51 protein-coding genes (1 of these 51 running past the window's edge) are annotated in these 57,671 nt (G+C 63.3%); 27 read left to right on the plus strand and 24 right to left on the minus strand.

What is annotated here, in order from left to right; translation table 11 throughout:
• The 3 genes from VGM51_13010 to VGM51_13020 all read right to left on the minus strand — a co-directional run.
• On the minus strand, positions 1 to 387 hold a 387-nt coding region (locus tag VGM51_13010; GenBank protein ID HEY3413953.1), incomplete at its 3' end, for an amidophosphoribosyltransferase.
• Between the two features lie 506 nt (positions 388 to 893).
• On the minus strand, positions 894 to 3,011 hold the full coding sequence (locus tag VGM51_13015) for a DUF2075 domain-containing protein (protein HEY3413954.1): 2,118 nt from the start codon (positions 3,009 to 3,011) through the stop codon (positions 894 to 896).
• Positions 3,012 to 3,048: 37 nt separating this feature from the next.
• Positions 3,049 to 3,315 (minus strand): hypothetical protein, encoded by a 267-nt coding sequence (locus tag VGM51_13020; protein HEY3413955.1) that lies wholly within the window; start codon positions 3,313 to 3,315, stop codon positions 3,049 to 3,051.
• 571 nt (positions 3,316 to 3,886) lie between these two features.
• Here VGM51_13020 and VGM51_13025 point away from each other — a divergent pair.
• Positions 3,887 to 4,774 carry a hypothetical protein gene (locus tag VGM51_13025; protein ID HEY3413956.1) on the plus strand — a complete coding sequence of 296 codons (888 nt, stop codon included), beginning with the start codon at positions 3,887 to 3,889 and terminating at the stop codon, positions 4,772 to 4,774.
• Between the two features lie 253 nt (positions 4,775 to 5,027).
• Here VGM51_13025 and VGM51_13030 read toward each other — a convergent pair whose 3' ends face one another.
• The gene (locus tag VGM51_13030) at positions 5,028 to 5,420 is read right to left on the minus strand and encodes a lipocalin family protein (GenBank protein ID HEY3413957.1); all 393 of its coding nucleotides are present in this window, start codon (positions 5,418 to 5,420) and stop codon (positions 5,028 to 5,030) included.
• A complete protein-coding gene (locus VGM51_13035) occupies positions 5,420 to 5,806 on the minus strand; it encodes a lipocalin family protein (protein HEY3413958.1) in 387 nt (128 codons plus the stop codon). Before VGM51_13035 ends, VGM51_13030 begins: the two co-directional genes overlap by 1 nt.
• 184 nt (positions 5,807 to 5,990) lie before the next feature.
• Here VGM51_13035 and VGM51_13040 point away from each other — a divergent pair, with 184 nt between their 5' ends.
• The 4 genes from VGM51_13040 to VGM51_13055 all read left to right on the plus strand — a co-directional run bounded on the left by VGM51_13040 (position 5,991) and on the right by VGM51_13055 (position 11,572).
• Positions 5,991 to 7,196, plus strand: coding sequence for a YCF48-related protein (locus VGM51_13040; protein HEY3413959.1), 1,206 nt, complete (start codon positions 5,991 to 5,993; stop codon positions 7,194 to 7,196).
• 111 nt (positions 7,197 to 7,307) lie between these two features.
• On the plus strand, positions 7,308 to 8,603 hold the full coding sequence (locus tag VGM51_13045; GenBank protein ID HEY3413960.1) for a choice-of-anchor Q domain-containing protein: 1,296 nt from the start codon (positions 7,308 to 7,310) through the stop codon (positions 8,601 to 8,603).
• Between the two features lie 117 nt (positions 8,604 to 8,720).
• The gene (locus VGM51_13050; GenBank protein ID HEY3413961.1) at positions 8,721 to 10,166 is read left to right on the plus strand and encodes a choice-of-anchor Q domain-containing protein; all 1,446 of its coding nucleotides are present in this window, start codon (positions 8,721 to 8,723) and stop codon (positions 10,164 to 10,166) included.
• A 203-nt stretch (positions 10,167 to 10,369) separates the two neighbouring features.
• Positions 10,370 to 11,572 (plus strand): PQQ-binding-like beta-propeller repeat protein, encoded by a 1,203-nt coding sequence (locus tag VGM51_13055; GenBank protein ID HEY3413962.1) that lies wholly within the window; start codon positions 10,370 to 10,372, stop codon positions 11,570 to 11,572.
• Positions 11,573 to 11,664: 92 nt separating this feature from the next.
• Here the strand turns inward: VGM51_13055 and VGM51_13060 are convergent, their stop codons facing one another.
• A complete protein-coding gene (locus VGM51_13060) occupies positions 11,665 to 12,156 on the minus strand; it encodes a YajQ family cyclic di-GMP-binding protein (protein ID HEY3413963.1) in 492 nt (163 codons plus the stop codon).
• 184 nt (positions 12,157 to 12,340) lie between these two features.
• On the opposite strand from VGM51_13060, the gene VGM51_13065 reads away from it, so the two are divergent.
• The 3 genes from VGM51_13065 to VGM51_13075 all read left to right on the plus strand — a co-directional run bounded on the left by VGM51_13065 (position 12,341) and on the right by VGM51_13075 (position 15,567).
• Positions 12,341 to 12,760 (plus strand): 2Fe-2S iron-sulfur cluster-binding protein, encoded by a 420-nt coding sequence (locus tag VGM51_13065; protein HEY3413964.1) that lies wholly within the window; start codon positions 12,341 to 12,343, stop codon positions 12,758 to 12,760.
• Positions 12,761 to 13,336: 576 nt separating this feature from the next.
• Positions 13,337 to 13,507 (plus strand): hypothetical protein, encoded by a 171-nt coding sequence (locus VGM51_13070; GenBank protein HEY3413965.1) that lies wholly within the window; start codon positions 13,337 to 13,339, stop codon positions 13,505 to 13,507.
• A 734-nt stretch (positions 13,508 to 14,241) separates the two neighbouring features.
• A complete protein-coding gene (locus VGM51_13075; GenBank protein HEY3413966.1) occupies positions 14,242 to 15,567 on the plus strand; it encodes a PQQ-binding-like beta-propeller repeat protein in 1,326 nt (441 codons plus the stop codon).
• A gap of 111 nt (positions 15,568 to 15,678) precedes the next feature.
• On the opposite strand, the gene VGM51_13080 is transcribed toward VGM51_13075, so the two are convergent.
• The gene (locus VGM51_13080) at positions 15,679 to 16,887 is read right to left on the minus strand and encodes a hypothetical protein (GenBank protein ID HEY3413967.1); all 1,209 of its coding nucleotides are present in this window, start codon (positions 16,885 to 16,887) and stop codon (positions 15,679 to 15,681) included.
• A 240-nt stretch (positions 16,888 to 17,127) separates the two neighbouring features.
• On the opposite strand from VGM51_13080, the gene VGM51_13085 reads away from it, so the two are divergent.
• The 5 genes from VGM51_13085 to VGM51_13105 all read left to right on the plus strand — a co-directional run bounded on the left by VGM51_13085 (position 17,128) and on the right by VGM51_13105 (position 20,505).
• Entirely contained in the window at positions 17,128 to 19,395 is a 2,268-nt protein-coding gene (locus tag VGM51_13085) for an ABC transporter transmembrane domain-containing protein (GenBank protein ID HEY3413968.1), read from the plus strand.
• A gap of 24 nt (positions 19,396 to 19,419) precedes the next feature.
• Complete coding sequence (locus VGM51_13090) at positions 19,420 to 19,689, plus strand: BrnT family toxin (protein HEY3413969.1); 270 nt, start codon at positions 19,420 to 19,422, stop codon at positions 19,687 to 19,689.
• The gene (locus VGM51_13095; protein ID HEY3413970.1) at positions 19,673 to 19,897 is read left to right on the plus strand and encodes a hypothetical protein; all 225 of its coding nucleotides are present in this window, start codon (positions 19,673 to 19,675) and stop codon (positions 19,895 to 19,897) included. The genes VGM51_13090 and VGM51_13095 overlap by 17 nt, the downstream gene beginning before the upstream one ends.
• A gap of 171 nt (positions 19,898 to 20,068) precedes the next feature.
• Entirely contained in the window at positions 20,069 to 20,278 is a 210-nt protein-coding gene (locus VGM51_13100; GenBank protein HEY3413971.1) for a type II toxin-antitoxin system HicB family antitoxin, read from the plus strand.
• Positions 20,275 to 20,505 (plus strand): type II toxin-antitoxin system HicA family toxin, encoded by a 231-nt coding sequence (locus VGM51_13105; GenBank protein ID HEY3413972.1) that lies wholly within the window; start codon positions 20,275 to 20,277, stop codon positions 20,503 to 20,505. Before VGM51_13100 ends, VGM51_13105 begins: the two co-directional genes overlap by 4 nt.
• A gap of 364 nt (positions 20,506 to 20,869) precedes the next feature.
• On the opposite strand, the gene VGM51_13110 is transcribed toward VGM51_13105, so the two are convergent.
• The gene (locus tag VGM51_13110) at positions 20,870 to 21,481 is read right to left on the minus strand and encodes a hypothetical protein (GenBank protein HEY3413973.1); all 612 of its coding nucleotides are present in this window, start codon (positions 21,479 to 21,481) and stop codon (positions 20,870 to 20,872) included.
• A gap of 357 nt (positions 21,482 to 21,838) precedes the next feature.
• On the opposite strand from VGM51_13110, the gene VGM51_13115 reads away from it, so the two are divergent.
• The 3 genes from VGM51_13115 to VGM51_13125 all read left to right on the plus strand — a co-directional run bounded on the left by VGM51_13115 (position 21,839) and on the right by VGM51_13125 (position 26,521).
• Positions 21,839 to 22,765, plus strand: a complete 927-nt coding sequence (locus tag VGM51_13115) for an ABC transporter ATP-binding protein (protein ID HEY3413974.1) — start codon at positions 21,839 to 21,841, stop codon at positions 22,763 to 22,765.
• A 1-nt stretch (position 22,766) separates the two neighbouring features.
• Entirely contained in the window at positions 22,767 to 24,260 is a 1,494-nt protein-coding gene (locus VGM51_13120; GenBank protein ID HEY3413975.1) for an ABC transporter permease, read from the plus strand.
• Positions 24,261 to 24,415: 155 nt separating this feature from the next.
• A complete protein-coding gene (locus VGM51_13125; GenBank protein ID HEY3413976.1) occupies positions 24,416 to 26,521 on the plus strand; it encodes an SUMF1/EgtB/PvdO family nonheme iron enzyme in 2,106 nt (701 codons plus the stop codon).
• On the opposite strand, the gene VGM51_13130 is transcribed toward VGM51_13125, so the two are convergent.
• From VGM51_13130 to VGM51_13175, 10 genes are all read right to left on the minus strand, one after another.
• On the minus strand, positions 26,493 to 27,827 hold the full coding sequence (locus tag VGM51_13130; protein ID HEY3413977.1) for a hypothetical protein: 1,335 nt from the start codon (positions 27,825 to 27,827) through the stop codon (positions 26,493 to 26,495). The genes VGM51_13125 and VGM51_13130 overlap by 29 nt on opposite strands.
• Before the next feature lie 27 nt (positions 27,828 to 27,854).
• On the minus strand, positions 27,855 to 29,969 hold the full coding sequence (locus VGM51_13135) for a DUF5127 domain-containing protein (GenBank protein ID HEY3413978.1): 2,115 nt from the start codon (positions 29,967 to 29,969) through the stop codon (positions 27,855 to 27,857).
• A 22-nt stretch (positions 29,970 to 29,991) separates the two neighbouring features.
• Positions 29,992 to 31,011 carry a uroporphyrinogen decarboxylase family protein gene (locus tag VGM51_13140; GenBank protein ID HEY3413979.1) on the minus strand — a complete coding sequence of 340 codons (1,020 nt, stop codon included), beginning with the start codon at positions 31,009 to 31,011 and terminating at the stop codon, positions 29,992 to 29,994.
• Complete coding sequence (locus VGM51_13145) at positions 31,011 to 31,994, minus strand: ABC transporter substrate-binding protein (GenBank protein HEY3413980.1); 984 nt, start codon at positions 31,992 to 31,994, stop codon at positions 31,011 to 31,013. Before VGM51_13145 ends, VGM51_13140 begins: the two co-directional genes overlap by 1 nt.
• Positions 31,995 to 32,062: 68 nt before the next feature.
• Positions 32,063 to 32,734 (minus strand): 4Fe-4S binding protein, encoded by a 672-nt coding sequence (locus tag VGM51_13150; protein HEY3413981.1) that lies wholly within the window; start codon positions 32,732 to 32,734, stop codon positions 32,063 to 32,065.
• A 100-nt stretch (positions 32,735 to 32,834) separates the two neighbouring features.
• The gene (locus VGM51_13155; protein HEY3413982.1) at positions 32,835 to 34,358 is read right to left on the minus strand and encodes an NADH-quinone oxidoreductase subunit C; all 1,524 of its coding nucleotides are present in this window, start codon (positions 34,356 to 34,358) and stop codon (positions 32,835 to 32,837) included.
• The gene (locus tag VGM51_13160) at positions 34,355 to 35,806 is read right to left on the minus strand and encodes a proton-conducting transporter membrane subunit (protein HEY3413983.1); all 1,452 of its coding nucleotides are present in this window, start codon (positions 35,804 to 35,806) and stop codon (positions 34,355 to 34,357) included. The genes VGM51_13155 and VGM51_13160 overlap by 4 nt, the downstream gene beginning before the upstream one ends.
• The gene (locus VGM51_13165) at positions 35,803 to 36,447 is read right to left on the minus strand and encodes a hypothetical protein (GenBank protein ID HEY3413984.1); all 645 of its coding nucleotides are present in this window, start codon (positions 36,445 to 36,447) and stop codon (positions 35,803 to 35,805) included. Before VGM51_13165 ends, VGM51_13160 begins: the two co-directional genes overlap by 4 nt.
• A 4-nt stretch (positions 36,448 to 36,451) precedes the next feature.
• Positions 36,452 to 37,363, minus strand: coding sequence for an NADH-quinone oxidoreductase subunit H (locus VGM51_13170; protein ID HEY3413985.1), 912 nt, complete (start codon positions 37,361 to 37,363; stop codon positions 36,452 to 36,454).
• Entirely contained in the window at positions 37,360 to 39,354 is a 1,995-nt protein-coding gene (locus VGM51_13175; protein HEY3413986.1) for a proton-conducting transporter membrane subunit, read from the minus strand. Before VGM51_13175 ends, VGM51_13170 begins: the two co-directional genes overlap by 4 nt.
• A 276-nt stretch (positions 39,355 to 39,630) precedes the next feature.
• Between VGM51_13175 and VGM51_13180 the strand changes: the two genes are divergently transcribed.
• Genes VGM51_13180 through VGM51_13190 form a run of 3 tightly spaced genes read left to right on the plus strand, consistent with a single transcriptional unit; the run spans position 39,631 to position 43,099 of the window.
• A complete protein-coding gene (locus VGM51_13180; protein HEY3413987.1) occupies positions 39,631 to 40,377 on the plus strand; it encodes a response regulator in 747 nt (248 codons plus the stop codon).
• A gap of 29 nt (positions 40,378 to 40,406) precedes the next feature.
• A complete protein-coding gene (locus VGM51_13185; protein ID HEY3413988.1) occupies positions 40,407 to 42,263 on the plus strand; it encodes an ATP-binding protein in 1,857 nt (618 codons plus the stop codon).
• Between the two features lie 5 nt (positions 42,264 to 42,268).
• The gene (locus VGM51_13190; protein HEY3413989.1) at positions 42,269 to 43,099 is read left to right on the plus strand and encodes a response regulator; all 831 of its coding nucleotides are present in this window, start codon (positions 42,269 to 42,271) and stop codon (positions 43,097 to 43,099) included.
• Here the strand turns inward: VGM51_13190 and VGM51_13195 are convergent.
• On the minus strand, positions 43,089 to 44,054 hold the full coding sequence (locus tag VGM51_13195) for a Gfo/Idh/MocA family oxidoreductase (GenBank protein ID HEY3413990.1): 966 nt from the start codon (positions 44,052 to 44,054) through the stop codon (positions 43,089 to 43,091). The two genes, VGM51_13190 and VGM51_13195, sit on opposite strands and share 11 nt — an antisense overlap.
• 249 nt (positions 44,055 to 44,303) lie before the next feature.
• Entirely contained in the window at positions 44,304 to 45,647 is a 1,344-nt protein-coding gene (locus tag VGM51_13200) for a GNAT family N-acetyltransferase (GenBank protein ID HEY3413991.1), read from the minus strand.
• A 46-nt stretch (positions 45,648 to 45,693) separates the two neighbouring features.
• Here VGM51_13200 and VGM51_13205 point away from each other — a divergent pair, with 46 nt between their 5' ends.
• Genes VGM51_13205 through VGM51_13215 form a run of 3 tightly spaced genes read left to right on the plus strand, consistent with a single transcriptional unit; the run spans position 45,694 to position 48,332 of the window.
• Complete coding sequence (locus VGM51_13205) at positions 45,694 to 46,932, plus strand: VanW family protein (protein HEY3413992.1); 1,239 nt, start codon at positions 45,694 to 45,696, stop codon at positions 46,930 to 46,932.
• A 3-nt stretch (positions 46,933 to 46,935) separates the two neighbouring features.
• On the plus strand, positions 46,936 to 47,364 hold the full coding sequence (locus VGM51_13210) for an ATP-binding protein (GenBank protein HEY3413993.1): 429 nt from the start codon (positions 46,936 to 46,938) through the stop codon (positions 47,362 to 47,364).
• Positions 47,365 to 47,390: 26 nt separating this feature from the next.
• Positions 47,391 to 48,332: a glycosidase gene (locus VGM51_13215; GenBank protein HEY3413994.1), complete on the plus strand. Its 942-nt coding sequence runs from the start codon at positions 47,391 to 47,393 to the stop codon at positions 48,330 to 48,332.
• A gap of 212 nt (positions 48,333 to 48,544) precedes the next feature.
• Here the strand turns inward: VGM51_13215 and VGM51_13220 are convergent, their stop codons facing one another.
• The 3 genes from VGM51_13220 to alkA form a co-directional block, all read right to left on the minus strand.
• Positions 48,545 to 49,372, minus strand: coding sequence for a TIGR01457 family HAD-type hydrolase (locus tag VGM51_13220; protein ID HEY3413995.1), 828 nt, complete (start codon positions 49,370 to 49,372; stop codon positions 48,545 to 48,547).
• Positions 49,373 to 49,823: 451 nt separating this feature from the next.
• Positions 49,824 to 50,309, minus strand: a complete 486-nt coding sequence (locus VGM51_13225; protein ID HEY3413996.1) for a methylated-DNA--[protein]-cysteine S-methyltransferase — start codon at positions 50,307 to 50,309, stop codon at positions 49,824 to 49,826.
• On the minus strand, positions 50,306 to 51,736 hold the full coding sequence (gene alkA / locus VGM51_13230; GenBank protein HEY3413997.1) for a DNA-3-methyladenine glycosylase 2: 1,431 nt from the start codon (positions 51,734 to 51,736) through the stop codon (positions 50,306 to 50,308). Before alkA ends, VGM51_13225 begins: the two co-directional genes overlap by 4 nt.
• Positions 51,737 to 51,939: 203 nt before the next feature.
• Between alkA and VGM51_13235 the strand changes: the two genes are divergently transcribed.
• The 5 genes from VGM51_13235 (at position 51,940) to prmC (ending at position 57,506) form a co-directional block, all read left to right on the plus strand.
• The gene (locus VGM51_13235; protein HEY3413998.1) at positions 51,940 to 53,715 is read left to right on the plus strand and encodes an ABC transporter ATP-binding protein; all 1,776 of its coding nucleotides are present in this window, start codon (positions 51,940 to 51,942) and stop codon (positions 53,713 to 53,715) included.
• 130 nt (positions 53,716 to 53,845) lie between these two features.
• Positions 53,846 to 54,613, plus strand: coding sequence for an SDR family oxidoreductase (locus tag VGM51_13240; GenBank protein ID HEY3413999.1), 768 nt, complete (start codon positions 53,846 to 53,848; stop codon positions 54,611 to 54,613).
• Between the two features lie 112 nt (positions 54,614 to 54,725).
• Positions 54,726 to 55,727 (plus strand): isocitrate/isopropylmalate dehydrogenase family protein, encoded by a 1,002-nt coding sequence (locus tag VGM51_13245; GenBank protein ID HEY3414000.1) that lies wholly within the window; start codon positions 54,726 to 54,728, stop codon positions 55,725 to 55,727.
• Between the two features lie 366 nt (positions 55,728 to 56,093).
• Positions 56,094 to 56,327, plus strand: a complete 234-nt coding sequence (locus VGM51_13250; protein HEY3414001.1) for a DUF2283 domain-containing protein — start codon at positions 56,094 to 56,096, stop codon at positions 56,325 to 56,327.
• Positions 56,328 to 56,492: 165 nt separating this feature from the next.
• Complete coding sequence (prmC, locus tag VGM51_13255) at positions 56,493 to 57,506, plus strand: peptide chain release factor N(5)-glutamine methyltransferase (protein ID HEY3414002.1); 1,014 nt, start codon at positions 56,493 to 56,495, stop codon at positions 57,504 to 57,506.
• Between the two features lies 1 nt (position 57,507).
• Here the strand turns inward: prmC and VGM51_13260 are convergent, their stop codons facing one another.
• Positions 57,508 to 57,671, minus strand: partial view of an ABC transporter permease gene (locus tag VGM51_13260; GenBank protein ID HEY3414003.1) — the end only. 802 nt of this gene lie beyond the right edge of the window; 164 of the gene's 966 nt are visible here — the last part of the coding sequence; its start codon lies off the right edge, out of view — the gene reads right to left on this strand; it ends in the stop codon at positions 57,508 to 57,510.

Consider the following 57,671-nt stretch of genomic DNA (forward strand, 5'->3'; position numbering starts at 1 on the left):
GACGCCATCGTCCTGGAGCTGGGATCGCAACTCGGCGGCGTTGAGGAGGTTGCCGTTGTGCGCGACGGCGATGGGTCCGTAGACGGAATCGACCTGGATGGGCTGGGCGTTTCGGAGGACGCTGGAGCCGGTGGTGGAGTAGCGGGTGTGGCCGATGGCGGCGTGGCCGCGCATACCGGAGAGGACTTCCTCATGGAAGACCTGGGAGACGAGTCCCATCTCTTTGTAGGTGGCGATGGAATCGACATCGGCGACGGAGATTCCGGCGGACTCCTGGCCGCGGTGCTGAAGGGCGAAAAGCCCGAAATATGCCAGGCGGGCGACATCGAGGCCGGGGGCGTGGATGCCGAAGACGCCGCATTCATCATTGGGGTGGTCCATTCTCATAAGTACAGTGTAGCAGGGCTGAGGGCTGGGTGCTGAGGGCTGAGACCGGACCTGATGAACCACGGAGGAGACGGAGGGGGCGGAGGTGCACGGAGGATTTCGGGGGAATTTGCCATTGAGCATTTGCCAATGGACATTTGACATCGGGGGAACGGAGGGCGGGTACTGCAAATCGAAAAATGCAAATATTAAATTGGGGCGGAGGCGCGGCGCAGCGAGCCAAACGTAGCGCGGGCGCCCTCGCCCGCATCCGGAACCGGAGGCGGGAGCCGGTGGGATTTGCCATTGAGCATTTGCCAATGGACATTTGAGATTGGGTGACGGTTTTGAGGCTGGCCTCTGCGCGGAGAGGAGCACGGCGGCGGTGTCCTGCTCGCGCTCCGAGGTGACGGGCACGGCGGTGAGGATGAGGCGGAGGGAGCGGTCGTTGTTGCCGATGGTCGCGGTGTGGAGGTTGCCGACCTTGGGCGAGACGGTTTCATTAAGATCGAAGTCGGGCTGTTATCCTAGAGCGGCTGGAGGCCAATCGCTCTTAGATACTCGTATGTTGGATCATAGAACCCCGACTGACGAGTCGGGTCTGTCGGGTCACCATTGGGGACGACGATGACCATACCCTGTCTTGCACGCGTCAGCAAGACGCGATAGGCGTTCTTCTGGTAGCTCTGGCCCTCTGCATTCCTGATATGGGTCCACTTCTGCCCTCGAAATGACCAATGCTCCCAGCCGCACTTCGAATACCGGAAATCGGCGTCCCACGTTACACAGGCCCAATCCAGTTCCAGTCCCTGAACGTGAAACTCCGTGGCCACGTCTTCCAGGTAATATGACGACCGAACATGATCTTTCGGGTCGAGGAAGTAATGGATCGGGTCCATTGGCGAACGGACATCGATTGCATGCGGCTTCAGGCGCTCTGCTTGCGATGAAACCACGATCCCGTATCGCTCTGTCCCTCTAGCGGTATCCCTTAGCCACTCTTTGGCTGCTCGAAGGTCGCGCGTGAGCCGGATGGGATACTTCGCGTCCACCGTCTGCAATGCCGCCTGAGCCTCCGCGACGTCCAAGTCGAGGATCCGCTTAACCAACAGCGACACGTTTTCCGCGCGAAACGAGCGCATCGAGACGGATAGATGCAGATCATCGGTCCACGTGACATCAGTCGTCCGCTTGAGGTCGAGCAGCTGTTCTGCGGCTCCGTACTCAGAGTCCACGAGGCGGCCGGAAACGTAGACATGCCACGCGGGAAATCTGTGCTTGATGGCCTTAACCCACTCGGAGATGCCGGCCTCGCCGCTATTGATCTCCTGGCCCCCACCAACGAGACAGACAATTGTTGCCCAGTCCGGCTGGCGGTCGAGGCAGGAGATGAGGAACTCCGGCTCCGACTGGTTAAAGTTCGGCAGCCCTTTCTTCTGACGCATGAACTTTGATGTCTGCTCCTGAGTCCAAGCACGCTGCGCTTCATCAAACAGGGCTACATGTTCAATGGGAGGTTGGGATGAATCAACCAGGCACTCATCGCGGAAGTTGTGCACGTTCTGGATGAAGGCCTTGACCTCACTCATAGCCTCCTTCTTTCTTATCTTGGTGCCCTGTTCCTTCTTGCGGCTTACTTTGTCTCGCGCCAGCGCTTCGCGGAGTACTGCGACGAGAGGCCCGTTTCCGGAAAGATAGACGCTGTACAAGTCGTTCTGGAGATCACTGTGGGTCGTAGCGATATTCAGGCCGACCAGCGTCTTGCCCGCACCCGGAACACCGGTCAGGAAGCAGATTGACTTCTGTTGAAGGTCTCTGGACTTCTGGATGATCGAAGCAATGGCATCGGACGTCTTTGATAGGTTGATGGCGCCGGCATCACTGCGTGAAATGCTCTCAACCTCATGCCCGTTGTATAGCGCCATGGCCGCTTCCACGATCGTGGGGGTTGGGGAATAACGCCCGTCCTCCCAGATACCGGCATCAATATGCATGCCAGATACTCCGGCCAAAGCACGACGCAACACGGACCCGATACCGTTAGGATTGCATCGCACTGGTCTGAACAGCTTGTCTACGCCCCACGGAACCAAATCGTCATGAGGAGAGCTAGGTGCGTTCGTGGCGACAAGTACGGGCACGATGGTGCACGGCTGACTGGATTCATGGAAGTTCTTGAGGTCGAGGGCGTAATCCGACACCTGATCTAGAGCGGCCGACGTGAACAGCCGCTCCCCCACTTTGAACTCAAGCACGAAGATTACTGGGCCGATCAGCAGAACCACATCGATCCGGCTCCCAACTCTGGGGACGCTGTACTCGAAGTAGACGGAACCCTCTGTCCCAGCCAACGCTGGTTTGAGAAACCTGATCTCCGCGAGCCATGCGTCTCGTTGCGTCTGGGTTACGTCGAACTCGCTTGCCGCAACCAGTTCACCGAGAACCTCCGCCTCGGAAGCGGATTGGAAGCCTGAAATGCTGTTGCCGTAGTAATGCCGTTTCATTTTGAGAGGTCGGCGTACATTCGGCGAAATCGATTTCGGCGTCTCAAACGTCGTGTCGATCAGCCAAACCTCCGCACAAGAGGTGTGCCGTGGTAAACAGACCGCAGGGTGAGGTTTCAGCGGCCATCGCGTCGCCAGCACTACGCTCTAGTGCCAGGATAGCACCGGAGCGCTGGCTTCACCAGCAATCCACGAAGAATGATAGGTTCCAATCGTTTGATCGAAGCAGTGCCAGGAGGTTCTCGGCGTGCTCCTCGGGTAGCAGCGCGCGCAACCGTTCTGTGGCTTGCTCTCGAGCACCTTTAGCGTCTGGTACGACGATGCGGCCCGTGAATGTGAGCTCATCGTCTTTCCAGAGACCCAACCGGGTCATTTCCTCGACGATCTCGTTTGGGTACGCGTCTTCGTAGTTGAGGCGTACTACGGGTACCATCACCTTCGCCATTTCGGTGCTCCCTTCGCTGCTGGCGTGATCCGCATGAATGGTCGTCCCGAAACGGCCTATGGGTCTACGGTTTATGAGTCCCATTTCGGACCTACCCCCCGCTCGCACGGCTCGCGGAGCACTACCCAAAAAGGATGGGGAACCGGAAGTGGCAGCGATGAACGAGGAGCGACGCGGCGATACGGTGACGCGGCGACGCGGCGAGGGGGCGACACGGTGACGCGGCGACGCGGCGAGGGGGCGAGGAGGCGAGGGGGCGAGGGGGCGATGCGGGCGAGGGCGCCCGCGCTACTGGAAGTTAGTGATTGGAGGTCTGATGTGGCGCCCCGCCATTCATCACTCGAAATCCTCCGTGCACCTCTGTCCCCTCCGTGTACTCCGTGGTAAATCCTCCTCCGCGAAACCTCCGCGATCCTCCGCATCCTCCGCGTTGAAGTCCAGTGGTTGTTGTCGATGAGATTCTTCGCTGCGCTCAGAATGACAGTCGGGCACGGAGGCCCGACCTACCGTGGCGAAAAAAGTTCAGACAAAAGGGGCTTCTGCCTGGCTAGTAAGTGGGAGGCACATTTTCATGGTGTACAACTACAAGCAGGGCTGGGGGGAGCGGAATCTGCGGGGGCAGGGGCCGACGGGGATCAAAATGTATGGCGGCGGCGGTCGCTCGCCCATGTATGACGAGGGGGCGGCGGATTACAACGTTTATCCTTCAATGACGAGCATCACGCGTTTGCGGATGATGAGTTACCTGTGCCTACATGGTCCGATCCGGATCCCGGCTTTGGCGCGGAAGTTGGATGTGCCGGAGATAACGGTCCGGCAGGGGATGTGGGCGCTGAAATCGACCTGGGCGGTTGAGGGGAATCCGAGCGTTATCGGGCGGGGATACTCGCGGTCGAGGACGGGTGGGTGCTATTCGATGGAGTGGGACGCGACGGAGACGGGTCGGAAATGGCTGTGGCGGTACGGCTGGGTGACGCGGCGGATCGGTCCTGACTTTCAATGGTACTGGCCGGGTTGGGGGTTTGATCTGCGGTGGGACCTGGCGCCGTACGACGTACTGCGGGATTACGCGGAGCCGACGTTGCTGCGTCCGGCGGCGATGGCGATAGCGCGGTTCCTGATGTATGAGAATCCGACGCAGGGGCCGAAGATCGCGGAGATGCTTGGGTTCAACCGGTGCATGGTGGAGCAGTATCTGAAGCGGTGGTACGCCCGGGGCTGGATCGACCATTTGGACGGCGAATTGTGCGTTCGGAGCTACTGGGCGCCCGACTGTGTTGTGGCGGCGCCGCGGTGGACGCTGACCCGGTACGGCGAGGCGGCGATGTACCGGCACGCGGATGCGCTGCGTTGGGCGAGCCAGACGTGCGGCTATACTCCGCCGGAGGACGATGATTTCCTGAACGACCGGGACATGGTGAATTACCTGCCGGCGGTGTTCTACTACGCGGAGCAGTAGAAGGCAGGAGACAGGAGGCAGGAGACAGGAGGCAGCATTCAGCATTCAGCATTCGGCATCCAGGATTCAGGATTCAGGAAGCAGCCTCCTGCGTTCAGGGCGGAACACGTCCCGGTAACCGGCCGGAGGCCGACCGTACCGTGAGGCGTGGGGGGCGCACGATGACGCCGGGTGCGGGCGGTCCTTCGACTTCGCTCGTTCCTCGCTACGCTCAGGATGCCGCGTTCGTTCTGCGTTCTGCCTTCTTCGTCGCCTAGTCTCTTGCGCGTTTCAGGACTATCACGGCTTGCGATTTCATTGGGCTGATGGTCAGTTTGTCGCCTTCAAGCTTGTAGGTCCATGTGGAGGTGGAGTGATCGGGGGCCGGAAACTGCATGCCGTCAGCCATGAGGCTGGCGACGGTGAGGGTCAGGGTGCCGTTACCGGCGGTGTATGTGCCTGTGGTCACGGACTGGTGCTGGGCGCCCATGTTGAGGGCGTCGGTGGTCTGTTTGAACTTGGCGTCCTTTGTGAGGGTCAACGCTATTTTGACTTCGGAATTGTCGCTGGCGGCGCCTTTCCATGTGCCCACGATGGTGGGTTTGGAGCAACCCGCGAGGGCCAGTGCGGCCGCAAGGACGAACACCGTGATACTGCGCAATCTCATTATTTCACCCTTGTCAGCACGACCTTGTCGGGCTGTCCCATGTTGAGAACCAGTGTGTTGCCGTGGACCTCAAAACGGTGTGTCTCGATGAGGACTTTGGCGCGCTGGATGTCGACCCCGTTCACGGTGGAATTCCTCTGGCGGAACGTGATGGTGTTGCCCGCTATTTCGTAACTTCCCGCCTGAACCGTTTTGAGGCTTCCAACGTTGGACGACACGCTGTTTTCCGACGTGTAGTGTTTGTCCGAATCGAACGTGTACCGGACGGCGGCGGTCACGGGGCCGATTGCCTTCGTTCCCTTCCACTCGCCCTCGATGGAAGGCTTGAAGCATCCGGACAGGCCGGCGGCCGCCAGTCCCGCCATACATATCAGCGCCAATCTCATGGTAGCCCCCTATCCCCCGATTGCCGGGCCGGTTCTATATATTAGTGCAGAAAGGCGACGGGAGACAGGCGGGCGGGAACCTGACGGCCGGTCGTGGGCGTTGGCTCTTTGACACATGTGCCGTCCGGGCGCGTACAATGGCGCTGCAGCGCCGTATATGAACCGGGCGGCGCCGAAACCCACCATGCGCCAGATCATCATGCTCATTTTGGCCGCCATGGGCGGCGGGTGCCAGGGCCATTGGGCGCCGGCGGCCCATCCCGCGCCGGCGGCGTGGCGGACCGTCCGTGCGAGGCCCGGCGGGTTGGGCTGGGCGGCCGGCGATGCGGGGCTGGTTTTCGCCACCGTGGATGGGGGCAGCACGTGGACGCCGCAGTCAACGCCTCTCGCGAACAGCATCCTCAGCGTGGATTTCGGGTCTGCGCTCGTCGGCTGGGTCTCCGGTGTGAACGGAGACGCCGCGCGCACCGCGGACGGCGGCGCTTCCTGGGTGCAAATGCCGATCGCCAAGGATGATCTGGGAATCGGGCCGCCCGACTCCATCTCGCCGATCGTCTCGCCGGACGAAGCGCACGCGTGGGCGCTCGCGCGCTGGTTGGACACCACTGTCCTCTATCACACCGCCAACGCGGGGTCCTCGTGGTCCACGGTGGCGTATACGGACCACGGTTACGCCTCCCCCAACACCTTGTACGGCATGGGGCTCACGTCGGATACGGAGGGGTGGCTGGTCGCCAGCCGGCTCGTGAGCGGCAACTACATCCCGGTGTTATTGCGCACGGTGGATGGCGGGACGACGTGGCAGCCGTTCGATGCCCCGGCCACGCAGTTGAACGGTGCGTCCGACCCTGCCTGGGAGGTGGCCATTCAGGCGGTCTCGACCGGCCGGGTGTGGGTGAGCGTGTGGGACACGGTGAACAGCCGGGGCAACATCTTCAGGCTGGAACTGACGAGCCCGCCCAATACGTGGACCTGGAGCGTATGGCCCTGGAACAGCCGGGTCCGGGAGATATCGTTCTCCGGCCCCGCGCGGGGCATCCTGGCGGGCGACTCGACGTGGGAGACCCCGGATCTTTTCGCCACGGTCCATACCACAACGTTTTCGGGCGCCGCCCCACTGGCGGCGGATTTTGCATCGCAAACCGAGGGATACGCCGCGGGTCCGGATGGCGTCCTTTACCGCTGGATACCGGATCTGTGGGGTGACGCGAACCAGGATGGGCGGGTAGACGTGCGGGACGCGTGTATCATCGCGGATATCGCCACAGGTGGAACGCCGGATGCGTCGGTATCGCGGGTTCTTGCGGATGTGGACGGCGACGGGCAGGTTACCGTGGCTGATGCCGTCCGGGCGCTGCGCATCGCGGGCGGGCTGGCGGGGCAGGGCTGAGGGCGGAGGTCAAATAGTTGGGGGCCGTGGCATACTGATAGCAAGTAAGTAGGCTGTTTGCTACCGCTAACGCCGACGACTGAATGCGCCGGCGTGCCGAGGAGGTTCGCTATGCGTGGCTGCCGATCGTTCCTCAGGGCGCTTGCCCTCCCCCTGTTTGCACTCTCCCTTTCTGTCCCCGGGCGGGCCGCCGTGGTGTATGTGAACAAGAACGGCGCGGGCGCCGTACACGACGGGACGTCATGGTCGGCCGGCTTCCAGTCAGTCCAGGCGGGTGTCAACGCTGCCGCGAGCGGCGACGAGGTGTGGGTAGCGGCCGCCACGTACAAAGAAGCCATAACGCTAAAACCTGGTGTGAAGCTGTACGGCGGCTTCTCTGGCGCCGAGACCGCACTATCGCAGCGTAGCATTTCCGCCAACATTACAGTCCTTGGCACAACCGACGTGTCCACCTGGGTGGGAGACAGTGTTGTCACCGCTCTGACCGGGTGCGGGCGCGATACGCTGCTCTCCGGCTTCACCATCAGCCGCGGGTCGGGCAAGAGCTTGGGGGGGCGCTTCTACGGTGGAGGCGTATATTGCGAGGACGCTTCACCCACCATCGAGAAGAACACAATTGTCGGCAACTTCACCTGGAATCAGTTTGACGGCCACACCTGGATCGGCGGCGGGAGCGGTGGGGGAATCGCGTGCTTTAGCGGCGCGGCGCCGCTCATCACCGGTAACGTAATCGCGCACAATTGGGCTGAGGCCGCCATTTTCGGCGGCGGTGACGGCGGGCTGGGCTCCGGTGTCTATTGCCGCGACTCCTCCCCGACGCTGATAAACAATACGATCGTTTCCAACAACTCGGCGCATCCAGGTGGCGGCATCTGCGGCGAAGGTACATCCTCTCCAACGCTCGTCAACAACATCATCGCTTTCAGCGGTGGGGGCGTAAGCCTGCCCGCAGGCGTGCTGCGGAACAACGATGTGTACGGGAATGGCAACAGTGTCCTGACCGACTACTCCGGAATCGCCGACCCCACGGGCACGAACGGCAACATCAAGGTCGACCCTCTGTTCGCAAGCAAAACGGCCGACGACTACCACCTCCTGGCTGGCTCGCCGTGCATCGATGCCGGCGACGACTCGATGGTAGTTGCTGGGCAAACCGATCTTGATGGCAGACCGCGCAGGTTGGGCGCATATGTGGATATGGGCGCGTACGAGTTCCCCACATCCGGATACTTCACTTTGGCGGACGCGGCGTCGGCGCTACGCACCGCCGGAGGCCTGAACGCGCCCGACCAGTCCGGTGCCGCGCGTTTGAACGTGTGGTCGGACGCTCCCGGGGCGAGCGTGGTGGACATCCGTGACGCCATCGGCATCGCCCGAAAGGCAGCCGGGCTGGACACGAATCCGTGACGCAGAATTGAGAAGTGAGAGTTGAGATTCGTGATATACTGATGGTAAGTAAGTAGGCCGTTCGCTACCGCTAACGCCGACGACACACAACACGCCGGCGCGCCAAGGAGGTTCGCCATGCGTTGTTGCCAGTCGTTCCTTAGGGCTCTTGCCCTCCCCCTGTTTGCACTGTCCCTTGCTATCCCCGGCCGGGCCACCGTGGTGTACGTCAACAAGAACGCGGCAGGCGCCTTGCATGACGGCAAGACATGGGGCACTGCCTTTGTCGCGGTCCAGGCCGGGATCAACGCCGCCGCCAACGGCGACGAAGTGTGGGTGGCGGCTGGGTCTTACTCCGAGAGCATCTCAATCACGACTGCCGTTCCCCTCTATGGAGGCTTTGCCGGCGCCGAGGCACTCCGAAGCCAGCGCGATCCGAAGGCCAATGCCGCTGTCCTGGATGGCGGTGGTCTTCACCCGGTCGTCCGGATCGAAGGCGCTGGCACTGTGCTCGACGGCTTCACCATCCAGAACGGGCTGAACAACTTCCAGGGGGTCGGAGGCATTAACTGCATGGCGCCGAATGTGGTGATCGCAAACAACCTCATTCGGAACAACAAGTATAGCGATACGTATATGGGAAGCGGCTCGGGCGGAGGGGTCTACCTGAGTCCGCAGGCAACGGGGGCGATTGTCCGCGACAACAGCATCACCGGAAACACGGTCTACGCTGGTGCGGGCGTGAGTACGTATGCCGTTGGAGCGACAGCGTACGGCGGAGGCATCGCCGTTTATGCGGGCAACGTGACCGTTGAACGAAATGTGATCACGCAAAACAGCGTGACGGGAGAAGGGTTCAAGTTTGGGAGCTGCTCTCACTGCTTCGATCCCACGGGCTGGGCATTTGGCGGGGGGATCGCGGTCCTTGGGAGCACGTGCATCGTCAGGGACAATCTCATCGCGTATAACACGGCTACCGGAAACTACACCGGCCAAGGCGGCGGACTGGACGCTTCCGGGGCGACCGGCGCCTCATTGATCGCGAACAACACGTTCGTGGGAAACACCTCCGCAGGGGCAACCGTGATCGTGGCCGGCGCCGGCGTTTATGCCAACAACATCGTATTCGGCAACTCCACCGGCCAGTCGGTTCAAGGAGTCACCCAGGGGCATAACGCGGTATTCGGCAACCGGACGTTCGACTACGCCCCGACAACCTCGTCAAGCCCCACTGATATTCATCTAGACCCGCTGTTCGTCAACACTACGGCAGGGGACTATCGCCTGCGCTCCGGATCACCCTGCATCGACGCGGGAGACGATACGGTTGTCGTTACCGGCGACACGGATCTGGTCGGCAAGCCGCGCATCATCGGCGCTCACGTGGACATGGGCGCGTATGAGTTTACGGCGCCAGCCTTTGGTTTCCCCGACGTCCAACGAGCCCTTTCCCTTGCGGGAGGGCTCGAACAGAGGACCTCCGCGGACCAGAATCTGGACGTTCAAACCTCCGCACCGTCCGACGGTAAGATCGATATCCTGGACGTCGTCCGCCTCGCGCGGATCGCCATCGGGCTGGAATGAGAATTGAGGTGTCCGGTATCGGGTGTCAGGTGTCGGGTGGCAGGTGTCAGGGCCCGGCACCCGTTGCTCGGCCCCCGGTTCCCAGCCCTTGCTCCGATTTCCGCTGGCTTGGCCGCCGGCCGGCAGCCTGGTAGCATAATGGCATATCAACGCCGCCACCGGCCCATCCATTGCCGTTGTACTGCCGTTCCTTAGGAGGCCCTATGCGTTACCTGATAGCCGTTGCCGCAGTCTTCGTAACTCTCATCGTCCGGGCACACTCCCAACAGGTGAAGATTGATGTTTCAGGAGAACTGACAGGGGCAACCGTTTGCGACGGGGTGGTTTACTTTGGCTCTTTTGGCGGCAAGCTGTACGCTGTGAGAGCATCCGATGGGACCACCATGCCAGGCTTCCCCGTGGATATCGCGGTCGCGGTCGGGGACGGCAGTTACCCACGCATACGACCAGGCGTGTACTACGGCTCTCTTGGAAAGGCGGTCTACCTCGAAACGTCCAAGCACGGGGTCGTCAAGGTATGGCCGGATGGAGCCGTAGCCTGGATCAACCGACTCGACGGATCCTCCGTCTATTTCGCATCGGCCGCTCCTGCTGTCACTCCCCAGGGTGAGGTCATCGCCGAGATGAAAACCTTGCAGAACATCTTCCTGGTCAAATTGAAGGAGACGGACGGTACAGTTATCTGCACTTCCCCCCCTCTGTCCATGGTTCCGTCGGATTATGTTTCCCCGCCTGCTGTTGCCGGAGGCAATGTGTATATCACAGTTGTTGATTACCCTGCCGCGGGCGGAAGTAAATACATCACGGTTCTCAACCTGGCGGATCTCACGGTGAAGGCAGCGGTTTCCGGCTCAGCATATTACGGATCTACTCCCTACGTGCGCGGCAATGGTATCTTCTACGGCAGTAGCGGAATGTTCGGCGAACTGGTCTTCAAACTGAACTCAGTGACGCTGAACCCGGATCAACAATTCGGCGCCGGTCTTTCACCCGGCATTCCCGGAGTCACACGTGTGACGCCCCAGGGGTCAAGCCCTGCGGGAGCAGGCGTCTTTGCGTCACCCGTCTCCGCGGACCGGGACCCGGGGGGCACCGTTTACGCCGCGATCGGCAACAACATGCAGGGAACCGTAGTCGCTATCGATGCCGCAACCGGGAAGGTCCGCACGCTCTACGCAACGGGCAATCAAGGCGGTGGGATGGTTGTCAGCACAAAGAACGTGATCGCCTATTGCGACGGGAAGACGCTGCAAACGTTCGGCGTGGATGGCGGCCATTACGGCTCTTTCACACTGCCGGGTTATCCCAGCGGTCCCTGCTATGACCCCACCACCAACCGGTTCTTCGTAACCACGCAGCCGGACACCACCGGCACATCTTATCTGCTTGGGTTTGACAGCCCGTAGTTTGGGTGACGGGTCACGGGTGACAGGTGCCAGAACCCGCCACCTGACACCCGCCACCTGACACCCGTCACCCGGCACCTGAAACCCTCTCCTCAGCGGTAGTTGACGAAATGGACGTCCATGGGGAGGTCCATGCCCTTCACCAGCGCGATCACAGACTGGAGGACGTCCTTGTCCTTGCCGGTCACGCGGACCTGTTCGTCCTGAATCTGGGTGGTGACCTTGATGGCGGCTTCCTTGATCGCCTTGGTGATCTTCTTCGCCTCGTCGGTGGGGATGCCCTGCTTGAACGTGACGGTCTGGCGTACGGTGCCCTTGGCGGCGGGTTCGATCTTGCCACGATCCAGCGATTTGAGCGAGATGCTCCGCTTCACAAGTTTGCTCTGCAGAATGTCGATCACCGAGTCCAGTTTGTACTCGTCGTCCGAGTGAATCAGGAGTTCGTCGCCTTTGAGTTCGATCTCGGAGACGCTGTGCTTGAAGTCGAATCGCGTGCCGATTTCGCGGGCCGCCTGGTCCACCGCGTTCTTCACTTCCGCCATATCGGTGCGGCAGACGATATCAAATGAAAATTCCTTGGCCATTTGTGTGTTACCTCCTTGTGCGCCGTCATATTGTAGCGCGAGGAGACGATGCGTCGGCGCTCTGCCAATGAATTGGCGGGCTTGGCGGCGGGAGCACACGATTTCAATGGAAGTGGTTGGGTAGTCAGGATCCAGCAGCCTCTATATCAGGCTTTGAAGCATCGCGAGGGTGCAGGAGAAAACAATGGCCGGAACAAATCCCTATATCAAGACCGCGGAGTATGAGACCGCCACGAAGCCGTACAAGATCACTATCGTCCACGACGGGGAGTCGAAGACGCTGGAGATCGATCCGGCGCAAATCCCCTTCACACGCACCGGGCTGCCGGGCAGCATTCTGGACATCTGCGAGGGGCACAACATCGACATCGAGCACACGTGCGGCGGGGTGTGCGCGTGCAGCACCTGCCACGTGATCGTGAGGCACGGCTTCGAGTCGTGCAACGAGCAGACCGACGACGAACTGGACCAGTTGGAGGAAGCGCCGGGAATCACGATCTACAGCCGCCTGGGCTGTCAGTGCGTTCCCAACGGCGAGCAGGACCTGGTGGTCGAGATCCCGTCCTGGAACCGGAACGCGGTGAAAGAGACGCCGCACGGGTAGGGCTGAGGGCTGAGGGCTGAGGGCTGAGGGCTGAGGACTGAGGGCTGAGGGCTGAGGGCTGAGGGGCGAGGGCTGAGGGCTGAGGGCTGAGGGGCGAGGGCTGAGGGGCGAGGGCTGAGGGGTGTAGTGGCCCGGTCAACCAAACAGGCAATTTGGCCTCATTACAGCGCTGAAGTGAAGGCGCGGGCAGCCCTGCAGGCGATCCAGGGTCAGCAGACGGCGAACGAGATCGTCGGCGAAATCGGGATTCACGGCGTCCGCGGCGTGCTGAAAAGCAGGCGATCGGGGGTCCGCCGGAGATCCTCCCCAAGGCCGGGTGACGGAAGCCGAGAATACGTCATCGCTGAAGGCGACCCTTTACGAAGAGACAGGGCGCGATTCGGGTTCATCGCGCGTCGTCCATCGTTCACCATTCATCGCCGGCAATTTCCCCTTATTTGAACTTGATGATTCCCCGCCAAATCATGGCAGAATGGTATATCGTTTCTCCTTCTTTCCCTGGCTGCAGGGTGTTCGATACATCGGCGGTGCTCTCGGCCCTCCCGTGCCCTATGGCTTGGGCCGGAAAGGACTCTTATGGAAATCGAAGTGAAAGACCGCGCGCGAAACGATGCGCCGCGCAAGGCGTACGCGAAGCCGCAGGTTCATTCGGAGAAGATGTTTGAGACATCCGCGCTGGCGTGCGGCAAATGCACCAGCGGCCCCGTAAGCCAGGAACAGTGCGGAACCCTGTTGTCTAACTCCTGACCCGGCCCCACGGCCCCTCTGGGCAACAGCCTGTGGACTCCCCATCACCAATCGCGAAAGCGCGCCCCCTCGCGGCCGGCGGCTCCGCGTTCGACTATCGCCATACAACGTTTTCCCCCGCGACGGCCGTACGGCCGCCCAACTCGTGGAGAAGGGAAGGAACTTTGAAAAAGCACTTTTGGGCCGTTTTGGCCATTCTCGCCGCTGTTGCAGCGCCGCGCGCGTTTGCGCAGATTAGCCTTGACGTAGTCGGGACAGCGTACAAGGAGACATTCGATGGCCTTGGCCCCTCCGCTACCGCAACACTGCCGACAAATTGGAAGGCCGGCAAGTCTACCCAATCATTCACAGTCGGGTCATACGCGTCAGCCGGAACGGCAACCGAGTTCTCGGTAGGCAACAATATGTCCGCTACCGCGCCAGCCGGAGTCCTCAATTGTGGCGCCGGAGACGCCGCGTCTGCGAGTGACCGGGCTGTCGGCTTCTTATCAAGCGGAACGGCAACTAGGAGCGGCAACCTGTACGGATGGTATGTAAACCACACCGGTGCAGCGCTCGCAGGATTGACACTCTCATACGACATTGAGAAATATCGCCAAGGCACTTACAGTTCTGGCTTCTCTGTGCAGCTCTTCTATTCAACCAATGGCACCACATGGACCAATGCAGGGACCGGGTGGAAAACGGCGTTCGCTGCCGATACTACGAACAACGGATACGCGTCGGCTCCTGGCATGACACAGAGCGTCACGGGCAAGACGCTACGGGTGAGCTTGGCGAATGGTGATAGTGTCTATCTGGCCTGGAGCTACAGTGGGTCAACAACCTCCAACAATGCTCAGGCGTTGGCGATAGACAACATTTCAGTGACGCCCATCGCGGTGATGGCTGGCGCCGCTATCAAATCCTCGCCCACGGCCTACGAAGGCAAAGTCTATTTCGGTTCCGATGATGGCAAGCTCTACGGCATGGACATCGCCACCGGGAACACCCTGCCCGGATTCCCGGCGGTCGTCTCGACGACGGCCAAGATCCGCAGCAGGCCCGCCCTTCGTTTCCTCGCCGACGGACAGCCATACCTGTTTCTTACCTCAACCGACGGAGTCGTTTACAAATACGATCTCAGCGGCAATCAGAAATGGGCGACAACGCTCCCCGCAAGTTCGTTCGTTCTATTGTCCGGGACCGTCAGCACGTCCTGCACCCCGGCCGTCGATGGCAACGGCAATGTCTTCGTCGGAGCGGTTGCGACCTGGACCACAACCAACACGCGGTCCGAATCGAGAATGTTCCGGCTCGACGCGGCCACCGGCGCGATAACCGCAACATCGCCTCCGCTCAACAGCACGACGTATGCCGGCCCAGCCTCTACAGGGCTCGGGTCGCCATGCATGGACGGGTCGAGTGTCTACGTCACAGCCACATACCTTGGCCCCGCTTACGACGGGTACGGGGTGTTCGTGCTGGACGCCGACCTGGTGGTTCGCGCCTCGTTCGCGAAGGGTGAAATGACTACCGGATCGCCGTTCTTCCGTGAAGGATTCATGTACGTTGGCATTTGGGACGGCAAAGTCTATAAGGTCAATGCCGCGAACTTCAATCCGGAAACCGGGTGGGGCAACAACCACAATGGGTCGACATCGATCACTAGTCTCAGCACCGCGGATCCGGTGACCATTAACTCAAGCCTTTACGTGACGGGCGGCAAAGCCTACTTCACCGATATGCTCGACAACTTCTACTACCTGAACGTCGCTGACGGGACCGGGCCGGGACCGGGGGCCAACCCCTATCTACTGCTTCAGACGCCGACAACGGGCTCTTTCGCCGGAGTTGCGGTAGACCCGACCGCTAATGGCGGCCATGGCGCTGTTTACGCGGCAAACACGGGATCAGGCACAGACATGGTGTTCTATGAGGTTCCGCTGGATAATCCAGGGGCTTACGTCTCCTATCCCCTTGCCAACGCGTCATCAACTCTTCCCACCATCGACATCTCGACGAACAAAGTCCTTGTGGGCGATGATGGCGGCTTGATCTACCGCTTCCCGCGACTGTGACACAGAGGTTCGGGCAGCGGTCATAGCAAAGCCGGTGGGGCTGCTCCTTTCGGGGCAGCCCCACCAGCTTGTTTATACAGTACGCCGGCCGTTGGGCCGGGCGCGGTTATCTCAGTAAAGCAGCCAGGCGCTTACTATGAAGCTGTCCGTGTCCGGCTTCGTCTGCTTGCGGAGTTCGGCCGCCAGGCGCAGGTTGCTGGTAAGGAGGTGGGAAGCGGCGAATGTGGTCGCCTTGGTGGTAAGGGTTCCCGAGACGTCGCTGGGCTTCAGGGTGTCGTATCGCAACGAAAATGCGGTTTTGCCCGGCTGGTAGAGGCTCAGTTCAATGAGGGCGCCTTTGCTTTTGGCGTCTATGATCGGCAGTGGCGTGGCCTCGCTGGACAGATCCGGTATCCTGTCCTTGCCCCAGAGGTACGCGCCGTTGAGTTCCAGAGTCATTTCGCCGGTCTTCTCGCCGGCTTTCAGCGGGTACGCATATGTTCCGAACACGGCGGCGCGGTTGAACTTATTTTCGTAGTCGAGCATCGGTGTGTTGCCGCTGTAGACGATGGCGCCGATGTGGCTGCCCGTTTCGCCAAAGAGGTACTCGCCCTGGAGCGCAAAGTCCTTGGCGCGTTTGCCGTTCAGCCCAACGGCTCCTTCGCCGGCCTGGTTGACGCCGTTAAGCCAGCTCACTTTGCCGGTCACGGGGCCCTGGGTCACGCCGAATTCGAGGCCGCGCTCCAGCCCGGAGAGGCTGAAGTTGCCCGTATCTCCCTGGAACGGCCCGGCGCTGCCGAACATCAGGGGATCTGTGAGCGTTATGCTGCGCGCGCCGCCCAGTTCGAACCCGGACATTACCGGCAGCTGGCCGGCCTTGAGGGTCATAATCGGGGCTTCGGGCTTGTTGTTGTTGTACTGAAGCCAGGACTCGTCGATGCCCGCGGGGCCATCGCCCGGGAACGAGTACGCGAATTTGGCGGCCAGGTTTTCGCCGATCGGCGTCACCAGCTGAATCTCGCTGCCGCTGCTGTCGAACCCGCGGGTATCCGAGGCGCTATCGCCCGGGAAGTGCGTGTTGGACGCGGTAACCTGAGTGTTGAAGAAGAGGGCGTTGGTCGGCGACGGCGCCTGTTCTTCGGCACCGGCGAGCCGGTAACCGGAGCGCAGGAACTTATACCCAAACGGCGTGAGGCGCGGCGGCATGGTGTGGCACTGTGCGCATTGCATGTTGTACTTGCGTGCAAACATCGGCATCGCCTTGGCGCGCGGTGCTAACGCTGTGACAGCAACGGCTGCCAGCATGGCTGGCGCGAACCATCGAATGGTTCCTGATGACATTGTGCGTCTCCTTTCGAGTGTAGGGCGCAGCGCCGCCCGGCGTGGGCTCCGTGCGCCGCCAATGGACAGTGGGATTATCGGGACGCCCCGCCGCGCCATTTAGGGGTCTCCGCCATGTTCCGCCGGGTGAGGGCATTGCGCGCAATGGGTTGTTCCTTTGCGCCGCGTCGCCGTTATCATGAACTCACGAGATTTTCTAGCGGCCACGCGCTGCGTGCCTATAAAAGTGTTGGTGATATTATGCCTCTGAAGGAAGAACTGCCGGCGTCGCTGGCTGCGCTGCTGCCCCAACCTGCCCATCCCGACGGCGACCTACGCGTGAGCGTTGAGGCCGACCTGGATGGGGACGGTAACTATGCCCGCCGCTGGCTCGCCGTCACGGGCGACCGCCTTTTCGTCATGGAGCCGGATCATGGCGATCCCCGCCTGACGTTGGACCTGCCGCTCGCCTCCATCTCCGAAGTCAAGGCCCAGCCGCAGGTGGGTTCCGGCGTGCTGGAAGCCACCGTGGACGGGCTGCCCGTCGAGTTGATGCGCTACAGCAACGCGATGGTCGGCAAGTTCATGCGTGTCGCCAAGTTTCTGGACGCGGATGTCAAAGGCGAGGAATCGCCGCCGGCGGCGGAACTGGAGGAACGCCCGCGTTGCTCCAAGTGCCATCGCATCCTGCCGGAAAACACGCGTGTCTGCCCGGCATGCCTCGACCGCAAGCAAGTCGCCCGGAGGCTGGCCCGGTATTTCGCCCCTTACAAGTGGACGGCGCTGGGCATCTGCATCCTCATGCTCTGCGGCACGGCGTTGGAATTGCTGCCCGGATACCTGAACAAACCACTGCTGGACAAGGCGCTTGTACCGGGGTTCGCGGCCGCGCGTTCCGGCGCCGGCCCCGGCGAGTTGCACAAATACGGCGTGATCCTGGGCCAGCTCATCTGCGTACTGATCGCCGCCCGCCTCGTCGCATTGGTTATCAACGTCTTCCGTGGCCGTGCCGTCGCGTTCGTGGGAGGGCGCATCACGTACGACGTACGGACCCAGCTCTACCGCGCGCTGCAACGGCTGAGCCTGTCGTTCTACGATAAACGCCAGAGCGGAAGCATCCTCTCCCGCGTCACGCAGGACACCCGCGAACTCCAGAACGCCCTCATCGACGGCCTCCAGTTCTTCGTGGTCAACATCCTCGTCATCGTCGCGATCATCGTGTGGCTCCTGGTACTCGACTGGAGATTGGCGCTGCTGGTCCTCATCCCCACGCCGATCGTCATCGCCTGCTCGCTGTTCTTCTGGCGCCGCATCCACGCAATGTTCCGCAGGTATTTCCACGTGAACAGCCGGATGGTGGGAACGCTGGCAGACGTGCTGGCCGGCATTCGGGTTGTGAAAGCCTTCGCGCAGGAAGAACGCGAAGTGGTCCGGTTCGACCAGAAGGTGGACGCCGTTTACGAGGCGATTGTGAAAGCGGAGCGCACGTGGGCGACGTTCTTCCCAATCCTGACATTCGTGACGATCTCCGGGTCGTTCATCGTCTGGTATTTCGGCGGCCTCAAGGTCATCCGCGGAGACATCACGCTTGGAACGTTCATGTCGTTCCTTTTCTTCGTGGGGATGTTCTTCGGTCCACTGCAGTTCATCACGCGCATCACGGACTGGCTCTCGCGCGCGCTGACCGCCACGGAACGCATCTTTGAGATCCTGGACGCACAGCCGGAAGTGGCGGACAGCTCGGACTCGGTCGCCATGCCGCACATCCGCGGTGACGTGACGCTGAACGACATCTCGTTCGGCTACGACAAGAACAAGCCCGTCCTTAAGGGCGTGAGCCTCGACGTGAAGGCGGGCGAGATGATCGGCCTCTGCGGGCACAGCGGCGCCGGCAAGAGCACCATCATCAACCTCATCAACCGGTTCTACGACGTGGACAGCGGTAGCATCAAGGTTGATGGCGTGGATCTGCGCAAGATCAAGATGAACGACCTCAGCCGCCAGATCGGCATCGTGCTGCAGGAGCCGTTCCTCTTCACGGGCAGCATCCACGAGAACATCAGTTACGCCAAGCCGGATGCCACCCGGGAGGAAGTGATGCGCGCCGCCAAAGCCGCCAATGCCCACGAGTTCATCCTAAAATTCCCGGACGGCTACGATACGCGCGTCGGCGAACGCGGGCAGACGCTTTCGGGAGGGGAACGCCAGCGCATCAGCATCGCCCGCGCTATCCTCCACGACCCGCGCATCCTGATCCTGGACGAGGCGACCTCCAGCGTGGACACGGAGACGGAAAAACAGATACAGGAAGCGATCCAGCGACTCATCACGGGCCGCACCACCTTCGCCATCGCCCACCGCCTCAGCACACTCCGGGAGGCCGACCGCCTCCTGGTTCTCAAGGAGGGCAAGGTCGCCGAAGTCGGCACCCACGCCGAACTGCTGCTGAAGCCCGACGGCGAATTCCGAAAACTGGTGGAGATGCAGACCGAGATCAACCAGCTAACCACCCTGGCCGTGGGCGGGTGAGAGGGGATCGGCCATGGCATATCGATTGAATGGGACACGGACAAAGCAACGCGAAATGTCGCCAAACATGGTGTCCCTTTCGAGGAGGCCTGCACAGTGTTTGGAGATCCGCTTGAAGTGACGGTTGAAGACGAATCGCATTCTGAGGAAGAGGCAAGGTTCTTCAGTGTCGGCGTATCAGTTTCTGGCCGCCTCCTTGCTGTGTCATACACGGAACGCTCGGATAGAGTTCGAATACTGAGCGCGAGACTGGCATCGCGCCGTGAACCGAAAGACTATGAAAACCAAAGATGAGATAGGGGTCGACGACATCCCCAAGGAGATTGATTTCAATAAAGGAGTGAGGGGAAAGCACCACGTTGAGTATGCGAAAGGCACAAATATCGTACGACTTGACCCGGACGTCGCTTCCCTCTTTCCCTCTTCCGAAGCAGTCAACACGGCCCTTCGGTTGCTTGCCAGCCTGGCGCGTCAGCAGGTTGGGTCCTCGCCTGCTTCCTGAATCGTGGCGCACCCTGTCGGCTAGAGATGCGTGTTCCCTAAGCCAGCAAACTCGTGGAAATGCAGACCGAGATCAACCAGCTAACCACCCTGGCCGTAGGCGGGTAAGAGGCCGCGCGTGGTACAATAGCGATGTCAACGGTTTGCTGAACGAGATGGAGGGCGGGCCCGAATGGAACTGAAAGTTGTGGTCAAACCGGGCGAAGCCGGTCTCTTCGTTGCCCACATACCTGCGCTCAAAGGCTGCTGGTCGCAAGGTACGACGCGCGAAGAAACGCTACAAAACATACGAGAAGCCGCCGCGCTCTGGCTTGAGGTGGAGCAGGAAAAGCGCTCTCAACCGCTGACCGGCGCGGCTGAGGCATTCGCGGTCCAGATATGAGCCGGTTGCCTGTTCTGTCGGGAGCCGATGCCGTTCGGGCATTCGAGCGTGCCGGTTGGGCTGTGGCTCGCCAGCGAGGTAGCCACGTGGTGCTCACAAAACCGGGCCGTTCCGCAAACCTGTCAGTACCCCAACACCGCCAACTGGACCCCGGCACCCCCCGCGGTTTGATCCACGACTCCGGATTGAGCGTTTCCGCGTTCGCCATTCTCCTCAAAGACCGGTAGCCCACAGCGACCGCTGACTCGTCGCACATCTCCAGAGCAGATGCAGACCGAGATCTAACAGCTAACCCTCATTGCTCACTTCGGGGCATCCCGCTTTCGCCTATCGAATCCGATGGCGCGTCCCGCCGCGCTGTAAGGATCAGGTACCACCCCCACGCGGCGATGAGCATTCGTCCCAGACGGATTGTGGAGACGTCCGACCATGGCGGCGTAAAGACGACGTATGCTGCAAGCCGCCCTCCCTCCCATTTTGGCCCACCCTATGCCTGTTTGCCTGGTCCGATAGTACCGTCCTCACATCCAACCGGTCCCGGAAACGCAGGCACCCCCAGCGACACGTAGAGCGGCACGCACCGACTCGCGGCTAACGTCGTTTCACCGACGTTGTCGGAATCAACAGGGCATGCAGCCGATTGGGTTGGCCGGCGGGAGCCGCCGGCCGCGCTACCATTGCGAGGATGCGTCCTCGCTCGTCGATGTCCAACGCGTAGGTCACAGACCACCCGCCAGCGCCGATCACAAGGTCCCAGAACTCATAGGCATACCCCTTCAACCAGACCACCGGGTGCATGTGCTTTCCGCGTCCGTGCCCCACGATGATGCCGTGGTTGTTCATGCCCGTTGGGAACAGGCGAGGGCAGTCCGGCAGCGTTCCCAGCCTGCGCATCACGCCGCGCTCCCAGATGAACGGCTGAGCGTAGGCGTCCACCCATTTTGCGTCTCCGAAGAGGGCGGGCCGGGTGCAAGTGCCAGCGATCTGCCCCCGGTTGTTGATGAACAGACCCGCGCTCTCGAAGTAATGCGGGAGTACGCCAAGGCTGGAAAATCGGCCGTTTCGCCATATGAAGGCGCGTCCATCCCGCTGACCCGTGACTTCGCGTGAATCGTTGATGCCGCGCGCTGCCGCGTGACCGGTTGGATCGAAGGGACGCGACCTTCCGTGCACGACAATCAGGGAGGGATCGATGGTCACCATGTCGCCCCTCGCGTTGACATACGCCCGATTCACCCCGGGGGCCAGCAGCCGCTTCCTGCCCTTTGGCGTCCGGGCGTAGATTGGCGGAAAAACCCACCGTAACTGTTGCACCCCACAGAGCGTAGCGCATAAGGGGACTCCTGCGTAGCGTTTTGCGATACCGCTTGAGAATATGCCGTTTTACCGGACGCATGCGACATCTTGGTCAGCAAGCGTCGCGGCGGGCGGACAGCGTGTGCTGCCTGAATGCTGTATGCTGCCTTCTGCCCCCTGGCATACGAACTTTACTCCGCCGGCGACGCGTCTCCATAGTGATGGAGAATCACCGTCCCATTTCATATTCCAGCGAGGTGCGCCATGATCCAGGTCCGTGATCTGCGGGTTGACTACGACGACGTCTGCGCCGTGAGGGACTTGTCCCTGGACATCGGCCCGGGCGAGGTGTTCGGGTTGATCGGCCCGAACGGCGCCGGAAAGACGACCACACTCAAGGCCCTGATGGGGCTCTTGGAACCCACCTACGGCGACATCTTCCTCAACGGCGTGGACATCCGCGAGCACCGCGAACAGGCCGAACGCATCGTGGGGTTTATGCCGGATTTCCCGCCCATCTACGACGATCTGATGGTCTGGGAGTTTCTGGACCTCTTCGCGGCCAGCTATGGGATTGCCCCGGAACACCGCAGTTCGGTGATCGACCACTATCTGGCCGAGGTGGACCTCACCGAGAAGAAATACGCTGTCACCGCCGGGCTCAGCCGTGGCATGAAGCAGCGGCTCATCCTGGCCAAGACCCTCCTCCCGGAGCCGAAGATCATCATCCTCGATGAACCGGCCAGTGGAATGGACCCGCACGGCCGCGCCCTCCTCAAGAGCATCATGCGCGAGGTCGGAGCACAAGGCCGCATCGTCCTCATCTCCTCGCATATCCTCTCCGAGCTGTCCGAGTTCTGCACCTCAGTCGGGATCATGGAGCGCGGACGCCTGGTGATGAGCGGCCGTGTGGACGAGATCACCGACAAGGTCCTGGGCCAGGCGGAGATGCTGGTGGAGGTTGTCTCAGGCGCCGAGGCGCTGCCCGGGGTGCTGGAAGCGGGCGGGCATTCGGGCGCTGTGGAGCGAAACGGCGATGTGTTCTCGTTCACGTTCCAGGGCGGCCCCGAGGAAGCGAGCGAGCTGTTAAGCGCTCTGGTGGTGGCGGGTGTGAAGGTGGCGTCTTACGGGCGCAAGAAGGAAGGGCTGGAGGAAGTGTTCCTCGCCGTGGGCGCGAAGGAGGTGTCTTGAGATGGCCGCCGAATCAATTCAGACCTTGGACGTGTCGAGACTGACCGCCGAAACGCTCGTGATGGACAATCCCGTGCTGGTAAAGCACGTGCGGTCGCGCCTGCGCAAGCAGCACGTCATCCCCAACATCGTCATACTGGTGATTATCGCCGCGCTTTCGACGTGGTCGTGTTTCAAGCTGAACGCCGTTCACGAAGGCTACGCTTTCAGCATCATCTGCGTTCTGCAGGGCGCCATCCTGTTTGTAGGCGGAACGTCCCAGGTCGCGTCAGCGGTAGCGCAGGCGCGGGAGACGGGCATTCTGGATTTCCATCGCGTGAGCCCCCTCAGCGCGCTGGCGGTGACTCTGGGCTTCGTTCTAGGCGCGCCAATCCGGGAATGGGTAGCTTTCGTCACCCTCATCCCGTTTTCGCTGGCCTGCGTCGCCGGCGGCAACCCCGATGCGGTGGGGTGGCTGAAGTGCATGGCGGCCATGATCGTTGCGGCTCTCCTGTACCACACCGTGGGCGCCCTGGTGGGCGCCACCAGCAAGCCGCGGACGGCGGGCGGGGTGGCTGTGGTGGTCGTGGTGCTGCTGTTCTTCGTCGGCAGCGTTTTCTGGAGGCTGACCCCCACGCCGGCCATCGCGGAAGCGATTGGCCAGGCTAAGGATCTGCCGCTGACGAGCAAGTTCTTCGGCCTTTCATTCTCCCAGTTCAATCTGGGGCTGATGCATCAGGTCCCGTTGCTGGCATTTCTGCTGATCGCCACCGTGCGCAAAATACGGCAGGAACGCGCTTTCGTCTACGCCAAACCCATCGCGATTCTGTTCCTCGCCATCCTTGCGATTTACCTCCTCGGGGACACGCACACGTGGGACTACGCGCGTGTAACTTTCGACGGGTTTGAGGCCGTCTTCGTGGCCTACTTCATGACCGTCGCCGGAATCATGCTCACAACCGCTGTCACGCCGAGTTGGGGCGCCTTCGCGAACGGGGTGCGGCGCGCGCGCAAGGCGAACCGCGTCCGGCCGAGGCCGATGGAGGATATGGCATCGAACCTGGCCCCCGTAATCGCTTTCGCGGTCATCGTATTGGCGGCGCCAGTCGCGTCCAGCCTGTTGCGTCATGCGCCGCACCATCTGCTGGCGCCGGCCAGCCTCGGTGGTGTGGTGGCCTCTGCCACAGTGCTCATGTTCGGCTGCGCTCAACAGGCGTTTGAGTTAACGCTTCGGCGAAGCGCCAAAGGATACTTTGCCCTGCTCCTCTTCCTCGCATGGGTCGTGCCGCTCCTGCTGGCGGCGGTGGCCGGCATCACGCAGATGGGCGAGCGGGTTACGATGACGCTTCTTTCGATAAGCCCCCTCGCCGGCATTGGAATCACCGCGGTCATGCTCGATCCTTCGATCAAAGCGCAGGCGGCGCCCGTAGTGGCGGTCAGCGTATCGGTGGCGTGGGCGCTGCTCTTCCTGGTGATCAGCATCAGCGCCGCGCGCAAGGCGGAAGCCGAGGTGTGAGTGGCGAGGCGGTGAGGGGGCGAGAGGGCGACAAGGCCATTTTGCCCCGCCTCGCTCGCTCCGCCACACAATCCCGGGATATGAACACCCTTGCCCTCGCGTTACTGCTGGCTGCCCTTTTTACCATACCCTCCGCGGCTGGAGCGGAGGCCCCCGTGCGCACGGCCGGAGGCCAGTTGATCGCCGCGCCAGCCTCTACCGCGCAACAGTCCGAATGGCTGGCGAGTCTTAAGGCCTGGCGCACGTCCACTAACATCGACCGGTCGCTCTATACCGATCCCCATCGTGCGTGGACCCAGCGCAATTTCGTGCAGGCGCTCGTCATCGCCCAGGAGCGCACCCTCTTCGACCCGAAGACCAACCGATACACGGTCGACCGCTACCTCTCCGACGTGACGAAGCGATACGGCGGGGTGGACAGCGTCATCATCTGGCACACCTATCCCAACATCGGGATCGACGACCGCAACCAGCACGACCACCTGCGCGATATGCCGGGCGGACTCCCGGGCCTGCGGAAGATGGTCGCGGATTTCCACAAGCGCGGCGTGCGGGTGTTCTTCCCGATCATGCCGTGGGACAGCGGCACGCGCGAGGAGTCCGTATCGCTGGCGGAGGCAACGGCCCGCGATATGGCCGGAATCGGCGCGGACGGCGTCTTCGGCGACACCCTCTCCGGAATCGACCGATCTTTCCTGGAGGCGGCCCGCACTTCCCTAGTCCTCGAGCCCGAGCTGAACCTTGGGAACGACGAAATGCTGGGCTGGAACACGACGACCTGGGGGCAGTTCTGGGATGAACCGTTCGCGCCGGGTATCAGCGCCTACAAATGGTTGGAGCCCAGGCATATGGTCCACGTCACATCCCGGTGGGCGAAGGACCGGAACGGCGACCTCCAGTGCGCTTTCCTGAACGGCACGGGATACCAGAGTTGGGAGAACATCTGGGGCCTCTGGAACGGCATCACGGGCAAGGACGCGGGCACGCTGCGCCGCGTTGCCGCCATCGAGCGAGAGTTCGCCTCTCTGCTGACGAGTGCGGACTGGGAGCCTTACGCCTCCACCGAGCGGGCAGGGGTCTTCGCGAGCCGCTTTCCCGGCGAGGGCCGGACATTGTGGACGCTTGTGAACCGGTCGGACGAGGACGTGGCCGGCCCGGTATTGAAGGTTCTTCACCGTGAGGACACGCGTTACTACGATCTGTGGCGCGGCGCGGAGATAAAGCCCGAAACCACGGATGGCGTGGATTCCCTGTCGTTCAGCATCCCCGCGCACGGATTCGGCGCGGCGCTGGCGGTGGGCTCCGGGTTCCGGGTTTCGGGTTCCGAGTCTCAGAACCCGAAATCCGGTTCGCTGCGACGCTTTCTGAAGGAGATGGCGGCGTTACCCGCACCTGACAATGGCGCGGACTGGAAGACTCTGCCGCAGCGCGTCACGCCAATCCCGCCAACCAGGCCGGCCGCATCCGCACCTGACGGGATGGTACTCATACCGGGTGGACCGTTCGACTTCCGCGTCTCCGGCGTTGAGATCGAGGGATCCGACGAGTTCGGCATCGACGTTCAGTATCCCTGGGAGGATGCGCCGCGGAGGGACCATGTCCATCAGTTTCAGATGGCGCCGTTCTACATCGACCGCACGCCGGTCACCAACGCCCAGTTCAAGCGGTTTGTGGACGCGGCCCGCTACAAGCCCGGCGATGCCCACAACTTCCTGCGGCACTGGATAGATGGCTCGTACCCGGCGGGATGGGCGAACAAGCCGGTCACCTGGGTCTCCCTGGAAGATGCGCGCGCCTACGCCCGCTGGGCCGGCAAGCGCCTCCCGCACGAATGGGAGTGGCAGTACGCCGCGCAGGGAAGCGATGGGCGACGCTGTCCGTGGGGGCCGCAGCCGGATGCGAACGCGATTCCAAAGACCGACACTGGCCGGACCATGCGGCCGCCCACCGATGTTGACGCCTACCCGTCGGGAGCCAGCCCGTTCGGCGTACTGGACATGGTCGGAAACGTGTGGCAGTGGACCGACGAGTATACGGACGATCACACGCGCTCGGCCATCCTTCGCGGCGGCAGCTACTACCAGCCGCAGGGCTCGAACTGGTATTTCCCGCAGGCCCATCGGTTGGATCAGCACGGGAAGTACCTGCTAATGTCCCCCGGCAAGGACCGCTCGGGTGCCATCGGATTTCGCTGCGTGGTGGATGCTCAAGCCCCACGCAAGGCGACAAGCCTCACTCCGGCGGCGGGGCCGGCTGGCTGAGGGTTGGGTCCTGGAGGAAATCGGTGCGGTATTTCATCTGCGCGATGATGTCGCGCTCGTAGAGGGCAGCCGCGGCCAGGGTCTTGAGTTTGTGCTTCGTCATCACCTGCGCCACAACGTCCGGAAACGGCAGGATGTTGCCGCGATTCACCTTGCGGTCGAACAGGGTGGCCATGCCCGCTTCCGATTTCACCACATCGGAGACCACGCCGGTTATCTCCGCACCGTTGACGGTAACGGTCACCGGTAAGTCCGCGGGCCAGTAGATCCGCTTGGCGATGGCGATCTGCGAGCTTCGGAATGCCCTGCTGTGACGGCCGTTGCGCTGGAACACCGCCGTGAGGCGCTTGTCCTCAATGATCTTCATCACGGCGGTGGCGCCGCTGATCTCGCCGCCGGTTGACGGGTCCAACACTACGATTTCCCCGTCGTCGTTCACGTCGATGCCGAACCGGTGAAACTCGATGAGGAAATCAACGATGAAGTACTTCTTTTCATAGGCCAGAACCTGGGCGAGCGACCCCTTGCCGTCCGACGCCGTGATGAACTGAATGAATCCGATCGACACGTAGCCCGTATCATACGTGTTGACGGTCTCGAATCCGCCCTCCAGTTTGGAGACCGCCCTTGCGATTCGCGATTCGGAGGGCGTCATCCCCGTGGAGAACAGCGGCGTGAGCTCCGCATCGGTCATATCCGACAATGCAGACCCGTACGCCACGGTGCCCTGGGGGAAACGATAATAGGCGAAACGCTCCCGGAAGGTGACATGGTCCTTGTACTCGAAGGTCTCGTCGTCGGCGAAGACCACCTTGTATTTGAGAGGGCTGCAAGGCTCGGAAAAGACCGGGGCGTTTCCCGCGGCCACGACCAGTCCCAAAGGCATTGGGCCGGGAGCAGCGGGCGGATACTGTGCCGCGCTGCCGGAACGGTTTTCCCGCGCGGCATTGGCGGCATCGGCGGTCTGAGACGCGACCCAGCGGTCGTGCACAAGTTTGGCCTTGACCCAGTCTTCCCAGTCGGCATTTGTTGAAGTCGCAGCGGCGTCCTGCGTGGGCGGGGTCTTGCCGGCGCCGTTGAGAGCCTTCTGATAGGCCAGAAACCACGCGGACCCATCGGGCGTAAGCCGCACCTGCCACGGGCTGGCCGGGTCAACGGGCGTCCCGTGTTCGTAACGTCCGGGGACATTCCAGAAGGCGACGATTTTGGATCGCTCGTCCTCCTTGAACAACGGCGCGGGCCGCGCCCCCACGCAAAGGACAGCGGCACAGAGAGCAACAAAGGTTCCGCGGATACAGGATCGCATAAGGACATTCTAGCGCGGGGCTGAATATCAGGGGTTGCGGGCCGGCTTCGTACCTTCGCGGCCCGCGCGGTTTGCCTCCTCGGCTTCGGCGGGCGGGCGCAACATCTTGATGAACAGGCCTCCCACAACGGATCGCGCTTGAAAACCCGTCTGCCGCGCGGTCGTTGTGTCGAACCAGTCGCAGAGCGGTACGCGGGATGGCGTCTCATTCGCGTAACGATAGAGCGGGGCGACCAGCGCCTCGAAGTCCGATTTGTCCTTCGCCAAAGCCGCGCACCACAAATTCCAGTCGATGAGGCTGGTTGGCGTGCGATTATCGACCGGCAGTCCGTACGCGCCCTGTGTTTTCAGGTACCACGCCGCCTCGGAATCGCCGACCGCCACCGGGAAAAGATTGGTGCCTAGAACGCGGTCCCAGATGAGATTGTGTTTCATGCTCCAGGTCCCGGGCTTGTCATAGGCCAGGCGTGTGTGCCCCGTATCGGAGGCCTTTTGCCGCCACTGGGCGGCGTACTCACGCGCGATGGCGGAGTATTTCCTGGCCTCATCGGGCTTGCCGGTCATCGCGCACAGCCGCGCGTACGCGCCGATGCCGATAATCCCCTTGAGAGCCAGGTCAGTGTTATGCGCCAGCGGGCCGAACATGTCTGCCGTACACAATTGATTGCCGGGGTCAAGGGCGTTGGCCACGAGGTAATCCGCCCATTTCGACAGCAAGTCCCAGTTTCGGGTCGCGAATTCCGGGGATGGCCGGGCCTTGCAGAGTGCGGCCGTGAGGATGAGCATATTGCCGGTCTCCTCAACGGGCATCTGGAACTCGAGCTTCAGTTCGCCGTTCACGAGGCCGTAGACCTGCCCGTTTGCCTTCGGATATGTGCCCAGGTCATGCGGCGCGAACGGGAACGGCCACTTTCCGCCGCGGGCGTACGCGAAGATGGGAGATAACTGCGCTTCCAGGAGCGCCGGGCTGTATCGCAGGAAGAACGGGGCGGACGGATACATGACGTCCACGGTGGCGATGCAGCCGTTGCTGAAATTCTCCTTCGCGAAACAAAGAGGCTGGCCGTCCGGCCCTGCCACGACCTTGTTTCCCGCGATGGTCTGGCGGTATGCCAAAGCACAGAGCTGCGCGTACCGGGCTCCGCCCGCCCGGGCCGCCTCCGCGTTCAGCGCCGCATCGAAGGCGTCACATCGCTTGATAAGCGTTTCGTAATCCGATTCAGCCGCGGCGACCATCCGCTCAGGCGTCATCGAGGCGTCCCGGCGCCACCAACCGCGCAATTTCGCGCCGAAATACTCGATGCCGTAGACGTCATCGTAAGCGACCGTCACGTGCCGGCGGACCGGTTTGCCCGTGACAGACCCGAGATCGAACAACGCCGTCATCACCGGCCACCTGTCCTTCGCGGGCCGGGGTTTCGCCGTGTCGTCCGGAGCCGGCAAGGCGCCATCAGCACTGAACCGGGCGCGCGCGTCGTCGGCGGAGACGATGGACGTAGAGGCATTCTGGCCCTTGCGAACGGACAGCATCAGACGACCCCAGTCGATGCGCAGGTTGTCGCCGGACTTGGCCAGGATGTTCTGGTCCACGCTTCCAACCTGCATGACATCCAGCCCGGGAATTGTGAGGCGGGACCACGTCACACTCTGCGTCGTCTGGTCCACCACCCATTCGGCGGAGATATCGAAGTAGAGCTGGACCGCGTGCCGTTTGCCATCCGCCGACCGGGCGGTAAAAGTCACGTAGGACGCCGGCCGGGTGAGCACATCGAGGTCGTTCGGCAGTAGTGGCGAGGTAAACGTGACGGTCAGCTCCACGCCCCGACACGAGAACACGTAGCGGCTCTGAGTGGCCGTTACGGTAACCGATGTCTGCGTTGCGGCAGCAGGCTGAGCATTGGCCCCACCCATGAATCGCATCGGGACGCCGTCAACGCGGACGATCCCCGCCATTGCGTGGTTGGCGCCCGTCCAGTGCCTGGTCCAGTCGTCGTAGAGGTGATCGGCCATCGACCAACAACTGAAATACGGATCGTGAGTCACGAGTGGTACGGCAGGTGGGCGAAATGCGCCGCGCGCCGGGCCCGTCCCGAGGCAGGTCAGCATCATGGCGATGGCCCTCATTCTGGATTGATTGAACATGGCTCCTCCGGTTTCGGTTGCCTCATACGCGCGCCGGCGCTCCCGGCTGGCCCTGCACGGCGTCGAGGAACGCCAGCATATTCTCCAGGGGCACATCGCCTTCCACCGAGTGGGCCGGCGAGAAGATGAACCCGCCGGAGAGGCCGTGTTCCAGCAGGCGTCGGCTCTCCTCGCGCACGTCGTGCACGCTCCCGTAGGGCAGCGTTCGCTGGGTGGACAGTCCGCCGTGGAACACCAGCCTCCCGCGGTACTGATCCAGCAGCGCGTGAACGTCCATCACCTCCGGTTGGAATGGGTTGAAGCAGTTCAACCCGGCGGCGATGAGGTCATCGAACAACTCGTCCACGTCGCCGCAGCTATGAATCATCACGTACTTGCCTGCCTCGCGGACGCGGGCGTACATTCGCTGAATCTCCGGATAAAGGAACGTTCGCCAGATCTTCGGCGACATCTGGAGTCCGCGCTGGCTGCCCCAGTCGTCGCCGAAATACACGGCATCGATGTCGTACTTCAACGCCTCCTCGACTTGCGCGAGGTTGTAGTCCGCGATCCGGCGCAGCAACTCGCGGACGAACTCCGGGTGGTCGTAGAAATCCATCATCAGCGTCTCCATGCCGCGCATCGTCCAGGCGCGTTCGTACAGGGAGAAGCCGATGCGGAATACCCGGAAACGGTCGCCGTAGCGAGCGATCTTGGCGGGGATATCCTCGAAGAACCGTGCATCCAGCGGATCGGGGAAGCTGTACCCATTCAGCGTTGGTTCCGGGAGGACGCAGCCTTCTACGATGCCGATGTCTTTGTCCACGCTGCGGTCCCATACAACGCCGAAGACGTCTCGTACGCGGTCGCCGCCCAGGTCCTCGAAAAACCCGATGTCGCTGCCGAGGCCGAGGATGTGATTCTGGAGGGCATCCTCCAGGTCAGCGCCGGCGAAGTGGTCCCGCAGTTTCTGCTCCGCTTCCACTGTGAAGGAGCATGACCACGGCACATAGGGGGGCTTCCCGCCATCCAGCACGCATCGGATCACATCGCGCTTGTTCATCAGTATTTCCGTGTGGGCAGGACCGATGCGGCCTCCGACGCCTCGTAGGTTCGCTCCTTGAGAGAGATCTTCTTCGCGAGCGGCTTTCCGGCGAGATGGGCCTCGATGGCGTCGAAGATCGCCGGTCCCAGCAGAGGGTTGCACTCGACGGTGCAGTTCAGCTTGCCGGCGGCCATCGCCACAAACGCATCATGGACCGCGTCGATCGATACAATCTTGATGTCCACGCCAGGCTTCAGCCCGGCCTGTTCGATCGCCTGAACCGCTCCCAGCGCCATGTCATCGTTGTGCGCGTAGAGGGCATCGATATGTTTGCCGACCGGGCTCTTCAGGAACGCTTCCATGGCCTCTTTGCCCTTGGCGCGCGTGAAGTCACCGCTCTGGGAGATCACGATCTTCATGCCCGGGTATTTCGTCAGGATTTCGTGGAAACCCTTTTCACGGTCGTTCGCCGGCGAGGAGCCGACCGTGCCCTTCAATTCCACGATGTTGCCCTTGCCGTTGAGCGCCTTTGCCATCCAGCGCCCGGCCATGCGGCCCTCTTCCACGACATCCGGGGAGACCAGCGTTACGTAGAGACCCGGGTCCTGAACGTTGACGGCACGGTCCGCCAGGAACACGGGGATGCCCGCAGTCCGGGCCTCTTTGAGCACAGGTTCCCAGCCCGTTTCAACAACGGGCGCCAGGATGATCGCGTCTACTTTCTGCGCGATGAACGTGCGGACCGCCTTGATCTGGTTCTCCTGCTTCTGCTGGGCGTCGGAGAACTGCAGACTGACACCACGCTTCTTTGCTTCGTCCTGTATGCTCTGAGTCTCCGCGGTACGCCACCCACTCTCCGCGCCGATCTGGGCGAAGCCTACAGTCGTCATTTTGCCTTTGGAAACGGCCGTGCCCGGATTCGATTTGCCCCCGCACCCCGCGGCCACGCACGCTGCCACCGCAATTGCGGCGAACACGCCGCATCGTTCGCGCTTTGTCATCTGTGATGTCCTCCTGGTTGGTTGCCCCTACGTCTGAATCGCCTCGCTGTCCCGTTCCTGTCCCGAACTCAGCCGCCATCCCTGCCCATCCCCAGCAGAATCCCATGGATGATGCTCCACGGATGCGGCGGATCCCCGGGAACGAAACTCGAAACGGGCACAAGGTCCGTGACGCCGTTCGCTTCCGCGTAGCCTCCCCGGTAAAGGCCGCCGGTGATCGCGCTCGTCCCGACGGCGATCACCAGGCGGGGCTCCGCCATCGCGTCGTAGCATCGAAGGAGCGGCTCCCGCATGGCGCGCCCGACGGGACCGGTGACGAGCAACGTGTCCGCGAAGCGCGGCGACGCCACGAACTGCACGCCAAGGCGCGCCACATCGAACACGGCATTCGTGGTCGCGATCACCTCCAGGTCCGCCGCGCTGTCGCCGGTGGACACCTCGCGGACTGCCAGCGAACGGCGGAACGGCTTGCCGCCGGACGGCGCCGCGGGCCGAGGCGTTATTGCCCGGTTGCTGAGCACCAGATCCTCCCGCCTCCGTGTCGCTGTTCGGGTCGAACGGTCCGTGGCGATCGTTCCCGTGGGGCAGGTCTCAACACACAGGTTGCACCCGACGCATAGCCCCCTGTCGAGTGACACATCCGTCCGCGCCCCGTCCTGGGCCAGCGCAATCGCCTGCGTCGGGCAGACTCCGGCACACTCTGCGCAGCCGGTGCACGGCGCCGCCGTGACGGCGGGCATGCCTGTGGCTTCCTCTGGAAGATCCGGGCACAGTCCCCGGTGCGTGATCACTCCGGTCCTCAGGATAGCAAGTAAAGGGCTTGACATGGCCGGGCTCTCCCTACAGGTCGTTTCCGCAATACGACAGGTTGAAACTCTTGTTGCACACAGGGAAATCCCCGATGAGGTTGCCCCGGACGGCGATGGCGAGACCGGTCCAGTTGTTGAGGCTGGGATCCTTGATGGCGTACCGGGCGATGCGGCCGGTTTCATCGGTCGTGATCCAGTGGATCAGCTCACCGCGCCACGCTTCCACAACCCCAATACCTGCCGCATTCGGCGGGAGAACACCTGCGATTTCCACGCGCGCCGGCGACACAGGCAGGTCGTCGAGCAGAGCACGGATGATGGCGATGCTGCTCTCGATCTCGTCGGCGCGAACCCGTGCCCGGGCCAGGACATCGCCTTCGGTGTAGCGGGCGGCGACCGGCGCGCCCGCCGGGTAAATGCCGTGCGGGAAGGCCGCCCGCGCATCGTAACGGCCGCCGCTGGCGCGCCCCGCAGGGCCCACCATTCCGAAATCCTTCGCCAGCGCGGAAGACAGCCGACCGCAGCCCTCCATCCGGTCCAGAACGCCGGGGTTCTCCAATATTAACGGCACGTGCCGGCGCACCTGCTTGTGCAGCGCATTCAGGCCTTCGATCATCTCGCCCCGACGGGCATCGTCGATATCCCGGGCAACTCCTCCCGGCACAATGTACCAGCGCTGGCGCCGGTTGCCGGTCAGCGTCTGGGCGAGGGCCAGCGCCGCGCCGCGCATGGGGGGGAACAGCGTTGGTCCGATGTTGTAGCCGATATCGCCGGCAAGCGCGCCGAGGTCGCCGATGTGGTTGGCCAGGCGCTCGATTTCAAGGGCAATGGTGCGCAGCGCCTCCGCGCGGGGCGGCGGGGTAACACCGAGCATCTGCTCCACAGCGACCGCGTGCGCCAGAGCATTTCCCGCGGCGGTATCCGTGCTCGCGGACTCCGCAAGAAAGCGCGTCTGCGCAAGCGGGGCCTCGGCCAGTCTCCGCTCGAGCCCGCGATGCTGGTACCCCAGCCTGATCTCCAGGTTGGTGATAATCTCGCCCATGCAGCTAAAACGGAAATGCCCGGGCTCGATGATTCCCGCGTGGATAGGGCCAACCGGGATCTCGTGGATGCCCTCACCCTTGACCTTCATGAACGCGTAAGGTTCGCACGGTATGGGCGTCCCGCTCGCGCCGGACTCCAACGGAGCAAGATCAGGCACCCAGACAGGAGCGTGGAGGCGAAGCGTCTTCCAGCGCGGGTGGCCAACCGCTCGGAGGCCGAACATCTCGCCGGCCGCCCGCTCCATCCAGTGTGCGGCCGGGACAAGGGCGGTCATCGACGGGTACTCCCGCACCCCATCCGGCAGCGCAGCGGAGCAGATCACGCCGCTCCCCGTGGCGGTATCGAGCAGCAGAGCCTCCAGGGCCAACCGTCCGTTGGCGAGCACGCGCGCGGTGAGGTGGCCAAGCCGCCAGCCAGGCTTCTTTAATTGGCTCCGAACGGTCTCGGCCATTGCCTCGGGCGTCGTCTCGGTCTGTTGATAGCGTGATCCGGTGGGAAGGTTGAGTGTCATGGCAGCCTGTGCCCTCCCGTCGCCAGCGCGCCGAGAAACGACATCACCGGCGGAGCCAGCGCCAATCCGGTCGCGAGGGTCGCGATCAGCAGCGCCGCCGGCACGGCGCCCCAGGCGGCGGCCGGCTTCCGTACAAGCGTTTGCGCCTTCACTCCGAACAGCATCGGCGTAACGTGCGACATCAGGGCGACGAACGCGACGGTGAGCCCCAGGATGACCAACGCCGCGGCGAGCGGCTGCCCCGCGGTGAAGGTATCCCGCAGCAGCAGCCACTCGCTGATGAACGTCCCGAACGGAGGGCTTCCCGCGATGGCGAACGTCGCCGCGATGAGGGCAACGCCCCACACCGGTGAGATGGCCAAAAGACCGCGGATCTTTGACAGGGCTTTTGTGCCGTATGCCTGCAGGATGCCGCCGCTGAGCAGGAACAGCGCCACTTTCACGAGACTGTGGTTCAGAGCGTGGAGGATGAAGATCGGCGTTGCGCCTATGCCGATGGCAAGCGTCAGGAGCCCGACGTGCTCCACGCTGGAGTATGCCCACATCCGCTTGAGATCGCGCTGGCGCAGCAGTAAAAGGGATGCAGCCAGCACTGTGATGACCCCGCCCGGCACGAGCACCTGTCGCACCAGGTCACCCTGCCCGGCGGCCCGAGCTACCTGCGCTACGCGCCAGATGGCCACCAAGGCACAGTTCAGGAGCGCGCCGGACAGCATCGCCGAGGCGGGCGCTGGCGCCTCGCTGTGCGCGTCGGGCAGCCAATTATGGAGCGGGAAAATACCCGCCTTCACACCGTAGCCCAGCACGCAGAACGCGAACGCGAGGCGGACCAGATGCGGATCGAGCCGCGGCCCACGCGCGACAATCTCGCCGAATACAAGGGTTGGCGTTCCTCCGGCCGCGTGCTGGGCGGCCAGCAGGAGCACCGTGCCAAACAGGGCGAAGGCGATGCCGACGCTGCACAAGAGAAGGTACTTCCAGGTGGCCTCCAGCGAGTGGCGGGTGCGATGGTGGTACACGAGCGGGGCTGAGAGCAGCGTGGTGGCTTCCATCGCGATCCACATATAGCCCAAATTGTGGGCCAGCAGAACACAGTACATCGCCGAGAGGAACAGGCCCGACAGCGTGTAGAACGAACAGAATCGGCGGTCCGAGATGTCCGGGTCGTCCGCGCGCTCGGCGGGCAGGAGAACGGCCGATTGCACCAGCGCCGCCGCGGACACGAGGGTTGTGATGAGCAGGAATGCCGCCGTCATGCCGCCGATACCGAGGCTGCCCACCTCCGTTTCGCCGCGGCCGAAGGCCGGTCCGCAGACCCACACCACCATCGCGACCTGCCCCAGCATCAGTACGGCGGATACAAACGGCAGCCGTCGCGCGGTCCTCGGAAACAGCCCCAGCACGGCCATGATGCCGGGAAGGACGAATATAAGCGGCCAGGCGTTCAATGGCGGAGCCCCCGCAACTGCGTGACGTCGATGTGCTCGAAACTTCGGTTCAGTCGGAAGATCACCAGCCCGGCCACCAGGACGGCGACCAGCACGTCGAAGACCACGCCCATCTCGATGATCAGCGGCATACCGGCCGTCTGCGTGAGGCTGTAGGTGAAGATCCCGTTCTCGAGGACCAGGAACCCGATCACCTGGCTGAGCGCGAGCCGCCGGGTGAGCATAAGCAGCATGCCGATGAGCATCAACGTGAGCGCGACGCCCGCGCTGCCGGAGCTTCCGAGCCCGGGAACGGCGAAGCGGGGCGCCAGGATGTACCCCACGGCGAGGAGCCCAAGCCCGATCAAAAGCGTGAGCGCCGGGCTCAGCATCACGCCGCCGTCCCGCTGTATTCCCAGGCGTCTGGAGGCCCAGGCGAGGTATCCCGGGATGCCGATCGCCTTCACCGTCAGCACCACAATCCCCAGCACCATAAAGTGCGGCGCGCCTTGCTCAACCGATATCTCCATCGTCGCCAGCGCCAGCAGCGCAGTCTGCGCGGCCAGTCCGCGGATCATCATCGGCACTCGCACAAGGCCGCACATCCAGATGGCCAGCAAGCCGGCGGTCCCCGTGATCACATCGTTCGTCGTCAGAACCATCCGCTCAACCCTTCGCAACGGCGAGCAACGCCGCCAGCAGACTCAATCCCACGGAGTAAACAAGGAAACCCGGCACGCTCCGCCATTTGAGCTTTACCAGTACCCCCTCGGCCATCGCCACCACAACGCCGATGCCGAAGAGCCATGCGACGCTCAACGCATAGCGCGGCCCATCCGCGAGCGCAAGGAATCCGGGAACCGTGCGCAGCAACGTCTGCGCCGCCAGACCCAACAGCACGCACGAACGCAGCGCCACGGCATATTCCACAAGGGCGAGGTTCCGGCCGCTGTTCTCCAGGATCATCGCTTCGTGCACCATGGTGAGTTCGAGGTGCGTGGTCGGGTCATCGACCGGCATCCGGGAGAGTTCGGCAAGCGCCGCGACCACAAGGGCGACCCCGACGAGGCCCGCGATGATCGGATCCATGGGCGCCGCGTAGATCTTGGCGAGATCGGTGCTTCCGGCCCCCAGGGCCAGGGCGGCCAGGCCGGCGATTACGGCCGGCTCGATCAGCAGCGAAATGGTGGCCTCGCGGCTGGCGCCCAGCCCTCCGAACGCCGATCCGGTGTCCATCGCCGCCAGCAGGCTCACAAATCGGCCCAGGCCCATCAGATAGACTACCAGGATCAGGTTCGTCGCCCCGCCCCAGGACGGCGGCAGGAGCGGCCCCGCCCAGGGCACGAGGCAGGCGGTCGCCAGCGCCACGACCAACGCGATCCGAGGCGCCCACACGAACACCCAGCCGGCGTTCGTGCTGATGGTTTCGCCCTTCCGCAGCAGCTTGGCGATGTCAAAGAACGGCTGCCATACGGGGGCGCCTAGCCGTGTCTGCATCAACGCCTTCGCCTTCCGGATGACTCCGACCAGCAGAAGCGGGAGGACGGCCAGGTTCACGAACAACAGCACGGTATTCATACGCGCACCGCCATCCATATCAGGATCGCCAGCGCGATCGCGACGTAAAGCAGGTACTGGTGAATGCTGCCGGCCTGAAACCGCATCAGGAAGGTCCCGGCGCCCCGCTGCACGGCCTGCAGGAACGGTGCGTACACGCGCGTTTCCAGGTACGGCTCGTGGGTTGCGCTCACGTCCACCCCCTCGGGGAAGAGGCGGCGGCCCCGGCCTTTCACGCGGATCTCGATGGAGTAGCGGTACACCGCGCCGAACAATCGCGAAATTGGCTGGGCGAAACTGGTGGCCGTATATTGCGTGCGCGGACCAAGAGGGCCGAAACCGCAGTCCCATGTCGTATACTTCCGCGCCGGTTGCCGTTGAGCGAGGTACGCCATCCCGAGGACGACGGCCGCAAGCCCGCCCAGCAAGGCCAGCGCGAGAACGGCGGAAGGCAGGGTCCATGCGGACGCCAGCAGGGGCTGTTCACCCGGCGCGGTTACGATGCGGGCCAACGGGCCGAGCGCCAGCGGAACCGCCAGGCCGAGGGCGATACAGGCGGCGGCGAGGATCGCCTGGGCGGCGACCATGCCGGATGATCCCTCTGCGGCGTTGGCAGCCTGTTTGCTGCGCGGCGCGCCGAGGAACGCCACGCCGATCGCCTTCACGAAACAGGCCATCGCGAGGCCGCCGATCAAGCCGAGCCAGCCCATAAGGCAGAGCGCGCCCAGCCGGACTCCGGCGGCAGGCCCCAGGAGCGCCATACCGAAAAAACCCTGGTAAAGCAGCCATTCGCTGGCGAAGCCGTTCAGCGGCGGCAACGCGCAGATGGCCGCGCTTCCAACCACAAAGGCGGCCGCCGTGTATGGCATACGGTGTACCAGGCCTCCCAGCGCCTCGATGTCGCGGGTATGCGCCCGAGCGTCGACAACCCCCGCGCCCAGAAAAAGGAGGCTCTTAAAGACAGCGTGGTTCAACGTATGGAAGAGGGCGGCGGCCAGCCCCAACTGGGAGAGGAGCGCGTTGTGCTGCGCCCGTCCGGCGATGGAAAGCCCGAGCCCCATCAGGATGATGCCGATGTTCTCTATGCTGTGGTAAGCGAGGAGGCGCTTCAAATCGTGCTGAAGCAGCGCAAACAGCACCCCCCAAAGCGCCGATATCGCGCCGAGGACCAGGAGTATCGGCCCCAGAGCGGGAACGTTCAGGTGTTCGCCCACCACGAACAGGCGGACCATGGCGTAGATGGCGGTCTTGATCATCACCCCGCTCATCAGGGCGGAAACCGGCGCAGGCGCGGCGGGGTGCGCGATCGGCAGCCAGAGGTGGAACGGCCAGCAACCGGCCTTGGTCGCGAGGCCGACGAGGATCAGCAGCGCCGGTCCCAACGCCGCCGCGCCGTTCAGATGCCAGTCGGTGAACGTCCAGGTACCGGTGAGGTGATGCGCCCACAGGAATCCGGCCATCAGGAACGAGGTGCCCACGCGGGTGGCGCCCAGGTAGATGAGCGCCGCGCGCTGCGTGCCGGGCTGGGTGTGGTCGCTGGCAACGAGAGCGAACGAGGAAAGCGCCATTACCTCCCACGCCACGATGAAGGCGATCGCATTGCCCGCCAGCACGACGCCGCACATGCTCATCAACAGCAGGACGAATCCGGACCAGACGAACCCCAGCGGCACGCGCTCACGAAGGTGGTGCAGGTACCCAGGTGAGAAGACCGCCGTTACGAATCCGATGAAGCCGATGATGCCGAGGAACCATCGGCTCAGCGCGTCAAAGACAAGGAGAACGGGCGCATCGCCAAGGAAGACCGTGAGCGGCAGGCGAACCGTGCAGTCACCGCAAAGCGCGGCGGCCAGGACCAGCAGGCAGCCCAATGCGGCCAGGACCGGAAGGGTCGGTCCCTTCGCCCGCGGGAAGGCCAAGCCTATGATCATGGCGGCGATCCACGCGAAAAAGGCGGCTGCGCACCAAACGGTGCTGCCGCCCCCCATAATAGTTTCAAGTGTGGCTGGCAATCGATTCGTTCCGGAGATGGTCGTACAATATTGGCCCGCGATACGCTGAATGGGTGGGCCGGCTCACGTCTGAGTATAGATTGCGGCGCCACGCATGGATTCGCCGACAGGCCTGAGTCCGCCGTGTCGCCGTGAATGGCGGGGGCGTCCCTGTATCCAATTTCTTCGTAAGGACCGTTTGAGAAGGCCGAAAGAAGTTCACATAGTTGTTCGAGTGCCGGGTCCGGGACGGGCGATGCCGTACCCGTCGCTGGGGCAATGTCCAGGAGGCAGGAAATGGCAAACATACTGGTGATCGATGACGAGCCGAACATCCGCACGATGGTCCGCATGGCGCTCGAGCAAAGAGGCGATCGTGTGGAAGAGGCTGACGACGGCCTCGACGGCCTCGAGCAGTACGGCGATGGAGCCGGTTGGGACGTCGTGCTTCTGGATCAACGGATGCCGGGTATCGAGGGGCTGGATGTCCTCCGGCAGATGAAACGGCTGGCGCCACGGGCAAACGTGGTCATGATGACCGCCTTCGGGACTCTGGACCTGGCGGTGGACGCGATGGCGGCGGGCGCGACCGATTTTTTGCGCAAGCCATTTTCGCTGGAGATGCTGCGGGGCGCCGTCGAGGCGGCGCAGCGGCATCACGCCGTCGCGACGCCCGAGCCCGGTGAAAACCGCCTCGTCTTCACCACGTTCAACGGCTACCGCATCGAACCACTCCGCGAACCGGCCAAACGCAGGAGCGGCGAGATCCAGCAGACGGCGGCGGTGCGGGCGCCGAACGGCAATCTGACACCGTGCGTGGTCGTCTTTCCGCCGGACCTCGTGGAACAGATCCACCGCAAGGTGGGAGATTCGGACTGGCCCGTTATGGATCGCTTCTGGCAGGGACTGGCGGAGGAGATGCTGGCTCACTACGTTTGGCACAACGCCAGCGTGCCCATCGGAGCGTTCCTCCGCAGGGGAGACTACGGACCGTACCTGGATCACTGGCTCAACGCGGTGTCCGGAGACCGCCAGGCAGCGTAGCCCGTGGGGGCCCGAGGCAAGAGACGGCGATGATGAGAAACTTGAGGGTGCAGTTGCTCGCGAGCCATCTGACGCTGGTTGCGCTCATGGTGGTGATGATGGCGGGGGCGGTGGTCAACTTCCTTCACCTGGGCCGCTCCATCGATCGTATCCTTCAGGACAACTACAAGAGCGTGGCGGCGGCGCAGGATATGAAGGACGCGCTGGAGCGCATCAACAGCGCCAACGCCTTCCTCCTGGCGGGCCAGCCGGAGCGGGCGCGCCGGCAGTACGAAACTTACCGCACCCGGTTTCACGCGGCCTACCTGATCGAGGCGCACAACATCACGGAACGCGGGGAAAAGGTGATCACCGCCGACATCGGTGATCGGCTCTGGCCGGACTTTGAGCGAAACACGCAGCGGTTCCTGTACGCGAAACCTCCCATCCCCGTTCCCACGGCGCGCGCGTACTACTTCGGCACCCTGCAACCCGATTTTGTGCACTTGAAACAACGGGTGCAGGACGTCCTCAACCTGAACCAGATGGCGATCCTGCGCGCGGACCAGCGCGCCAAGGCCGAAGCACGGCAGGCGTCGCGCGTCGGCATCGCAATGACGGTGGGCGCCCTCGTTCTGGCATTGTTCTTCGCGCTCCGAGTGATCGGCTCCTCGCTCACGCCGCTCCGGACGCTGGCGCGGCAGGCGGAGGAGATCGGCGCCGGCCATCTGGACCAGCGCATCGAATTGCACCGCGAGGATGAGATCGGCAACCTGGCCGCTTCCTTCAACCACATGGCGGAAAGCCTTCGCGAGGCGCACCGCAGGGAAGAGGAGCGGCTTCACCGCGCGGAACGAATGTCGGATGAAGCCCTTGAAAGCCTGTACGATCCGGTGGTGGTGACCGACGGCGAGGGGCGCGTTGTCCACCTGAACCGGGCCGCCGAAGGGTTGTTCGGGCCAGCGGCGCGCGCCGCCGGCCGGGCGGTCAGCCAGGTCATCAACGATCCCCGCGTCGCGAAGGGCGTGGAGCGTGCCATTCGGCAGGAACGGGTCTCCGCCGAGGAGGGTGAAAGCGCCTTCGTGGCGCTTTCCTCCGGGGAGGCGGAGCGGACATACCGACTGCGCGTTACTCCGATGAGGGACAGCGATGACACGCTGCTCGGCGCCGTTGCGGTTCTTGAGGACGTCACCCATCTGCGGCAGTTGGACCGCCTGAAGACCGAGTTCATCAGCGTGGCCAGCCACGAATTGCGCACCCCGGTAACGTCGCTTCTGCTCGCGGTGCAGTTGATGGAAGAAGGCGCGACGGGCCCTCTCACGCCGGAGCAGCGGGAAGTTGTCGCCGCCCAGCGACAGGACCTGGAGCGGCTCCAGCGCATGATGCGCGACCTGCTGGACCTCACCCGTCTGGAAGCCGGCGTGGAGCCTCCGCGGTTTGAGATCGTTCCGCCACGCGAGCTGATCGAGGCGGCCGTGGCATCGGTGGCCCCGCAGGTTGAGGGGCAGGGCATAACGCTCACATCGGAGATTCAGGCGGACCTCCCAACGGTGCGGGCGGACCGCGCGCAGCTGACGCGGGTGCTGGTGAATCTGCTGAACAACGCGGTGCGCCACACGCCGGAAGGCGGCCGGATCACCGTTCGGGCATTCGATGCGGACGATAAGGTGGCGTTTGAGGTGAAGGACACGGGGGTGGGAATCCCGAAGGAATACCTGCCGCGCGTTTTCGAACGATTCGTGCAGGTGCCAGGCGCCACGCGCGGCGGGGCGGGGCTCGGCCTCTCCATCGCAAATACTATCGTCCACGCACACGGTGGGGACATCCGGGCCGAGAGCGAGCCTGGGCAGGGCAGTGTGTTCACCTTCAGGTTGCCGGCCGTTGGCCGCCCGAAGGGTGAGGGGTGAGCGGGATGGCGCGTATACTGGTCGTCGATGACGAGGCGAACATCCGCATGATGATCCGCATAGCGCTTCAGGCGGATGGGCATGTTGTGGAGCAGGCGGCGGATGGGCCGGAGGGGCTGGAGAAGTTCGACGACGGGAGCGATTGGGACCTGGTGCTCCTCGACCAACGCATGCCCGGAATGGAAGGGCTGGAGGTCCTCCGCGAGATGCGCCGCCTCGATCCCGGTGCGCGCATCGTTATGGTCACCGCCTACGGGACCTCAGGCCTCGCGATCGAGGCGATGAAAGAGGGCAGCACGGATTTTCTGCGCAAACCCTTCACGCTGGAGATGCTGCGCGGGGCCGTGCAGGCGGCGACGAGCGGGGCGGCCGGCGCCACCGACGGCGAGGGCCCGGTCATCAGCTTCACCACACTGAACGGCTTCAGAATCGAGCCTGGCCGGCAGCCGGGAGCGACAGAAGGTAATGACCTCGTCTACCACTTCACGGTCCACGGGCCTGGCGGGGAGACGACGGCGTGCACTGTCAGCCTCCCAGCGCACGTTTTGGAACTGGTGATCGCGCACGCCGGCCGCGAGCAGATGCCGGGCGGTGATTTGTTCTGGCAAGGGTTCTGCGAAGAGGCCCTCGCGAACTATGTCTGGCAGAACGCCTGTCCTCCGGAGGAACGGCTCCGCGTGGAAGAACTCACAAAAGAGTTGCGCCGCTGGGTGGACTCCGCGCTGGCATCGCCAACCGGCGAAGGACACTGGCAATCCGGAGGTGACGCGAAGGGGGCCGGGGCGGGATCAGAATCCCGCGTCCCGGCCCCGGACTCCCGGCCCTCTACAGGTTGACGCGGATGCCTTCGCTCGATGACTTGTAGGCGGCAGCGATGATGCGGTTGGCTGCGAGGCCGTCCTTCACGGTGATGGGCGCGGCGGTCTTCGTCTTCACGGCGTTGATAAACGCTTCCACCTCGCGCTCGAAGCGGTCCGGCCCATCGGTTTCGATCTTCTCCCACGCGCCGGAGCCCTTCAACAGCAGTTGCGCCTCGCCGTTGTTGTAGTTCACCGTGGCGGCGCCTTCGGTGCCGTAAACCTCGATGATGTTGGCCGAACCGGGGGAGGACCAGCTTCCCTCGATGACGCCATAGGCGCCCGATGCGGTGCCGAACGTGACGATGCAGCTGTCTTCAACGCGATGGATGCCGGCGATGTTGGCGACGGCGCCGGTGATCCAGGCGGCGTCACCCACCAGGAAGCGGAAGAGGTCGATGGAGTGGACAGAGGTATCCATCAAGGTGCCTCCGCCGGCGACCGCGGGATCGCCAAACCAGGTCTTGGACATGTCCTGCTTTCCGCCGAAACGGTTGCGGTACATCATCACCGCGCCGAGCTTGCCTGCGTCAATGGCTTCCTTGACCTTGATGACCGGCGGGTGGTAGCGGTGGCAGAAGGCGACCATGAACGGTACGCTCGCCTTTCCGGCAGCGGCGGCGATGCGCTCGGCGTCTTCGACGTTGAAGGCCATCGGCTTTTCGCACAGGACGGCCACTCCGCGCTCGAGGCACTGGACGGCGACGTCCGCGTGGAATTTCGGCGGGGTGCAGATGCTCACGGCATCCGGCTTCGCCGTGTTCAGCAGTTCCGTCACTGTCTCATAAGCGGAGGTCTTCCAGACGTTTGTCGCCTTTTCGCGGGACGCGGGCGAGACGTCCGCCACGCCCGCCAGTTCCACGTCCTCGAGGCGGTCGTAGCCCCGTTTGTGCTCGCCGGCGATTCCTCCGGCCCCGATGATACCAACCTTCATGTCGTCTCCTCCTATGCTACGCGCCGATTGTTATAGAGCAATTCTGCCTCAATAGCACTTTAGACATTGGAGCGTGATATAGAACAGTGCGGCCGACGCCGGGTATCGGGTGGCGGGTATCAGGTACCGTCAGGACATTTTAAATGGGCATCGGCGTGTCGGGCACGGAGGCCCGACCTACCGAATTGGAGGTTGGAAAGTGGACGTTGGGCCCGATGTCGGGCACGGAGGCCCGACCTTCCGCGGAAACTAACCCTCCTCCAGGCCGCTGCGGAAGGGGGCGGACCAGCGGGATGTCGCTTCCTGTAGGCGGGCGACAGCGGAGGCGTCTCCCTGGAGCCAGCCGAGCGACGCGGCGGCGGAGGGCGTGACGAAACCGCTGGCGATCGGGGTGAACGCGCGGATATCGCAATCCACGTCAGGTTCCGATGTCACGATCTCCGCCGGCGAGCCGTCGAGCGCGGTTTTCCACGTGCGCGTGCCGACCAGCTCGTCGTGAATCCGGATCGTCACCGGTTCCGTTCTACATGCGCACTTCATTAACGGGAAGATCGCGTCCGGGTGGATGATCCGGAAGCCGAACGACGCGTGCAGTTCCGTTTCGATCGCGCGTGCGTTCACGGCGAGGGAGCGGACCCTGTCGTTGACGGAGAACGCCGCGCGGTATTTGCCGAAATCCGTGCGCTCCATAACGGCCCGGATGATCGCCACGGCGGCGGCGCCATCGAGCGCGCGGATCTCATTTATCTCTAGGAACGCCGGCTTCTCACCATCCTTCGGTTCCGGTATCTCATACATCGCGTAGCCGACCGGCTTGCCTCCGCGGCGGCAGACGAAGCCCGTCTTGTTCGCCTGTCCGCTGCCGAAGCGCTCCGGCCCGACCAGGCTCTCCCAAACGTCCCATGCGCGCGCGGTAGAGCATCGGAAGCCGGGGGTAAGCGCATCCCACACACTCGAAACGTCGGGAGCATCCGCCGGCGTCAGCACGGAGACATCGCCGTCCGGTTCGATCAACCACTGGATATCGCGCGGCCATGTGGAGATGCGGACCTCGCCGCCGGTCTCCCAGCCGAACTTGCGGTAATACGCGTAGGAAAAGGGCCACATCGCCGAGCCTGTTATGCCCCAGCCGACCATTCGGCGAACGGTTTCGGTCATCATCGCCGCGGCGCAGCCGATACGCCGCGCTGCGACAGCGGTCCCGACCCCTCCGACGGCGCCCCCCGGAACGGTCACGTCGCCCATCTGGAGGTCCTCCGGGGTGATCATCATGGCGGCCACGAGCCGGCCTTCGTGTTCAACGACCGGGATGTGTTCGCAACTGAACCGTTTGGCGTGGCGGTGAAACGCCGTGACCCAGGGCTCCAGGTCCATCTCGAACGCTTCGGCGCCGATTTCCCCGGCCCGGTCCAGTTCCTCGGGTTTGATGCTGCGCGCAGTGACCATGGTATCCTCCGTGATGCGAAGATGTTTCCAGTACGATAGCACCGGGCGGAAGGCGTCAGGGAAGGAGGGATACCCGATCTGATACCATTCGCTACCGGGTATCTCCAATGAGTTATCATAATATGGGAGCAGGCCCGGTGCGCGCATCTGGCGATCCTCCATTCGTTCCAAAGCCCTTGCCCGGAGAGGTTCCTTGGTCAGCAGAAGCAGATCAGCGCCAATATGTGTGGCGGCCAGCATCGCCGCGACGGCTACCCTGGCAGCCGGCGGGTGTCATCGCCGCGCGACCCCGGTCGCTTCCGTGCCCCCCCCGCCGCCAGCCTACGCGGCTAACACGGTCGTTGCCGGCGTCGCGGTCGCCGGGCTCACGCAGGACGCCGGCGCTAAATTCCTGGCCGAACGCCTGAAACCGCTGGGAGTGAGGCCGCTCACGCTCACCTATGGCTCGCGCTCCTACCACCGTCATTGGGGGGAGTTGGGCATCAAGCCAAACGTGGACGCGATGTTGGCCTCCGCCTGGAAATCCCCCAATGTGCCTCTGGCGTTGACACTGGATATGCGCGCCGCCAAACGGTCGATCCGGCATGCGGCGCGCGGGTTGGACATCGAACCAATCTCGCCGCATTTTGTGGGACCACCTTCCAAAGGCTGGATCAAGCCGGGCCGCACAGGGAGGCGCGTTGATGTGTACGGTTCGGCACTGCTCCTCCAATCCGCCGTGCAGAAGGATCCGGGTCTGAGCACTGTCCCGCTGGTGGTCGTTCCGTACGAGCCCGGCTTCACGGTGGAGGACCTGGAGCCGATCAAGACCCGGGTAGTCTCGTACACCACCTTCTTCAACCCGCGCGAAGCCAACCGAACCCACAATCTTCGGCTCGTTTCCCGAATGCTGAACGGCGCGTTCGTCAAACCGGGCGAGGTCTTCTCGTTCAACGGCTGGGTCGGGGAGCGCAACGCGTCGGACGGATTCCGCGAGGCCATCGTCTACAAGTACGGGAAGATGGAAAAGGACATCGGGGGCGGGTTGTGCCAGGTTTCCAGCACGCTTTACAACGTCGCGCTGCTGTCCGGGCTGCCCATCATGCAGCGCAGCCACCACTCGCTCACGGTGCATTACGTTCCGTTGGGCCGCGATGCCACCGTTTACTGGGGAACACACGACCTGAGATTCAGGAACGATACCTCGACGCCGCTCTACATCCGCACCAGGGTTTCGCGCGCCGCGCTGACCATTGAAGCGTGGGGCGAAGCGCCGCTCGGGAGAAAGGTCCAGGTCACTTCCACAGCCGATTGGTCGAACGGCCAGGCTGTTGCCCGGGTTTACCGGATTATCGCCCAGAACGGCCAGCGAAAGAAAGAGATGATCTCGGACGACAAGTACGATACGCAGCACGTGATGGCCTCCGTTCCCGCGAAATCGAAACGGACCTAGCCCATGTCGACACAACACTCGTCTCAGCCAAAACGGGCTCTGTTGCGGATGCGAATCGCCGATATCGGCGAGCCGATCTACCGCGCCCGTGCCCGCGTGATGGCCCTTGGACGGCGCCTTGGATTCCGCGGCGAGGCGCTCGACGGCATTGTGCTGGCCTTCAGCGAAGCGGTAAGCAACGCTCTCCTGCACGGCGAATCCGGGCACCGCCAGTGCGTCCACGTGGCCGCCGTAATGGACGGCAATCGGCTGGTGCTGGAGATCATGGACCATGGCTCGGGATTTCACCCGGCGAACCTGGACCTTCCCGCGCCGGACGACATGTCCGAAGGCGGCCGGGGCCTCTACCTGATGAAGACGTTCATGGACCAGGTGGAGTGGAACGGCACGCCCACCGGCACGACCGTGCGCATGAGCAAGAGCGTCGGGTGAGACCGCGATCCCGGAGGAACCACTGAATGTCACAGCCGAAGATGACCCGCTGCGCGGAAAACCCCATCATCGCCCCCGCCGCCAACTGGTGGGAAAATCAGTTCGTTTTCAATCCCGCCGTCGTCGAATGGGAGGGCATGGTCCATATGCTCTACCGCGCGCACGGCGACGACCATTTCTCGCGGTTCGGCCACGCCTGGTCGGCTGATGGCGTGAGTTTCGAGCGCGATCCCCACCCGGTTCTGGAAGCGGACATATCCGACCCGATGGAGCGTCTGGGAATCGAGGATCCTCGCGCCGTCGCCCTGGAAGGATGGGTCTACGCCACATTCACGGTCGCATCCGTTTACGGGGTTTGCGCGCCGCAGGAGCGCCGCAGTGCGAGCGAGCCGCCGTGGCGTGTACGGGTCTCGATGGCGCGCACGCAGGGCTTCCAGACCTGGGAACGCTTCGGAATTGTGTTGCCCGGAATCGACAGCAAAAACGCGGTCCTCTTCAACCGCAAGATCGGCGGCCGCTACGTAATGCTCCACCGCGTTGCGCCGGACATCTGCATCGCCAGCAGCGACGACATGCGCACGTGGACAAACCACGGGCCGATCATGAGCCCGCGCGACGTGAACCACTGGGACTTCAAGCGCATCGGCTCCGGCCCACCGCCGATGGAAGTCGAAAAGGGCTGGTTGCTCTTCTTCCACGGCATCGACCGCCATCACACCTATCGATGCGGCGCGGCGCTTCTGGACAGAGACGACCCGAGCAAGGTGGTGGCGCGCCTGGATGACTGGCTGCTGGAGCCGCAAGCCGAGTTCGAGCAACAGGGCTGGATCGGCAACGTGGTGTTTCCCACGGGCTGCATCGAGCGCGACGGCCTGTACCGCCTGTACTACGGCGGCGCCGACAAGGTCATCTGTAGCTGCACCATCCCCCGCGCGGAAGTGGAGGAGGCGCTGTACGCGGCGATGTGATCGGCCCGCCGGCCCGCATCGAGTATCGCCGGCAGCCGGCCCGTATGGGTCCTCGCCGACATTGCGTACCAGTCACCCTGTGAACTCGGACGAAATCGGACATCCAGTGGACGATATTCGTCCACTGGACGGACGATGGCCAAGCGCACCGCAGATCGAATGAGCGTAAGTCGTTTGCCCGGAGTTGCCTCCCTGCGGTGATCACAAAACGTTCACGCCGCCACGAGCAGCGAGTCGCGGATGCTCAGGGATACCTCGGCGTCGCACGGGAAATCATCGGTACAGAGGTCGGCCACGGAATCCACCACGCGGTCGGGGGTGTAAGCGAAGCGCGCCAGGTCCTCCCGTTTGGTGCCGCCTGAAAGCACAAGAATGGTCTGGTAGCCCATTTGCGTGCCGCCCAGGATGTCCGTCTCCATTGTATCGCCGACCATGATCGTTTGCGACGTGGTCAGCCCAAGCGTCTTGCGAGCTTCGCGCATCATCACCGGGCTCGGTTTTCCCACGCTGAACGCCTCGATCCCCGTCGCCTTTTCCAGCATTGCCACGATGGCGCCGCAGCCCGGTCGCAGTCCCTTGGCCGTGGGGCAATTGGGGTCCATGTTCGTCGCCACCAATTTGGCGCCGCGCATCACCATTCGGACCGCCGCCTCCATGGTCTCCATCATAAAGGTCCGCCCCTCGCCAACAACCACGTAATCCGGGTCGTGGTCCACGATAGCGTACCCGTTCGCGTGAAGCGCCTGCAACAGGCCGCCCTCTCCAATGACGTAGGCCGTGCCATTCGGCTTCTGCTTCGCCAGGAACCGCGCGGTGGCCATCGCGCACGTGAAAATGTGGTCTTCGCCGACGTTGATGCCCATCCGCTGAAGCCGGGTCATCATGTCGCGGCGGGTGCGTTGACTGTTATTTGTGAGAAACAGGAAGGGTATCTCGCGGGTGAGGAGCCGGTTGATGAAATCCACCGCTCCCGGGATAACCTCCGCGCCCCTGTAGATGACCCCGTCCATATCCAGTAGGAAACCGTATCTGCCGTCCATTTTAACTCCCTTGTCTCACGCCCTGTTGCCGGAGCGGCACGACCGGGAAGTGCGATAGCCAGGCGATTCCGCCGATGCCCTCCCTGGAATCACTGTAGGGTGTCGATGTTGCGCTCTCGTTATGCTCACGTTGCCTTGAGGTTAACGATTGGCAAACGGGCGGACAGGCAGGGTACATTTGAGGCTCATCAGAAAAGCGATTACCGACCGGGCACTGAAATACCCGTCTGAGGGGCCTTCGGCCAACCGTCCTCCGGACGACCGAAATGGATGGCATATGCATCCATTTCGTTGCAGTGCCGGGCAGGGAGTCGGGCGCCAGGGGGGCAAAAGTAAAGGAAAGCTGTCATATTGAGCGAAGCGGAACTTCCCTGCGTCCGGTCGAGATTCTTCACTGCGTTCAGAATGACATTTCGCCGACGCCCAACTCCTATCTCCTATCTCCCGTCTCCTAACTCCTGATTCCCATCTCGTGCGCCAGGAGCCATTCCTTGCGCGGCAGGCCGCCGCCATAGCCGACCAGTTTCCCGTTGGCGCCGATCACACGGTGGCAGGGAACGACGATCGAGATGGGGTTCCGGCCGTTGGCCAGGCCGACGGCCCGCACGCCCTTAGGGTTACCGATCCGTTCCGCGATCTCGCCGTAAGAGACTGTCAACCCGTACGGAATCCTGGTGAGTTCATCCCAGACGCGCTTCTGGAACTCGGTTCCCGCCGGGGCGAGGGGGAGATCGAACTCCGTTCGGTCGCCGGCGAAGTAAGCGGCGAGTTGACGCGCCGCCTCGGACAGGGGCGCCCTCGTTCCATCTTCCACCCAGTCTTTTCCAATGACCGGCCCGTGCTCGTGGTCCGTCATATAAACGCCCGTCAGCGCCGCGCCGTCCGACGTCAGCAGCAACGGTCCAATCGGGCTAACCATCTTAGTGTAGTACGTCACAGTATCTCCTCCAGAGAACTCCAAAGGTGCATCGTGGCGTAGGCGCGCCACGGTCGCCAGGATTCCGCCAACTCCAGAATGCGTTTGGGATCGTCTTCGTGCAGCGCCTTTCGGACGCCGAGGTCCGTGTGGGGAAACGCATCCGGCCATGAGAGCGCGCGCATGGCGATGTATTGGGCGGTCCACTCGCCGATGCCGGGTACAGCCATCAAGCGCGCGACCGTTTCTTCCACATCGCCTCCCGGTTTGAGGCGAATGCCGCCGCGATCGACGGTGTCCGCCAGCGCGACAATCGTCCTCGCGCGGGCGGGCGTGATGCCGACCGCCGTAAGCGCATCGGCGCCGGCCGACAGGATCTGCCGAGGCGTGGGGGACACGCGGGTGAGGTCCGCAAACGGCGTCTCTATCGGCTCGCCCAGGGTTGCCGCCAGCCTTCCCGCCAGCGTCGTGGCGCCCGCGACGCTGATCTGCTGGCCGACGATCGCGCGAACGGCGACCTCGAAGCCTTTGAACGCCCCCGGCACGCGCAACCCGGGCTTGGCGTCCGAAAGCTGTGACAGGCGTTCAGCGATGCGGCACGGCTCGGCGGCGAGGTCGAAGAGACGCTTCACGGCGGCCAACGTGCGCGGAAGGACCGGAGCGAGGCTCGGCGATACGTCAACCCGCAGCGTAAAGCCTGACGGCGACGGCGCAACCGACAACCAGCCGCGATGCTTTCCGAACGATGCCGTTCGCCGGTACGTTCTACCCTCAACGGCCTCCACGCCTCTCAACGCGCGCGCCGACAGGAAGCGCAGCATCGCGTCCCACTCCATCGGCGGCCGGTAGGCAAGTTTGAACCCGAGGGTGTCGGCCGTGTGCGCGGCCGCATGTCCCCTGCGCAGGTCGCTCGGACGCATCCGGTACCGCTCGGCGAAGAGCGCGTTGAAACGCCGAAGGCTGGAGAACCCGCTAGCGAAGGCCACGTCGGTAACCGGTAAGGCAGTGTCGGTGAGCAGTCGTTTGGCCAGGAGCAGACGCTGCGTCTGGGCCAATGCGATCGGTGATACGCCGAACTCCAACTGAATCGCGCGGCGTAGATGCCGATCGCTGACACCCATCTCGGCGGCCAGGGCCGTCACGCCGCCCTCGGTGAGCGCGCCGTCCTCTATGCGGCTCAGAGCGGCGCCGGCGAGGCGGCTCACGGCGTCGATCCGCGCGTTACCCGGCGCCAGTTCGGGCCGGCAGCGAAGGCATGGACGGTGGCCGGCCTGCTCGGCCGCCGCCGCGCTGGGGTAGAATGTGCAGTTCTCGCGCTTGGGCGTCTTCGCGGTGCATACCGTGCGGCAGTAGATGCCGGTCGAGGAGACGCCCACGAAGAACGCGCCATCAAAGCGCGGATCGTGCGTCCGCAGCGCGTGGTAGCATGTGTCCGGATCGAATTCCATAAAGGAATTGTGCCACAGGAATCACGCACAGACTAGCCGGTTTCGGACACAGAATGAAAAGAGAGTTGAGAATTGAGGACTGAGGGAAAATGGCCGGGGGCTGAGTCCCGACACCCGGCACTTGGCACCCGCCAACCGGCACCCGACACCCGCCACCTGACACCCGGCACCGGTCACCCGCTCCCCGGTAACATACTTCCTGTATGAGACGGAACGCGGATGTCAGCATATCTTCCTCGCCGGCCGGAGACCTCAGGCGTCTCGGGCCGTTCCTGCGCCCGTACCTGTGGCCGATCCTGTTCGGCACCGTTTGCGGGATCCTGGGCATCGCCGCGGAGTTGTTCCCGCCACTGGTCTGGGGCTACGTGGTCGACAAGGTCATCAAGTCGCGGCAGGTGAGCGGGCTGTACCGCCCCGTGATGCTGATGGCGGCGGTTTACCTCGCGGGCGTGGCGCTGACTGCCGCGCGCCGCAACGTGATGGAGAAGGCCGGACAGGCATTCCTCTTCGACCTGAGGAACACGGTCTACCGCAAACTTCAGCGGCAGAGCCTGGCGTATTTCGGAGAGCACCGCACGGGCGACCTGATGGCCCGCGTGGGCGGCGAAATCGATACGATTCAGGAGGTCGTCATCCGCGGCACCGACGCCGTGGTGGCGAACGCGCTGCGCCTCGTGGGGGTCGCCGCCATCTTCATCGTTCTCCAGTGGGAACTGGGGCTCATCTGCCTCATGCCGATCGTGCTGGTGGGCATCGGCCTGAAGCTGTACAACGCGCGTATCAAGGCGATGTACCGCGTGTCGCGGGCGCGGCTCGGCGATGTGGGCGCCACGCTGCAGGACGACCTTTCCGGCATCCGCGTCATCAAGGCGTTCGCCCGAGAGGACGATGAGCAGGAGAATTTCGAGCGCGCAACGCAGGAATACCGCCTGGCGCAGGTGAAGGTGATCAACCTCAGCACGAGGTTCTTCCCCATCGTGCGCTACATCGCGCAATGGGGCCAGATCCTGATGCTCGGCTTCGGCGCCTATTTCATCATGGTCGGGCGGTTCACCGTAGGCGGGCTGGTGACCTACCGGGGCTACGGCCGTTATTTCTTCGGCCCGATCGACGACCTCATGGACATCAACGATACGCTGCAACGCGCCTCCGCCGCGTGGGGACGGGTGCTTGAAGTGCTCGACGCGCCGGAAGCGATCACCGACGCCGCCAGCGCGGTCGGCCTCGCGAATGTGCGCGGAGAGGTGCGTTTTGACGACGTTTCATTCGGATACACCGCCGATCGCAACGTGCTGGAGGGTGTCTCGTTTTCAGCCTGGCCCGGGCGAATGGTCGCGCTTGTGGGCACGAGCGGCGCGGGGAAATCGACGGTCCTGAACCTCGTGCCGCGCTTCTGGGACGTGACCGGCGGTCGCGTGCTTGTGGATGGGAACGATGTCCGCAATCTGACGCAGGCGTCGCTGCGCGGCGCGCTGGCGATCGTTCAGCAGGATACGTTTCTGTTCAACGACACGATTCTGAACAACATCCGGTACGGACGGCCGGATGCGAGCGCGGAGGACGTGGAAGCCGCCGCTCGGATGGCGAATGCGCACGAGTTTATCACCGAAATGCCCGAGGGGTACGATACGGTGGTGGGCGAACGCGGCGTGAAGCTGTCCGGCGGGCAGCGGCAACGCATCAGCATCGCCCGCGCGTTCCTGACGGACCCTCGGATCCTGCTCCTCGATGAGGCGACCAGCGCCGTCGAGGCCGAGAGCGAGTGGATCATCCAGGCCGCGCTGGAACGGCTGATGGCGGGACGCACAACCATTATCGTGAGCCACCGGATGAGCATGGTTCGCGGCGCGGACGAGATCCTGGTCCTGGACGGCGGGCGCATCGTGGAGCGGGGGCGCCATGGAGACCTGATGGCGGAAAACGGCCCGTACGCGCGGATGGTCAACATGCAGCGGGGCGAACCCGTGGACGTGGCATAAGTTCGCCCAATTCCAATGGGCGCATGCTATCCTTTAGGCCGTCAAGGGGCGGCAATGTGAAACCGGAGGCAGGTTGCCTGAAAGGCCGCCCCATTCATCCGGCGCTGATTGTCGGCTGATGCGATGAATCATGCAAGGACTTCTGCACAATAAGGTAGCCCTCATCACGGCCGGGGCCAGCGGCATCGGCGCCGCCATCTCGCGCGTATTCGCCGGGCACGGAGCCCGCGTCATCATCCACTACCGCGGCGGCGAGGATGCTGCCAAACGTCTGCGCGACGACATCCTGGCAGCCGGTGGGCGCGCGCTGACGGCTCAGGCGGACCTGCGAGATGCCGATGCGGTGAACGCCGCCTTCGCGCACGCTTCATCGGAACTCGGCCCCATCGATATCCTGGTGAACAACGCCAGCATATTCCTGGACCCCAAGCCTGTAGAAAGCCTGCTATTTTCGGACCTTCAGGCGGAGTTCGAGGGTTCCATGATGACGGCGTTCAACGCCACGCAGGCAGTGCTGCCGGGGATGCTGGAGCGCGGAGGCGGGCGCATACTGTTCATGGTCGGCACAATGCTGGAACGGCCGGCCACGGGATACGCGGCGCACGCGGTCGGCAAGGGGGCGATGCTGGCGTACGCGCGAACGATGGCGAAGGAGTTGGGGCCGAGGGGCATTGCGGTGCACTGCATTTCGCCGGGGATGGCGCTCACGCCGAACGTCCTGAAAACAGTTCCCGAAGGGGAGCGGGAGGCGCTTCGAAAGAAAACGCCGATCCGCCGCCTTCAGACGCCGGAGGAAATCGCCGGCCTGGCGGTATTCCTCGCCTCGGATCTAGCGGCCAGCGCCACGGCTCTGCATCTGAACGCCGATGGCGGACTGGCGGACTTGGGCGGAATCTGACTTGCGCCGGACCATCGTGGCCGACGCCATCCGGTAGGTCGGGCCTCCGTGCCCGACTCCGCGGATCGCGTCGGGCACGGAGACCCGACCTACCTTTACGGAGGATTTGAATTTGAAGCATACCATCGCGCTGCTGCCGGGGGACGGCATAGGCCCCGAGATCACGGACGCGACCATCCGCGTGCTCGCGGCGGCCGGAACCGAGATCGACTGGGTCCCGCTTGAGGCAGGCGCGGAGGTTACCGCCAAATACGGCGAGCCCATGCCGCAGCACGTCCTCAGTGAGATCCTGAAGTGCCGCGTCGCGCTGAAGGGCCCCATCGGCACCCCCATCGGCAAGGGGTTCAGAAGCGCCAACGTGGCGCTCCGCCAGTCCCTTGACCTGTATGCGGCGGTCCGCCCGTCCAAGACCGTGCCCGGCATCCCCACTCGCTACGACCACGTCGACATCACTGTCGTTCGCGAAAACACCGAAGGCCTTTACTCGGGGATAGAGCATCTCGTGATCCCCGGAGTGGCGGAAAGCATCAAAGTCATGACCGAGAAGGCGTGCACGCGAATCAGCCGATTTGCGTTCGAACACGCTCGCCGCATCGGCAAGAGCAAGGTAACCTTCGTCCATAAGGCCAATATCATGAAGATCTCGGACGGCCTTTTCCTGGAGTGCTATCGCAAGGTGGCCCGCGACTACCAGGAGATCGAGCCGGACGAGATGATCGTTGACAACATGTGCATGCAACTGGTCAAGGATCCCACGCGCTTCCAGGTGCTGGTAATGGAAAACCTGTACGGCGATATCGTGAGCGACCTTTGCTCCGGACTGGTCGGCGGCCTCGGCGTGGTTGGGGGCGCCAACTTCGGCGACCATGTGGCGGTATTTGAGGCGGTTCACGGCAGCGCGCCGGACATCGCCGGAAAGGGAATCGCCAACCCCACCGCGCTGTTGATGTCCGCCTGCATGATGCTGGACCACCTGGAAGAGCGCCAGGCAGCCGTCAGGGTGCGCACCGCGCTGGAAACCGTTCTGGGTGAAGGCAAGCACACAACAGGGGACCTCGGTGGATCGGCGAGCACGAAGGAGTTCACGGAAGCGGTGATTGAAACGATGAAGTAGGAGAAGGTAGACGTGTAACGGTTTGCGCTTCTGCGGGAGGCGCTCTTCTGGGAAGAGTAATGTTGACGTTTCGGTGCACCCATCTCGAATCCGACGTGGAACTGACCGATGAGCGGGTGGCGCACGTTGCTGCCGAGCACCCGGAACTGGTACCTGTACGCCTGGCGCTTCTCGCAGAGACTCCCGCAGCGCCGGATAGCGTCAGGAGAAACAGCCGCTCCGAGAACACTTGCTGTTCATCCGCTGGTTTCCCAACGTACGCGGCGGAAAACATGCGGTTGTGGCGTCTGATACCGGCCCCAGAACGCGGCATTGGGTGGTTACGGCCTATCTCACACGCCGCCTTGCGCAAGGAGCGCGCATCGAATGGAAGAAAGGCTGACATTTCGGTTCGACCGGGAAGGCGATATTCTGTACGTAAACCGGGTGCCTCCCTACGCTGAACAGGAGTCCGAAGAATTGGAGGACGGGGTAGTTGCGCGCCTGAAACCGCACACCGGCGACGTGGAAAACTGGGAAGTGTTGTTCTTCTCCACCCGATTGATGCGCGACACGCTTTTCGACCTGCCCACGCACGTCAGTCTTCAGAAGGCGTCGTAGTCGCAATGGGTCCAGTTCAATGCCGGATGAGCCGCATGCGGCCCACCATTGAGTTCCCCGGCGGCCTCCGCGTTAAATCCGGTCTCATCGTCCGTCGTTCATAACTCACCGCTACTCTGGAACGCATTTTGCTCTCTGAACGTATAGTGGATGAAAGCGCCTGCAATGCACACCTTGGAACGTCCCGCACATTCGAACCCAAACCTTCCTGAGCCGGCGGATGAGCGGCCGTACGCGGCCACCATCGGCGGCGCCCTTTCGCGCGCCGCGCGGGAACTCACAAATGCAGGCGTTTCCGAGCCCCGTCTCGACGCCGAACTCCTCCTGGCCTACGTCCTGGCGTGGGACCGCTCCCGGGAAGACATGGAGTTCCGCCTGAAATTGCGCGACCACCGCCTGGAAGCGGTCCGGGAACAGCGCATCTTCAACCTCACACACCCGGAGGCGCCGCTCACGGAATGGGGGCGCAGGTTCGGCATGTTCGTTCGCGAGCGCGCGGCCGGACGGCCGACGGCCTATTGGCTGGAGGCCGTGGAGTTCATGGGCCTTCAGTTCTACGTGAACCGGTACGTGCTCATCCCCCGGCCGGAGACGGAAACGCTGGTCGAAACAGCCTTGGGGTTGCTCGAAAAGACGCCGCACCCGTTCGTCCTGGACGTGGGCACCGGGAGCGGTTGCGTCGGGCTCAGCATCGCTACGTTCAAACCCGGCGCTGTGGTATGGGCGCTGGATATATCGCCGCATGCCCTCCGCGTCGCCAGGAAGAACGCCTCGTGGCTCCACGTCCGCGACCGCGTGCATTGGAAGCGCGCCGATTTCACGGCTCTGGATCCGAGCCAACCCATCACCGATGCATCTGGAGCGGTTGCGCCGCCGTTCGACCTGATTGTCTCCAATCCGCCCTACGTCGCCCCGGAGGAAGCACCAACTCTGTCGCAGGAGGTCTTGCGCGAGCCGAAGGAAGCAGTTTTCGCCGATGATGGCGGGTTCGCCGTCATCAACGCACTCTTTGCCAAGTCGCGGACCCTGCTGAAGCATCAGGGGCGGCTCGTCATGGAACTCGGCTACACCCAGAGCACGGAGGCGATCCGGCGCGCCCAGGCCGCCGGCTGGCAGGATGTGGAGGTCCTCCCGGACCTCGCCGGCATCCCCCGGGTCCTGGTCGCGCGGAACGGCTGACTCAGACTGCCCTACGCGCCCGAAGACGGTCCAGCGCGACCGAGATGATGATGATTCCACCGGTGATCATCTCCTGACGCCAGTTTTCCCACCCGATCTGCGACCCCCCGGAGCGGAGAGTCGTCATGATGAACGCGCCGAGCAGTGATCCGACCACGGAGCCTT

The sequence above is a fragment of the Armatimonadota bacterium genome, assembly GCA_036504095.1.
In the GTDB taxonomy this organism is placed as follows: Bacteria; Armatimonadota; DTGP01; order JAKQQT01; family JAKQQT01; genus DASXUL01.

Excerpts from the sequence above, each read along its gene's own strand:
- VGM51_13020 (HEY3413955.1), bottom strand. The coding sequence starts at position 3,315 with ATGGCGAAGGTGATGGTACCCGTAGTACGCCTCAACTACGAAGACGCG.
- VGM51_13025 (HEY3413956.1), top strand. The coding sequence starts at position 3,887 with ATGGTGTACAACTACAAGCAGGGCTGGGGGGAGCGGAATCTGCGGGGG.
- VGM51_13030 (HEY3413957.1), bottom strand. The coding sequence starts at position 5,420 with ATGAGATTGCGCAGTATCACGGTGTTCGTCCTTGCGGCCGCACTGGCC.
- VGM51_13035 (HEY3413958.1), bottom strand. The coding sequence starts at position 5,806 with ATGAGATTGGCGCTGATATGTATGGCGGGACTGGCGGCCGCCGGCCTG.
- VGM51_13040 (HEY3413959.1), top strand. The coding sequence starts at position 5,991 with ATGCGCCAGATCATCATGCTCATTTTGGCCGCCATGGGCGGCGGGTGC.
- VGM51_13045 (HEY3413960.1), top strand. The coding sequence starts at position 7,308 with ATGCGTGGCTGCCGATCGTTCCTCAGGGCGCTTGCCCTCCCCCTGTTT.
- VGM51_13050 (HEY3413961.1), top strand. The coding sequence starts at position 8,721 with ATGCGTTGTTGCCAGTCGTTCCTTAGGGCTCTTGCCCTCCCCCTGTTT.
- VGM51_13055 (HEY3413962.1), top strand. The coding sequence starts at position 10,370 with ATGCGTTACCTGATAGCCGTTGCCGCAGTCTTCGTAACTCTCATCGTC.
- VGM51_13060 (HEY3413963.1), bottom strand. The coding sequence starts at position 12,156 with ATGGCCAAGGAATTTTCATTTGATATCGTCTGCCGCACCGATATGGCG.
- VGM51_13065 (HEY3413964.1), top strand. The coding sequence starts at position 12,341 with ATGGCCGGAACAAATCCCTATATCAAGACCGCGGAGTATGAGACCGCC.
- VGM51_13070 (HEY3413965.1), top strand. The coding sequence starts at position 13,337 with ATGGAAATCGAAGTGAAAGACCGCGCGCGAAACGATGCGCCGCGCAAG.
- VGM51_13075 (HEY3413966.1), top strand. The coding sequence starts at position 14,242 with ATGACACAGAGCGTCACGGGCAAGACGCTACGGGTGAGCTTGGCGAAT.
- VGM51_13080 (HEY3413967.1), bottom strand. The coding sequence starts at position 16,887 with ATGTCATCAGGAACCATTCGATGGTTCGCGCCAGCCATGCTGGCAGCC.
- VGM51_13085 (HEY3413968.1), top strand. The coding sequence starts at position 17,128 with ATGCCTCTGAAGGAAGAACTGCCGGCGTCGCTGGCTGCGCTGCTGCCC.
- VGM51_13095 (HEY3413970.1), top strand. The coding sequence starts at position 19,673 with ATGAAAACCAAAGATGAGATAGGGGTCGACGACATCCCCAAGGAGATT.
- VGM51_13100 (HEY3413971.1), top strand. The coding sequence starts at position 20,069 with ATGGAACTGAAAGTTGTGGTCAAACCGGGCGAAGCCGGTCTCTTCGTT.
- VGM51_13105 (HEY3413972.1), top strand. The coding sequence starts at position 20,275 with ATGAGCCGGTTGCCTGTTCTGTCGGGAGCCGATGCCGTTCGGGCATTC.
- VGM51_13110 (HEY3413973.1), bottom strand. The coding sequence starts at position 21,481 with ATGGTGACCATCGATCCCTCCCTGATTGTCGTGCACGGAAGGTCGCGT.
- VGM51_13115 (HEY3413974.1), top strand. The coding sequence starts at position 21,839 with ATGATCCAGGTCCGTGATCTGCGGGTTGACTACGACGACGTCTGCGCC.
- VGM51_13120 (HEY3413975.1), top strand. The coding sequence starts at position 22,767 with ATGGCCGCCGAATCAATTCAGACCTTGGACGTGTCGAGACTGACCGCC.
- VGM51_13130 (HEY3413977.1), bottom strand. The coding sequence starts at position 27,827 with ATGCGATCCTGTATCCGCGGAACCTTTGTTGCTCTCTGTGCCGCTGTC.
- VGM51_13135 (HEY3413978.1), bottom strand. The coding sequence starts at position 29,969 with ATGTTCAATCAATCCAGAATGAGGGCCATCGCCATGATGCTGACCTGC.
- VGM51_13140 (HEY3413979.1), bottom strand. The coding sequence starts at position 31,011 with ATGAACAAGCGCGATGTGATCCGATGCGTGCTGGATGGCGGGAAGCCC.
- VGM51_13145 (HEY3413980.1), bottom strand. The coding sequence starts at position 31,994 with ATGACAAAGCGCGAACGATGCGGCGTGTTCGCCGCAATTGCGGTGGCA.
- VGM51_13150 (HEY3413981.1), bottom strand. The coding sequence starts at position 32,734 with ATGCCCGCCGTCACGGCGGCGCCGTGCACCGGCTGCGCAGAGTGTGCC.
- VGM51_13155 (HEY3413982.1), bottom strand. The coding sequence starts at position 34,358 with ATGACACTCAACCTTCCCACCGGATCACGCTATCAACAGACCGAGACG.
- VGM51_13165 (HEY3413984.1), bottom strand. The coding sequence starts at position 36,447 with ATGGTTCTGACGACGAACGATGTGATCACGGGGACCGCCGGCTTGCTG.
- VGM51_13170 (HEY3413985.1), bottom strand. The coding sequence starts at position 37,363 with ATGAATACCGTGCTGTTGTTCGTGAACCTGGCCGTCCTCCCGCTTCTG.
- VGM51_13180 (HEY3413987.1), top strand. The coding sequence starts at position 39,631 with ATGGCAAACATACTGGTGATCGATGACGAGCCGAACATCCGCACGATG.
- VGM51_13185 (HEY3413988.1), top strand. The coding sequence starts at position 40,407 with ATGATGAGAAACTTGAGGGTGCAGTTGCTCGCGAGCCATCTGACGCTG.
- VGM51_13190 (HEY3413989.1), top strand. The coding sequence starts at position 42,269 with ATGGCGCGTATACTGGTCGTCGATGACGAGGCGAACATCCGCATGATG.
- VGM51_13195 (HEY3413990.1), bottom strand. The coding sequence starts at position 44,054 with ATGAAGGTTGGTATCATCGGGGCCGGAGGAATCGCCGGCGAGCACAAA.
- VGM51_13200 (HEY3413991.1), bottom strand. The coding sequence starts at position 45,647 with ATGCGCGCACCGGGCCTGCTCCCATATTATGATAACTCATTGGAGATA.
- VGM51_13210 (HEY3413993.1), top strand. The coding sequence starts at position 46,936 with ATGTCGACACAACACTCGTCTCAGCCAAAACGGGCTCTGTTGCGGATG.
- VGM51_13215 (HEY3413994.1), top strand. The coding sequence starts at position 47,391 with ATGTCACAGCCGAAGATGACCCGCTGCGCGGAAAACCCCATCATCGCC.
- VGM51_13220 (HEY3413995.1), bottom strand. The coding sequence starts at position 49,372 with ATGGACGGCAGATACGGTTTCCTACTGGATATGGACGGGGTCATCTAC.
- alkA (HEY3413997.1), bottom strand. The coding sequence starts at position 51,736 with ATGGAATTCGATCCGGACACATGCTACCACGCGCTGCGGACGCACGAT.
- VGM51_13235 (HEY3413998.1), top strand. The coding sequence starts at position 51,940 with ATGAGACGGAACGCGGATGTCAGCATATCTTCCTCGCCGGCCGGAGAC.
- VGM51_13240 (HEY3413999.1), top strand. The coding sequence starts at position 53,846 with ATGCAAGGACTTCTGCACAATAAGGTAGCCCTCATCACGGCCGGGGCC.
- VGM51_13250 (HEY3414001.1), top strand. The coding sequence starts at position 56,094 with ATGGAAGAAAGGCTGACATTTCGGTTCGACCGGGAAGGCGATATTCTG.
- prmC (HEY3414002.1), top strand. The coding sequence starts at position 56,493 with ATGCACACCTTGGAACGTCCCGCACATTCGAACCCAAACCTTCCTGAG.